The sequence below is a fragment of the Micromonospora fiedleri genome, assembly GCF_016774385.1.
Lineage (GTDB): Bacteria > Actinomycetota > Actinomycetes > Mycobacteriales > Micromonosporaceae > Micromonospora > Micromonospora gifhornensis.
Genome location: NZ_JAETXL010000007.1, coordinates 1 through 57294, shown reverse-complemented (window position 1 = coordinate 57294; position 57294 = coordinate 1). Strand labels below are relative to the sequence as shown.

At 71.4% G+C, this 57294-nt stretch carries 50 protein-coding genes and 1 pseudogene (1 of these 51 only partly in view); 35 read left to right on the top strand and 16 right to left on the bottom strand.

Annotation, left to right across the window (positions count from 1 at the left end; all coding sequences use genetic code 11):
- Positions 1 to 1469, top strand: partial view of a fused MFS/spermidine synthase gene (locus JMF97_RS20025; protein ID WP_203222948.1) — the 3' portion only. Its footprint begins 85 nt before the window's first position; 1469 of the gene's 1554 nt are visible here — the last part of the coding sequence; the start codon falls outside the window, past its left edge; its stop codon occupies positions 1467 to 1469.
- 71 nt (positions 1470 to 1540) lie between these two features.
- A complete protein-coding gene (locus JMF97_RS20020; RefSeq protein WP_203222947.1) occupies positions 1541 to 3253 on the top strand; it encodes a serine/threonine-protein kinase in 1713 nt (570 codons plus the stop codon).
- A gap of 9 nt (positions 3254 to 3262) precedes the next feature.
- Here JMF97_RS20020 and JMF97_RS20015 read toward each other — a convergent pair whose 3' ends face one another.
- From JMF97_RS20015 to JMF97_RS20005, 3 genes are all read right to left on the bottom strand, one after another.
- Positions 3263 to 3934: a potassium channel family protein gene (locus tag JMF97_RS20015; protein WP_203222946.1), complete on the bottom strand. Its 672-nt coding sequence runs from the start codon at positions 3932 to 3934 to the stop codon at positions 3263 to 3265.
- Positions 3924 to 5258 (bottom strand): TrkH family potassium uptake protein, encoded by a 1335-nt coding sequence (locus JMF97_RS20010; protein WP_013736023.1) that lies wholly within the window; start codon positions 5256 to 5258, stop codon positions 3924 to 3926. Before JMF97_RS20010 ends, JMF97_RS20015 begins: the two co-directional genes overlap by 11 nt.
- A gap of 112 nt (positions 5259 to 5370) precedes the next feature.
- The gene (locus tag JMF97_RS20005; RefSeq protein ID WP_203222945.1) at positions 5371 to 6069 is read right to left on the bottom strand and encodes a hypothetical protein; all 699 of its coding nucleotides are present in this window, start codon (positions 6067 to 6069) and stop codon (positions 5371 to 5373) included.
- Positions 6070 to 6437: 368 nt separating this feature from the next.
- Between JMF97_RS20005 and JMF97_RS20000 the strand changes: the two genes are divergently transcribed.
- The 6 genes from JMF97_RS20000 (at position 6438) to JMF97_RS19975 (ending at position 12005) form a co-directional block, all read left to right on the top strand.
- The gene (locus JMF97_RS20000) at positions 6438 to 7643 is read left to right on the top strand and encodes a substrate-binding domain-containing protein (RefSeq protein WP_203222944.1); all 1206 of its coding nucleotides are present in this window, start codon (positions 6438 to 6440) and stop codon (positions 7641 to 7643) included.
- Positions 7644 to 7651: 8 nt separating this feature from the next.
- Positions 7652 to 8395 (top strand): ABC transporter ATP-binding protein, encoded by a 744-nt coding sequence (locus JMF97_RS19995; RefSeq protein WP_203222943.1) that lies wholly within the window; start codon positions 7652 to 7654, stop codon positions 8393 to 8395.
- Entirely contained in the window at positions 8395 to 9174 is a 780-nt protein-coding gene (locus JMF97_RS19990) for an ABC transporter ATP-binding protein (RefSeq protein WP_203222942.1), read from the top strand. The genes JMF97_RS19995 and JMF97_RS19990 overlap by 1 nt, the downstream gene beginning before the upstream one ends.
- A complete protein-coding gene (locus JMF97_RS19985) occupies positions 9174 to 10064 on the top strand; it encodes a branched-chain amino acid ABC transporter permease (protein WP_013736018.1) in 891 nt (296 codons plus the stop codon). Before JMF97_RS19990 ends, JMF97_RS19985 begins: the two co-directional genes overlap by 1 nt.
- Complete coding sequence (locus JMF97_RS19980; RefSeq protein WP_203222941.1) at positions 10061 to 11179, top strand: branched-chain amino acid ABC transporter permease; 1119 nt, start codon at positions 10061 to 10063, stop codon at positions 11177 to 11179. Before JMF97_RS19985 ends, JMF97_RS19980 begins: the two co-directional genes overlap by 4 nt.
- 79 nt (positions 11180 to 11258) lie before the next feature.
- Positions 11259 to 12005, top strand: a complete 747-nt coding sequence (locus tag JMF97_RS19975) for an SDR family NAD(P)-dependent oxidoreductase (RefSeq protein ID WP_203222940.1) — start codon at positions 11259 to 11261, stop codon at positions 12003 to 12005.
- A 118-nt stretch (positions 12006 to 12123) separates the two neighbouring features.
- Here the strand turns inward: JMF97_RS19975 and JMF97_RS19970 are convergent, their stop codons facing one another.
- Positions 12124 to 12918, bottom strand: coding sequence for a hypothetical protein (locus JMF97_RS19970; protein ID WP_203222939.1), 795 nt, complete (start codon positions 12916 to 12918; stop codon positions 12124 to 12126).
- An 89-nt stretch (positions 12919 to 13007) separates the two neighbouring features.
- Between JMF97_RS19970 and JMF97_RS19965 the strand changes: the two genes are divergently transcribed.
- Together JMF97_RS19965 and JMF97_RS19960 are read left to right on the top strand one after the other, a co-directional pair.
- Positions 13008 to 15149 carry a RecQ family ATP-dependent DNA helicase gene (locus tag JMF97_RS19965; RefSeq protein ID WP_203222938.1) on the top strand — a complete coding sequence of 714 codons (2142 nt, stop codon included), beginning with the start codon at positions 13008 to 13010 and terminating at the stop codon, positions 15147 to 15149.
- A 236-nt stretch (positions 15150 to 15385) separates the two neighbouring features.
- Complete coding sequence (locus tag JMF97_RS19960) at positions 15386 to 16387, top strand: DUF8832 domain-containing protein (protein WP_203222937.1); 1002 nt, start codon at positions 15386 to 15388, stop codon at positions 16385 to 16387.
- Between the two features lie 36 nt (positions 16388 to 16423).
- Here the strand turns inward: JMF97_RS19960 and JMF97_RS19955 are convergent, their stop codons facing one another.
- The 3 genes from JMF97_RS19955 to JMF97_RS19940 all read right to left on the bottom strand — a co-directional run bounded on the left by JMF97_RS19955 (position 16424) and on the right by JMF97_RS19940 (position 20731).
- Entirely contained in the window at positions 16424 to 16840 is a 417-nt protein-coding gene (locus tag JMF97_RS19955; RefSeq protein WP_043721987.1) for a helix-turn-helix domain-containing protein, read from the bottom strand.
- A 119-nt stretch (positions 16841 to 16959) separates the two neighbouring features.
- Positions 16960 to 18486 (bottom strand): methyltransferase, encoded by a 1527-nt coding sequence (locus tag JMF97_RS31415; protein WP_238359740.1) that lies wholly within the window; start codon positions 18484 to 18486, stop codon positions 16960 to 16962.
- A 499-nt stretch (positions 18487 to 18985) separates the two neighbouring features.
- Positions 18986 to 20731, bottom strand: a complete 1746-nt coding sequence (locus JMF97_RS19940) for a DEAD/DEAH box helicase (RefSeq protein WP_203222936.1) — start codon at positions 20729 to 20731, stop codon at positions 18986 to 18988.
- 408 nt (positions 20732 to 21139) lie between these two features.
- Here JMF97_RS19940 and JMF97_RS19935 point away from each other — a divergent pair, with 408 nt between their 5' ends.
- On the top strand, positions 21140 to 21547 hold the full coding sequence (locus tag JMF97_RS19935) for a ferritin-like fold-containing protein (protein WP_307817010.1): 408 nt from the start codon (positions 21140 to 21142) through the stop codon (positions 21545 to 21547).
- Positions 21548 to 21550: 3 nt separating this feature from the next.
- On the opposite strand, the gene JMF97_RS19930 is transcribed toward JMF97_RS19935, so the two are convergent.
- Both JMF97_RS19930 and JMF97_RS19925 read right to left on the bottom strand, forming a co-directional pair.
- Positions 21551 to 21778: a DUF3107 domain-containing protein gene (locus tag JMF97_RS19930; protein ID WP_203222934.1), complete on the bottom strand. Its 228-nt coding sequence runs from the start codon at positions 21776 to 21778 to the stop codon at positions 21551 to 21553.
- Between the two features lie 63 nt (positions 21779 to 21841).
- Complete coding sequence (locus tag JMF97_RS19925) at positions 21842 to 22480, bottom strand: TetR/AcrR family transcriptional regulator (protein ID WP_013736007.1); 639 nt, start codon at positions 22478 to 22480, stop codon at positions 21842 to 21844.
- A 2109-nt stretch (positions 22481 to 24589) separates the two neighbouring features.
- Between JMF97_RS19925 and JMF97_RS31410 the strand changes: the two are divergent.
- The 6 genes and pseudogenes from JMF97_RS31410 to JMF97_RS19895 form a co-directional block, all read left to right on the top strand.
- Positions 24590 to 25984 (top strand): annotated as a pseudogene (locus JMF97_RS31410) (hypothetical protein); the annotation flags it as partial.
- Between the two features lie 24 nt (positions 25985 to 26008).
- Positions 26009 to 26983 (top strand): alpha/beta fold hydrolase, encoded by a 975-nt coding sequence (locus JMF97_RS19915; RefSeq protein WP_203222933.1) that lies wholly within the window; start codon positions 26009 to 26011, stop codon positions 26981 to 26983.
- A gap of 5 nt (positions 26984 to 26988) precedes the next feature.
- The gene (locus JMF97_RS19910; protein ID WP_327038682.1) at positions 26989 to 27891 is read left to right on the top strand and encodes a DUF3152 domain-containing protein; all 903 of its coding nucleotides are present in this window, start codon (positions 26989 to 26991) and stop codon (positions 27889 to 27891) included.
- Positions 27892 to 28058: 167 nt separating this feature from the next.
- The gene (locus JMF97_RS19905) at positions 28059 to 28751 is read left to right on the top strand and encodes a DUF3152 domain-containing protein (RefSeq protein WP_238359738.1); all 693 of its coding nucleotides are present in this window, start codon (positions 28059 to 28061) and stop codon (positions 28749 to 28751) included.
- 85 nt (positions 28752 to 28836) lie between these two features.
- Positions 28837 to 30057 (top strand): adenylyltransferase/sulfurtransferase MoeZ, encoded by a 1221-nt coding sequence (gene moeZ, locus JMF97_RS19900; RefSeq protein ID WP_199180333.1) that lies wholly within the window; start codon positions 28837 to 28839, stop codon positions 30055 to 30057.
- A 155-nt stretch (positions 30058 to 30212) separates the two neighbouring features.
- On the top strand, positions 30213 to 31034 hold the full coding sequence (locus tag JMF97_RS19895) for a prenyltransferase/squalene oxidase repeat-containing protein (RefSeq protein ID WP_203222930.1): 822 nt from the start codon (positions 30213 to 30215) through the stop codon (positions 31032 to 31034).
- 225 nt (positions 31035 to 31259) lie between these two features.
- Here the strand turns inward: JMF97_RS19895 and JMF97_RS19890 are convergent, their stop codons facing one another.
- Together JMF97_RS19890 and proB are read right to left on the bottom strand one after the other, a co-directional pair.
- Positions 31260 to 32501, bottom strand: coding sequence for a glutamate-5-semialdehyde dehydrogenase (locus tag JMF97_RS19890; RefSeq protein ID WP_203222929.1), 1242 nt, complete (start codon positions 32499 to 32501; stop codon positions 31260 to 31262).
- 77 nt (positions 32502 to 32578) lie between these two features.
- On the bottom strand, positions 32579 to 33688 hold the full coding sequence (gene proB, locus JMF97_RS19885; RefSeq protein ID WP_203222928.1) for a glutamate 5-kinase: 1110 nt from the start codon (positions 33686 to 33688) through the stop codon (positions 32579 to 32581).
- A 61-nt stretch (positions 33689 to 33749) separates the two neighbouring features.
- Here proB and JMF97_RS19880 point away from each other — a divergent pair, with 61 nt between their 5' ends.
- From JMF97_RS19880 to JMF97_RS19860, 5 genes are all read left to right on the top strand, one after another.
- Complete coding sequence (locus JMF97_RS19880) at positions 33750 to 34064, top strand: MGMT family protein (RefSeq protein ID WP_203222927.1); 315 nt, start codon at positions 33750 to 33752, stop codon at positions 34062 to 34064.
- A gap of 32 nt (positions 34065 to 34096) precedes the next feature.
- On the top strand, positions 34097 to 35533 hold the full coding sequence (locus JMF97_RS19875) for an MFS transporter (protein ID WP_203222926.1): 1437 nt from the start codon (positions 34097 to 34099) through the stop codon (positions 35531 to 35533).
- Positions 35530 to 37029: a pyridoxal phosphate-dependent decarboxylase family protein gene (locus JMF97_RS19870; protein WP_203222925.1), complete on the top strand. Its 1500-nt coding sequence runs from the start codon at positions 35530 to 35532 to the stop codon at positions 37027 to 37029. Before JMF97_RS19875 ends, JMF97_RS19870 begins: the two co-directional genes overlap by 4 nt.
- A gap of 108 nt (positions 37030 to 37137) precedes the next feature.
- Positions 37138 to 37731, top strand: a complete 594-nt coding sequence (locus JMF97_RS19865; protein ID WP_013735995.1) for an NADH-quinone oxidoreductase subunit B — start codon at positions 37138 to 37140, stop codon at positions 37729 to 37731.
- 40 nt (positions 37732 to 37771) lie between these two features.
- On the top strand, positions 37772 to 39088 hold the full coding sequence (locus JMF97_RS19860) for a DUF2252 domain-containing protein (protein WP_013735994.1): 1317 nt from the start codon (positions 37772 to 37774) through the stop codon (positions 39086 to 39088).
- Between the two features lie 25 nt (positions 39089 to 39113).
- Here the strand turns inward: JMF97_RS19860 and JMF97_RS19855 are convergent, their stop codons facing one another.
- Positions 39114 to 40160, bottom strand: coding sequence for a glucose 1-dehydrogenase (locus tag JMF97_RS19855; protein WP_203222924.1), 1047 nt, complete (start codon positions 40158 to 40160; stop codon positions 39114 to 39116).
- Between the two features lie 134 nt (positions 40161 to 40294).
- On the opposite strand from JMF97_RS19855, the gene JMF97_RS19850 reads away from it, so the two are divergent.
- Together JMF97_RS19850 and JMF97_RS19845 are read left to right on the top strand one after the other, a co-directional pair.
- Positions 40295 to 41089: an NADH-quinone oxidoreductase subunit C gene (locus tag JMF97_RS19850; RefSeq protein ID WP_203222923.1), complete on the top strand. Its 795-nt coding sequence runs from the start codon at positions 40295 to 40297 to the stop codon at positions 41087 to 41089.
- Positions 41089 to 42051, top strand: coding sequence for a complex I subunit 1/NuoH family protein (locus JMF97_RS19845; RefSeq protein ID WP_013735991.1), 963 nt, complete (start codon positions 41089 to 41091; stop codon positions 42049 to 42051). The genes JMF97_RS19850 and JMF97_RS19845 overlap by 1 nt, the downstream gene beginning before the upstream one ends.
- A gap of 351 nt (positions 42052 to 42402) precedes the next feature.
- On the opposite strand, the gene JMF97_RS19840 is transcribed toward JMF97_RS19845, so the two are convergent.
- Positions 42403 to 43449 carry a glutathione S-transferase family protein gene (locus tag JMF97_RS19840; protein ID WP_203222922.1) on the bottom strand — a complete coding sequence of 349 codons (1047 nt, stop codon included), beginning with the start codon at positions 43447 to 43449 and terminating at the stop codon, positions 42403 to 42405.
- Between the two features lie 120 nt (positions 43450 to 43569).
- Positions 43570 to 44145 carry a Uma2 family endonuclease gene (locus JMF97_RS19835; protein WP_203222921.1) on the bottom strand — a complete coding sequence of 192 codons (576 nt, stop codon included), beginning with the start codon at positions 44143 to 44145 and terminating at the stop codon, positions 43570 to 43572.
- A 98-nt stretch (positions 44146 to 44243) separates the two neighbouring features.
- On the opposite strand from JMF97_RS19835, the gene JMF97_RS19830 reads away from it, so the two are divergent.
- The 9 genes from JMF97_RS19830 (at position 44244) to JMF97_RS19790 (ending at position 53906) form a co-directional block, all read left to right on the top strand.
- On the top strand, positions 44244 to 44879 hold the full coding sequence (locus tag JMF97_RS19830) for a NuoI/complex I 23 kDa subunit family protein (protein ID WP_203222920.1): 636 nt from the start codon (positions 44244 to 44246) through the stop codon (positions 44877 to 44879).
- Positions 44876 to 45430, top strand: coding sequence for an NADH-quinone oxidoreductase subunit J family protein (locus JMF97_RS19825; protein WP_203222919.1), 555 nt, complete (start codon positions 44876 to 44878; stop codon positions 45428 to 45430). Before JMF97_RS19830 ends, JMF97_RS19825 begins: the two co-directional genes overlap by 4 nt.
- Positions 45427 to 45783, top strand: coding sequence for an NADH-quinone oxidoreductase subunit NuoK (nuoK, locus tag JMF97_RS19820; RefSeq protein WP_203222918.1), 357 nt, complete (start codon positions 45427 to 45429; stop codon positions 45781 to 45783). The genes JMF97_RS19825 and nuoK overlap by 4 nt, the downstream gene beginning before the upstream one ends.
- Entirely contained in the window at positions 45780 to 47729 is a 1950-nt protein-coding gene (locus JMF97_RS19815; RefSeq protein ID WP_203222917.1) for an NADH-quinone oxidoreductase subunit 5 family protein, read from the top strand. The genes nuoK and JMF97_RS19815 overlap by 4 nt, the downstream gene beginning before the upstream one ends.
- Before the next feature lie 34 nt (positions 47730 to 47763).
- Entirely contained in the window at positions 47764 to 49296 is a 1533-nt protein-coding gene (locus JMF97_RS19810; RefSeq protein WP_203222916.1) for a complex I subunit 4 family protein, read from the top strand.
- 34 nt (positions 49297 to 49330) lie between these two features.
- A complete protein-coding gene (locus JMF97_RS19805) occupies positions 49331 to 50809 on the top strand; it encodes an NADH-quinone oxidoreductase subunit N (protein ID WP_203222915.1) in 1479 nt (492 codons plus the stop codon).
- A 138-nt stretch (positions 50810 to 50947) separates the two neighbouring features.
- Positions 50948 to 51820 (top strand): zinc metalloprotease HtpX, encoded by an 873-nt coding sequence (gene htpX, locus JMF97_RS19800; protein WP_203222914.1) that lies wholly within the window; start codon positions 50948 to 50950, stop codon positions 51818 to 51820.
- Between the two features lie 128 nt (positions 51821 to 51948).
- On the top strand, positions 51949 to 53208 hold the full coding sequence (locus JMF97_RS19795) for an MFS transporter (protein WP_203222913.1): 1260 nt from the start codon (positions 51949 to 51951) through the stop codon (positions 53206 to 53208).
- Between the two features lie 149 nt (positions 53209 to 53357).
- Positions 53358 to 53906, top strand: a complete 549-nt coding sequence (locus tag JMF97_RS19790) for an orotate phosphoribosyltransferase (protein ID WP_203222912.1) — start codon at positions 53358 to 53360, stop codon at positions 53904 to 53906.
- A gap of 70 nt (positions 53907 to 53976) precedes the next feature.
- Here JMF97_RS19790 and JMF97_RS19785 read toward each other — a convergent pair whose 3' ends face one another.
- Positions 53977 to 54192: a winged helix-turn-helix domain-containing protein gene (locus JMF97_RS19785; protein WP_203222911.1), complete on the bottom strand. Its 216-nt coding sequence runs from the start codon at positions 54190 to 54192 to the stop codon at positions 53977 to 53979.
- Between the two features lie 36 nt (positions 54193 to 54228).
- Positions 54229 to 54450: a winged helix-turn-helix domain-containing protein gene (locus tag JMF97_RS19780; protein ID WP_013735978.1), complete on the bottom strand. Its 222-nt coding sequence runs from the start codon at positions 54448 to 54450 to the stop codon at positions 54229 to 54231.
- Positions 54451 to 54663: 213 nt separating this feature from the next.
- Here JMF97_RS19780 and JMF97_RS19775 point away from each other — a divergent pair, with 213 nt between their 5' ends.
- Positions 54664 to 55863, top strand: coding sequence for a helix-turn-helix domain-containing protein (locus JMF97_RS19775; RefSeq protein WP_307817008.1), 1200 nt, complete (start codon positions 54664 to 54666; stop codon positions 55861 to 55863).
- A 226-nt stretch (positions 55864 to 56089) separates the two neighbouring features.
- Complete coding sequence (gene tcmP, locus JMF97_RS19770; protein WP_203222910.1) at positions 56090 to 57217, top strand: three-Cys-motif partner protein TcmP; 1128 nt, start codon at positions 56090 to 56092, stop codon at positions 57215 to 57217.
- The last annotated feature ends 77 nt before the right edge of the window (positions 57218 to 57294 follow it).

Below are 57294 nucleotides of genomic sequence, written 5' to 3'. Positions count from 1 at the left end.
CGTTTCTGGTCTTCTACTCCAGCGGCGCCGTCCTGGTCCTGGAGACCGCCGCGCTGCGCCTGGTCGGGCCGTACGTCGGGGTGACGCTGCAGGTGACCAGTTCGGTCATCGGCATCGCGTTGGCCGCCATCGCGTACGGGGCCTGGGCGGGCGGCTGGCTGGCCGACAAGCGCAATCCGCGTACGCTGCTGGCCCCGGCTCTGGTGCTCTCCGGCATCGCCACCGCGATCACCCTGCCGGCGGTGCGCTACGCGGGTGAGGTGCTCAAGGGTGACACCGCCAGCGCGATCCTGTTGCTGGTCGCGGTGGCCGTGTTCGCCCCCGCGATGCTGCTGTCCGCGGTCACCCCGCTGGTGGTCAAGCTGCAACTCGCCGACCTGCGCCGCACCGGCCAGGTGGTCGGTCGGCTCTCCGGCATCGGCACGCTGGGCGCGGTCACGGCCACCCTGGTCACCGGCTTCGTGCTGGTCGCCGCGCTGCCCAGCACGGTCATCCTGTTCGGGCTGGCCGCCTCGCTCGGCATCACCGGCATCGCCCTCGGCGTGTACCTGCACCGCCAGGACCGGGCGACGCTGCCCGGCCCGGCCCGGGTCAAGGCCGCGTTGGCGGTGCTCGGCCTGGCCGGCGCGGGGCTGACCATGATCGCGCCGAACCCGTGCGACGTGGAGACGGCGTACCACTGTGCCCGGGTCGAAACCGATCCCGGCCGCGAGAGCGGGCGGACGCTGCTGCTCAACTCGGCCCAGCACTCGTACGTGGATCTCGCCGACCCGACCCACCTGGAGTACGCGTACACCCGGTGGATCGGGGCGGTGGCCGATGTGATGGCCCCCGAGGGGCAGCGGCTCGACGCGCTGCACCTGGGCGGGGGCGGGTTCACCGTGCCGCGCTACCTGACCGCCACCCGGCCCGGCACCGACAACCTGGTCTTCGAGCTCGACGGCGGGCTGGTCGCCCTGGGCGAGCAGCACCTCGGCGTACGCCAGGGGCCGGATCTCGAGGTGATGGTGGGCGACGCCCGGCTGTGGACGGCCCGGCAGGCGACGGACAGCCGGGACTTCGTGGTCGGTGACGCGTTCGGGCATCTGGTGGTGCCCTGGCACCTGGCCACCCGGGAGATGGCCGCCGACATCAGGCGGGTCGTCCGCCCCGGCGGGGTGTACGTGCAGAACGTCATCGACTATCCGCCGCTGCGGTTCATCCGCAGCGAGGTGGCCACCGTCGCCGCCGAGTTCCGGCATGTCGCGCTGGTCGCCCCGCCGGAGGCGCTGGCCGGCGAGCGGGGCGCGAACTTCCTCATCGTCGCCTCCGACGCGCCGTTGCCGCTGGCCGCGCTCCGCGCCCGGCTGGACGCCGACAACGAGCCGGTCAGCCTGCTCAGCGGCGGAGACCTGACCGACTTCATCGGTGACGCGCTGGTGCTCACCGACGACTACGCACCGGTGGACCAACTGCTCGCCACCGCCTGATCGGGTGACATCCTTGACCGAATCCGCTCAGAAAGGTGTAGCGGGGTTCGCTTCGGGCAACAAGGCCGACCATGGGTGCAGAGGTACGCAGGGGCGCGCAGCTGCTTGGTGAGCGGTACCGGTTGATCGAGCAACTGGGCACGGGCGGGATGTCCGTCGTCTGGCGTGGCTACGACGAGGTGCTGGGCCGGCAGGTCGCGGTCAAGGTCCTGGCGTCCCGGCTGGCCAGCGACCGGGCGTTCCGCCACCGGATCCGCAGCGAGGCCCAGGCCGCCGCCCGGCTCTGCCACCCCAACATCACAAACGTGTACGACTACGGCGAGTCCCAGCAGGTCGGCCTGACCGTGCCGTACGTGGTGATGGAGTTGATCGACGGCGCGCCGCTGACCGCCCGACTCTCCGGCGTGGGCGTCCTGCCCTGGCGGGAGGCGGTGACGATCGCGGCCGAGGTGGCCTCCGCGCTGGCCACCGCACACGCCCGTGGCGTGGTGCACCGCGATGTGACCCCCGGCAACGTGATGCTCACCGCGACCGGCGTGAAGGTGGTCGACTTCGGCATCTCGGCGTTGGTGGGGGAGAGCGAGAAGAGCGCGGACGGCACGCTGCTCGGCACGCCCGCCTACCTCGCCCCGGAACGCCTCGACAACGGTCAGGTCAGCCCCGCCACCGACGTGTACGCGGTGGGTCTGCTGCTCTACCGGATGCTGACCGGCCGGCTGCCCTGGCAGGCCGACACGACCACCCAGATGTTGCGGGCGCACATGTACCGCGAACCGGACCCCATGCCGACGGTGCCGGAGTTGCCCGCCGGGGTCGCCGAACTGGTGCACCGTTGCCTGGCCAAGCGCCCGGCGGACCGGCCCGGTACGGCCGAGCTGGCCGGTACCCTCGCCGAAGCGGTCGGCAAGATCCCGGCCGTGCCGGTGTCGCTGACCGACCAGCGAACCGATCCGATGCTGCTGGCCAGCGCCGGAACCACCATCCTGCCCTGGTCGGTGGCGACGGACGCGCTGCCGCTGACGGGTCTGCGTACCGCTCGACGGCGGGACCGTCGACGTCGGGTCGAGGCGGGGGTGGCCGCCGTCGCGCTGATGGCCGTCACCGCGGCGGTGTGGGGAGTCACCTCCCGCAGCCCGGCCAGCGGCGGCATCGACCAGCCCACCCAGGCTCGGATGGGCGGCGAGGACCGGATTCCGTGCCAGGTGTCGTACGCGCTGCGCAAGGACTCCGGCAAGGACTTCACCGCCGAGTTGAGCCTGACCAACACCGGCGACCGGGAACTGCGGGACTGGACGGTCCGGTTCGCCTTCCCCGGTGGGCAGCAGGTGACCGGGGCGAGCCCGGTGCCGGCCCGCCAACAGGGGCACGCGGTCGCGGTCCAGGCCGCCCCGGAGCATCCGGCCCTGAAGCCCGGCGCGACCGAGAAGTTGCGCCTGACCGGGACGTACACCGGGACGAATCCGCTGCCGGTGGAGTTCCGCCTGGGTGACGAGCAGTGCGGGGTGCAGGTGTCCGGCATCGCCGGCAGCGCACCGACCCCGAAGCCGGTGAAGGCGGCCGGCGGCAAGGCCGGTTCCGGTGGCTCGGACAAGGCGAAGACCAAGCCGGAGAAGGCCAAGCCGGGCAAGAAGGCCGAGCCGGGTAAGAAGGACACCCCTGCCAAGAAGAAGGGCCCCGACAAGAAGGAGCAGCAGGCCAAGGGGACTCCGGCGAAGGGGAAGCCGGAGAAGACCAAGGCGGCCAAGCGGGGCAAGCCGAAGACGCCGCCCGGCAGGAAAGCCTGAGCGATCGGGTCAGGTCAGCGAAGCGAAAGCCTGAACCTGATCGATGGTTCCCTCGACGATGACGATGTCGTCGGGGCCGAGCAGCAGGCTGTCGGAGACGTAGCGATAGCGCTGCTCGGCTGGCCGCTTGATCCCGATGATCCGTATCCCGTAGCGGTCGAGCAGTTGCTGTTCGCTGACGCGATGCCCGGCCACCGGGGCGGGCACGTGCATCTTCGCGATGGCGAAGGCGTCACCGAACTCCATGAAGTCGAGCATTCGGCTGGCGATCAGATGGGCCATCCGCTCGCCGGTCTCCTTCTCGGGAAAGATCACGTGTTGCGCGCCGACCGCTGACAGGATCTTCGAATGCTGCGTCGAGGTGGCCCGCGCCCAGATCTGCGGCACGCCCAACTCGACAAGCGCGAGCACGGTGAGCACGCTGGACTCCAGGGAAGCGCCGATGGCCACCACGACCCGGTTCAGGTCGGCCACCCCGAGTTGGCGTAACGCCTGGTCGTCGGTGGAATCGGCCTGCGCAACCTGGTCGAGCAGGGCCGACCATTTCTGCACCCGCCGGGAATCACGGTCGATGGCGAGCACTTCGTGACCGAGAGCGCTGAGCGATTCGGCCAGCCGGGAGCCGAACCGGCCGAGGCCGATCACGGCGATGCCATCCGTGTTCGGTTTGCTAGCCGACAATGGGTTGCTCCTCTGGATAGCGGTAGAGCCGGTGACGGGTGTTCAGGGCGATCGCCGAGCCGAGCGTGAGCGGACCGACCCGGCCGATGTACATCAGCACGGTCAGCAGGAGAAGGCCGCTGTCCGGCAGGGCCGACGTCACGCCGGCCGACAGACCGGTGGTGCTGAACGCCGAGGTGATCTCGAACAGCGCCGAGTGGAACGGCACCTTGTTGGTCACGGCGATCAGCAGGGAGGTGCCGACGGCCACGATCGCGACGCTGAGCAGGCTGACCGTGACCGCCTGCCGCTGGCTGGCGGTGGCCACCCGCCGGTGCCCGACCGTGACGTCCGGCTCGCCCCGGATCTCCGCCCAGATGACGAAGGCGAGCAGGAAGAAGGTGGTGACCTTGATGCCTCCGGCGGTGCTCGCGCTGCCACCACCGATGAACATCAATCCGGTCAGCAGTGGATAACTCTCCTCCCGCAGGCCGGTGGTGGACACCACCTCGATCCCGCCGGTACGCGACAGCGCGATCTGGGTGAACGCGGCGAGCAGCTTGTCGGTGACGGCGTACTGGCCGATGGTCCGGGCGTTGCCCCACTCGATCAGCAGGAACGTCAGGAAACCGAGGCCGACCAGAGCGGCGCTGCCCCAGATGGTCAACTTGGTGGCGACCGCCCACCGGGTCGGTCGGCGCCACTCGCGGGCCGCCTCGAACAGAGCCGGAAATCCGAGGCCGCCGATGATGCTGCCGAGCGCCAACGGCAGGCTCACCCACGGGTCGCGGGAGAAGGACAGCAGACCGTGCGGGTAGAGCGAGAAGCCGGAGTTGTTGAACGCCTGGATGGCGTGGAAGCCGCCCGACCACAGGGCACGCCCCAGCGGGTAGTCGTAGCCCAGCCAGAGCCGCGCGGTGACGATGGCCGTCATCACCGTCTCACAGACCAGCACCGTCCCACCGATGTGCAGCAGCAGGCGACGGAGGTTGCCGATCCCGTACTCCAGGGTCTCCGCCTGCACCAGCATCCGGTTGTGCAGACCGAGCCGCCGGGACACCGTCAGGATCACCAACGCGGCGCCGGTGAGGATGCCCAGCCCGCCGATCTGCGTGAGCACCGTGATCACGATCAGGCCGGGGGTGGACCAGAATCCCGGTGTGTCCACGACGGCCAGCCCGGTGACCGAGATCGCCGAGGTGGCGGTGAACAGTGCGGTGAGCGTCGGCGCCGCCTCGTGGCGGACCGTCATCGACGGCAGCATCAGCAGGCCGGTGCCGATTCCGATCGCCAGGAGGAAAGCGAGCGGCACCAGCCGTACGGGGTGACGAAGGAACCGGCGCACCAGACAATCCTCTGATTTCAACCGATCCCGAACTGCGGAAATCGAAATCCCGAGGATTCACCGGGGGGCTGAGGACCGCCCCTGAGCGGGGTGGTCCTCAGCCGAGCCGGATTCAGGACCGTGCGTCTCGACGACGTCGCATGGCGACGAATGCGGTACCGAGCAGTACCGACCCGACGCCCAGAACGGCGAGGAAGACGAGGCTGCCGGTGCCACCGGAGCCCCCGGTGATCGGCAGGTGGCTCTTGGTGGGCGTCGGCGTCACCGTCGGCGTGACGGTCGGGGTCGGCGTCGGCGTAACGGTGGGGGTCGGCGTCGGAGTGGGCGTGGGCGTGGGGGTCGGAGTGGGGCTGGCCGCGCAGGTGTGGGTGAGCACGAACTGCAGGCCCGGATCGGGGTCGCCGGTCACCACCGCCGTCGCGTCCAGCAGCGTCCAACCGGCGGGCAGGATGATCCATGCCTTGCTGGTGCCGATCCGGACGATGGCGCTGTCTTCCGCGTCGGGGATCGTCACGGTGGTGGTGCCGTCGTCCGGGATGCTGAAGGTTGCGGTGACCGAGACGAAGTCCCGGGTGTTGCTGGGCAGGTTGAAGACCCAGACATCCTGGTCCGGGTACGGTCCGCCACCAAGGTTGGGGTCACAGTCCTGCGTGAAGTCGGCGGCCGTCGTCGGCACGTTCCCCGGGTTGATGCTGATTGTCGTGGTGTTCGGCTCCGGCTGCGGTTGTGCCTGTGCTGCCACCGCCGTCCCGAGCAGCAGCGCTCCGGCTGCAGTGCCGGCGGTGGCCAGCCGGGCGAGCGTCCTTCTCATTTCTACCCCCGTAGGTCGTTCCGGCACCAAGTGGTGCCAGCGGAGAAGGTAGCGGGGTCAATGGTCGCTATGGGTAGATTCACCTATTAATTCCCAAACTTGCCCGGTGTCCCTCGATTCACGGATGGGATGTGGCCTCGGCGTCGGGGCAGCTGATGGCGGGCGGCGACACACGATCGCTGCTGGCCGTGGGATCTCGGGCCATAGCTTGGCCGGCTCGTCACCGCCTCATCGTCATCGCTGTAACCGGAAGCCACCCACCTCTGGCTACTTGTGTGCTTCCGCCACATAGCCCGTGGGTGACGTCACTTCTAGCGTGAGCCGACACATAAGGTTTCCCTCCCTCTGAGTCCTCACGTGGAGTCGCAATGACGGTCCGGACGACACGGCGGGTGTTCCTGTCCGCCGCAACGATGATGGCCGCGACGATGGTCGCCACGGCCTGTGGCAGCCCGCAGGACACCGCCAACGGCGGTGGCGACAGCGCCGCGCCGGTGAAGGTTGGCCTGGTCTACTCCCAGTCGGGTGCGCTGGCCAGTTACGGAAAGCAGTACATCGAAGGGTTCCGGGCCGGTCTGGATTTCGCCACCGGCGGCACCAACAAGGTCGGCGACCGGGCGATCGAGATCACCGAGGTCGACGACGCCGGTGACCCGGCGAAGGCGGTCTCCGCGGCCAAGGACCTGATCGGCAAGGGCAACAAGATCATCGCTGGCTCGACGGCGTCCGGTGTGGCGCTTCAGGTCGCCCCGATCGCCGCCCAGAACAAGGTGCTGTTCATCTCCGGCCCGGCCGCCACCGACGCGGTGACCGGCGCGAACAAGTACACGTTCCGCTCCGGCCGGCAGTCGTACCAGGACGTGGTGACCGCCAAGTCGTTCATCGGTGACCCGACCGGCAAGAAGGTCGTGGTGTTCGCCCAGGATGGCGCCTTCGGTGACGCCAACGAGGCGGCGGTCAAGGCCGTGATCGGGGGCGCCGGGGCGACCGTCAGCGCGGTTCGGGCGCCGGCCAGCGCCACCGAGTTCACCCCGTTCGCCAGCCAGATCAAGTCCGCCAAGCCGGACCTGATCTTCGTCGCCTGGGCCGGCACCACCGCCCCGGCGATGTGGCAGACGCTGGACCAGCAGGGCGTACTCAGCTCCACCACGGTCGTCACCGGCCTGGACATCCGGGCCTCCTGGCCCACCTTCGGCGCGGCCGGTACCAAGATCTCCTTCCTGTCGCACTACTTCGACGGGGCCAGCGACACCGAGGCGGCCAAGGCCGCGAAGGCGAAGATCCCCGGTGGCACCCTCGACCTGTTCCACCCGGACGGCTTCGCCGCCGCCCAGATGGTGGTGCGGGCCGTGCAGGAGGGCGGCGACGACGTCGAGAAGATGATCACCGCGCTGGAGGGCTGGAGCTTCGAGGGCGTGAAGGGCACCATGACCATCCGCGCCGAGGACCACGCTCTGCTCCAGCCGATGTACCAGGCGAGCCTGACCGGCAGCGGCGACGCCTTCACCGCCACCGCCCAGAAGGCGCTCACCGGTGACGAGGCCGCGCCGCCGGTCCAGGCGATGAAGGGCTGAGGTACGTCATGCTCGCCACCCGCGGTCTGACCTGGCGGATCGGTGAGGTCGCCATCGTCGACGCCGTCGACATCGACCTGGCACCCGGGGAGTTCCTCGGCGTGATCGGGCCCAACGGCGCCGGCAAGACCTCACTGTTCAACCTGATCACCGGCCTGCGTCGGCCCACCGAGGGCCAGGTCACCCTGGACGGGCAGGACATCTCCACCCTGCCGCCGCACCGACGGGCCCGGCTCGGCCTGGGGCGTACCTTCCAGGCGTCCTCGGTCTTCGGCTCGCTGAGCGTGCGGGAGAACGTCCGGCTCGCCGTGCAGGCACACCGCGGGGGCTCGATGAAGCTGTGGCGGCGGGCGGCGGCCGACCGGGAGGTGGCCGCCGCCGCCGACGCGGCGCTGGACCGGGTCGGCCTCGCCCACCGGGGTACGGCGTTGGCCGGCACCCTCGCGCACGGCGAGAAGCGCAAGCTGGAGATCGCGCTGCTGCTGGCCGGCGAACCACGGGTGATGCTGCTCGACGAGCCGATGGCCGGGGTCAGCGCCGAGGACGTACCGGAACTGGTCCAGGTCATCCGCTCGTTGACCGGCGACAGCGGTCGGTCGGTGCTGATGGTCGAGCACCACATGGACGTGATCCTCGAACTGGCCGACCGGATCGCCGTGATGCACCACGGCGCCCTGCTGGCCTGCGACACCCCGGAGACGGTGATGGCCAACCCGACGGTGCAAGAGGCCTATCTGGGGGAGGAGCTCTGATGGAGCCGATCTTGTCAGTGCAGGACCTGTCGGTACGGATCGCCGGACTGCACATCCTGCAAGGGGTGTCGTTCACGGTCGCGCCGACCGGGGTCACCGTGCTGCTCGGCCGCAACGGCGTCGGCAAGACCACCACGCTGCGCGCCCTTGTCGGGCTGACCCCCCGCAACGGCGAGGTACGCGGCACCGTCCGGATGCAGTCGGCGACGCTGCTCGGCCAACCGACACACCGGCTGGTGCGCGGCGGGCTCGGCTACGTGCCGGAGGACCGGTGCGTCTTCGCCGGACTCACCGTCGCGGAAAACCTGCGGCTCGCCGAGCGGCGCGGCAGCACCCCGGCGTACGACCGGGTCTTCGCGCTCTTTCCCGAGTTGCAGCGACGGTCCCGGCAGCGGGCCGGTTCGCTCTCCGGTGGGCAGCAGCAGATGCTCGCCATCGGCCGGGTGCTGATCAACGACAACCGGCTGCTGCTGGTCGACGAGCCGACCAAGGGGTTGGCGCCGAAGGTGGTGACCGAGGTGGCCGAGGTGTTGGCGCGGGTCGCCGAATCCGTGCCGGTGCTGCTGGTGGAGCAGAACCTGGCCGTGGTCCGGCGACTGGCCCGCGACGCGGTGGTGCTGGCCGCCGGCCAGGTGGCCTGGACCGGCGACGCCCAGCGGCTGCTGGCGGAGACCGAACTGACCCGGTCACTGCTCGGCGTCGGCTCGGCCGAGGGCCACCACGCCGCGCCCGGCAGTCAGCACGCCACGCCCGGCACCGGACGGAAGGACGGGCACTGATGGACGCGGTCATCCTGTTGACGCTGACCGGGCTCGGTCTGGCGGCGCTCTACTTCCTGGTGGCCTCCGGCCTGTCACTGGTCTTCGGCCTGGCCGACGTGCTCAACTTCGCGCACGGGCTGTTCCTCGGCGTCGGGGCGTACGCGACCTGGTGGGCGGCGGGGAACCTGCCCGGCGCCGGTTCCGACGGCTTCGGTTTCGTGGTCGCGGTCGCCTTCGGGGTGGCCGCCGGCACGCTGATGGCGGTGCTGGTCGAACTGGTGCTGATCCGGCCGCTCTACTCCCGCACCATCGAGCAGGTGCTGGTCACCGTCGGCCTCTCCCTGGCCGGGGTGGCGTTGTTGCAGGCCACCTGGGGTGCCGACGCCCGGCCGTTCCCCCGTCCGGAGTGGACCCGGCAGGTGACGACGATCCTCGGTGCACAGGTACCCAACGGGGGGTTGCTGCTGATTGTCGCTGCGGTGCTGGTGCTCGCCGCGATCCTGGCCTTCCTCCAGTGGACCCGCTACGGCCTGATCATCCGGGCCGGGGTGGAGAACCGGGAGATGGTGACCGCGCTGGGCATCGACGTCCGCAAGGCGTTCACCCTGGTCTTCGCCATCGGTGGCGCGGCGGCGGCGCTGGCCGGCGCGCTGGGCAGCGTCTACTTCGGCACCGTCTCACCCCAGCAGGGCGGCTCGCTGCTGATCTTCGCGTTCATCGTGGTGGTCATCGGCGGCATGGGTTCGGTCGTCGGGTCCGCGTACGCGGCGGTCGCGGTCGGGCTGCTGCAACAGTTCGTCAACTACTACGGCACCTCCGGGCTGGGCGACATCTGCGTGGTCGCGCTGCTGGCCGTGGTGCTGCTGCTGCGCCCGCAGGGCATCGCCGGAAAGGTGGCAACGGCATGACCGAGGTCAAGAGTCCCGAGGTCACGGCACCTGCGGCGGCGGTGCCGTCGGAGTCGGCCGGCTGGTCCCGGCTGCGCCCGTTCCTGCCCCTGGTCGTACTGGCCGTGGCGCTGATCCTGCCGTACTCGACGCTGCACCTGCCGGGCATCTTCGAGGGCGCGCTGAACTCGCCCGGCACCCTGCAACTGCTCGCCGTCTGCCTGGTCTTCGGTGGTCTGGCGGCCGGCTACGACCTGCTGTTCGGGCGGACCGGGATGCTCTCCTTCGGGCACGCCCTCTACTTCGCCGCCGGGGTGTACGGCACCGACATCCTGATCACCCGGGTCGGGCTGCCGCTCTGGCAGGCCGCGCCGCTGGCGATCGTCGGCGGGATCATCCTCGCCGGTCTGGTCGGTGCGGTTGCCCTGCGTACGGTCGGCATCGCCTTCGCCATGGTGACGTTGGCCTTCGCCCAGGTCGGGGCGATCCTGGTGGCCCGCGACTTCGGTGGGCTCACCGGTGGTGAGGAAGGGCTGCCGCTGGACGTGACCGGGGTGCCGGCCGGGCTGGTCGGGGTGGCCAACACGGTCAACCTGTACTGGCTGGCGTTGGCGTACCTGGTCGTGGTGGTCTTCGTGGTGCACCGGGTCAGCAACTCGCCGACCGGGCGGGTGCTGGCCGGAGTACGCGACGACGAGCGGCGCATCGGCGTGCTCGGGCTCGATCCGTACCGTTTCAAGCTGGTCGCCTTCACCCTGGCCGGTGGTCTCGCGGCGGCGGGCGGGGTGGTCTACTGCCTGATCGTCGGCGGCGCCTCGCCGCACATCACCAGCAGTGAGCTGACCCTGTCGCTGCTGGTGATGGTGGTGCTCGGCGGCCCCGGCACCCGCTGGGGCCCGGTACTGGGCGGCATCCTCTACATGTACCTGGACCACCGGTTGATCTCGGTGGGCAGTTCGGGGGCCATCGACGCGCTACCGGCCTTCCTCAGCCGCCCGCTGTCCCAGCCCCTCTTCGTCCTCGGCACCGTCTTCATCCTGGCCGTCTACTTCTTCCCCGGTGGCCTGGCCAGCCTCGCCCCCCGACTCGCCCTGCTGCGCAACGCCCTGCGTCTCGGCCCGCGTCGGGAGAGCTGACCACGGGCTGGCGGGCGGCACACCGCGCCGCCCGCTAGCCTCGTGATCCAGGGAGAACCAGGACGCGGGGGAGCGTGGCGTGGACGAGCGGTTGGCAGTGGTCAGCGGCGGTGGTACGGGAATCGGGGCGGCCGTGGCGCGGACGCTCGTCGCCGACGGGTGCTCGGTGCTGATCCTCGGCCGGCGGGCGGAGGTGCTCGCGGCGACGGCCGAACGGATCGGGGCGGAGACCGGCCGACCGGAGGCGGTACGCGCGGTAAGTGTCGACCTCACCGACCACGAGCAGATCGGCCGGGTGGTCGAGGCGGTCGACGGACGGCCGGTCGACGTGCTGGTCAACAACGCCGGCGGCTTCCACAGCGCGCAGAACGACACGCTGGCCGGGATCGCCGCGAACTGGCGGGCGACCCTGGACACCAACGTGCTCACCGCCGTGCTGCTCACCGCGGCGCTGCGACCGGCGCTGCGTCGTCCCGGCGGGCGGGTGATCCTGATCAGCTCGATCGCCGCCCAACGGGGCGGAGGTGACGCGTACTCGGCGGCGAAGGCGGCACTGCACGGCTGGGCGTACAGTCTCGCGACCGAACTCGGGCCCGAGCAGATCACGGTCAACGTGGTCAGCCCCGGCTACGTCGCGGAGACCGAGTTCTTCGTCGGCCGGATGACCCCCGAGGGCCACGCCAAGCGGGTCGCCGCGACCCTCGTCGGCCGAGCCGGCACCCCCGACGACATCGCCGAATCCGTCCGCTACCTCGCCAGCCCCGCCGCCAGCTTCGTCACCGCCCAGATCCTCGGCGTCAACGGCGGCTCAGTCCTAGGCCGCTAACCCCCGCGCGCCTTCCCCCTGACCCCGCTCTGACCCCCGGGCCCGCGTTGATCAAGAGGTTTGCGTCTGGTTCGGGGGCCTGGAGACGCAAACCTCTTGATCAACTTCGCGCCCGGGGTCAGCCGTTGAGGAGGTCGTAGGCGGAGGTGGGGGCTTTCTGGGCCTTGTCGGGGGTGAGGGCGGTGATCGGGGGAGTGGTGCCGAAGTCGTAGTACTCGACCACGTACTCGCTCGCCTTCTTCTTGCCGGCGGCGGGGATCTTCAGGGTGAGCGAGGTGAGGTTGCCGTCCGCGCCGACGACGGCGGTGAACGGGATCGGCTCGGCGGCGTCGCCGAGCGTGGCGATCCCCTCCAGGGCGTCCGCCAGGTCCGGCTGGACGGACGGGTCGATCACTCCGGTGTACGACCCGGCCTCGCCGGCCTGCACGTCGCTGGCGGCGCGAATGATCACCTCGGCGTTGCCGGGGTCGGTGCCCTGGTACGTGGGCAGCGTGTCCGGCCCGTCGAGCTTCGCCGGGTCCATCTCCATCCACTTGGTGGGCAGCTTCATCAGCTTCTGGATGTCCTTCGAACCCTTGAAGTTGACCTTCATCCAGGTCCGCGAGTCGACCATCCGGAAGGACATCTCCAGGGTGAAATCCTTGTCCTTGGTGACGGTGTCGATGTCCATGCCCTGGTTCACCGGGTCGATCACACCTGACACGTCGCCGGAGGTGTCGCTGGTGGTGAAGCGGAAGGCGGGGTCCTCGTCGGTCGGCACCGCCGCCAGCAACTCCTGCTTCGGGTCCGGTGGCGGCGGAGCCGCCTGCGGCGTCTCGTCGTCGCAGCCGGCCACCAGAGCGGCGGTGAGCAGGGCCACCGCGGTGACCGCGATCCGCCGGCCCGTGACGGTGATGCCGGTTCGCTGTGTCATCTCGTCCTCTCTCACTGATCGAACGGCATCGTATGCCAGCAGTTGCGGCCGCGCTGCCGGTGATCCTTCGGCGCTGGTAGAAAGGCCGGATGAGCCAGGAACGCAGCATCGTCCGGGAACGCGCCGAGGAGGTGCTGCGGCGATTGGCCGGCAGCCACGCCCGGCTCCGCGAGGACCAGTGGAGGGCGATCGAGGCGCTGGTGGTCGACCGGCGGCGGGTGCTCTGCGTGCAACGTACGGGCTGGGGCAAGTCGGCCGTCTACTTCGTGGCCACCGCCCTGCTGCGCGACCAGCCCGACCCGGCCGGGCCGACGGTGATCGTCTCGCCGCTGCTGGCGCTCATGCGTAACCAGGTCGAGGCCGCCGCCCGCGCCGGCATCCGGGCCCGCACCATCAACTCCGCGAACCTCGACGAGTGGGACGCGATCACCACGGAGATCCACGCCGGTACGGTGGACGTGCTGCTGATCAGCCCGGAACGGCTGAACAATCCGGACTTCCGCGACGGTGTGCTGCCGAAGCTCGCCGCCACCACCGGCCTGCTGGTGGTCGACGAGGCACACTGCGTCTCCGACTGGGGGCACGACTTCCGGCCGGACTACCGCCGGCTGCGTACCTTCCTGGGCAATTTGCCAACACACACGCCGGTGCTGGCCACCACGGCCACCGCCAACGCCCGGGTGACCCGGGACGTGGCCGAGCAACTCGGCACCGAGCTTGCCGCGCAGGGGCCCGAGGTGCTGGTGCTGCGGGGCAGCCTGGACCGCGAGTCGCTGCGGCTGGGCGTACTCGACCTGCCCACCCCGGCGCACCGGCTCGGCTGGCTCGCCGACCACCTGGACCGGCTGCCGGGCTCCGGCATCATCTACACGTTGACCGTGGCCTCGGCAACGGAGACCGCCGAGTTCCTGCGGACCCGCGGCTGGTCGGTGGCGGCGTACACCGGGCAGGCGGAGGACACCGACCGCCGCGCCGCCGAACAGGACCTGCTCGACAACAAGATCAAGGCGCTGGTGGCGACCAGCGCCCTCGGCATGGGCTTCGACAAGCCGGACCTCGGGTTCGTGGTGCACCTGGGTGCCCCACCCTCGCCGATCGCCTACTACCAGCAGGTCGGCCGGGCCGGCCGGGCCGTCGAACACGCCGAGGTGCTGCTGCTGCCCGGCGTCGAGGACGTGGCCATCTGGCGGTACTTCGCCTCGCTCGCCTTCCCGCCCGAGGATCAGGTCCGCGCGGTGCTCGCCGCCCTGCACACCGACCGGCCGCTCTCCACCCAGGCCCTGGAACCGCTGGTCGACCTGCGTCGGGCCCGCCTGGAGATGATGCTCAAGGTGCTCGACGTCGACGGTGCCGTCCGCCGGGTCCGCGGCGGCTGGCTCGCCACCGGCGAACCCTGGGCCTACGACACCGACCGGTTGCGCCGCGTCGCCACCGCCCGCTCCGCCGAGCAACAGGCCATGCTGGAGTACGCCTCGACGACCAGTTGCCGGATGCGTTACCTGCGCGAATGCCTGGACGACGCCGGGGCCACCGACTGCGGCCGGTGCGACCGGTGCGCCGAACCCCTGTTCACGCCCGACGTGTCACCCACGGCGCTGACCGCCGCACAGACCTTCCTCGGCCGACCCGGTGTGCCGATCGCGCCGAAGAAGCTCTGGCCGACCGGGCTGGAGGCGGTCGGCGTACCCCTCAAGGGGCGGATCGCCCCGGCGGAGCAGGCGCTGCCCGGTCGGGCCGTGGGCCGGCTCTCCGACCTCGGGTGGGGTGACCGGCTGCGCGGCCTGGTCGGGCCCGGCACCCCGGACGGGCCGGTGCCCGACGACGTGGCCGCCGCCGTCATCGAGGTGCTCAAGGCGTGGGCGCACGGCGACGACCCGTGGCCCAGCCGCCCGGTCGGGGTGGTCACCGTCGACTCGACCAGCCATCCCATCCTGATCGACTCGCTGGCGCAGCGAATCGCCGCCGTCGGACGTATCCCGCTGCTGGGCCGGGTGCTCCTCACCGGCCCGTCCGGCACCCCACGCGGAAACAGCGCCCAGCGGGTACGCGCCCTGCACGGCACCCTCACCGTGCCCGACCCACTCGCCGCCGCCCTGGCCGCCCTGACCGGCCCGGTCCTGCTCGTCGACGACCTGGTCGAAACCGGCTGGACCCTCACCATGGCCACCCGCGAACTCCGTCGAGCCTCTGCCCCCGCCATCCTCCCCCTAGCCCTAGCCCTCACCGCGTAACCCTCCCTCCCCTCCCATCCCCTCCCCTCCCGCGCCCCCGCCCTTCCCGCCCCGCGCCCTGCCCTGCCCGCCCCCGCGATCTTGCACTTTTGGTCGGGGCATATCGGGCATAGGTGGTGTCTTGGCGACCAAAAGTGCAAGATCGCGCGAGTGGGTGGGGTGGGCGGGGTGGGGGCGTGGGGGAGGGGGTGGGGGTTGGTGGTTACGGTGGGTGGGGAGCGGGAGGGAGAAAGTGCGTGCTCGGGTCGGTGCGGGGGGACGAGAAGCGGGCTGAGCAGGGGGATCTGCCGGAGGCTGCGGTGGCGGTCGGTGACGGTGACCTGACTGCGGCGGGGCCCGATGGGGGGACCGTCCGGCTGGCGCTGGTGGTCGGTGGTCTGGTGCTGGCCGTACTGCTCGGGTTCGGGCTCGGTCGGATCAACAGTGGCGGATCGGTGGCGGCGAGCGGGCCGCTGGACAGCGCGTTGACCGGTCACACCCACGCGCCGGGAACCGGTGCCCACTCGCACGAAGCGGGGCAGGCGGAGGCTACCGAGGCCGGTGGTCTGGCGGTCAGCCGAGCCGGCTACACCCTCGTACCGCTGTCCGCTGAATTCACCGCTGGGCAGGGCGGTGAGCTGCGGTTCCGCATCCAGGACGGGCAACGTCGACCGGTGACCCGGTTCGCGGTGGTGCACGACAAGCCGATGCACGTGATCGTGGTACGCCGTGACCTGAGCGGCTACCAGCACCTGCACCCGACCATGGCGGCCGACGGCACCTGGTCGGTGCCGCTGACCCTGCCGCAGCCGGGCATCTGGCGGGCGTACGCCGACTTCACGGCCCTCGCCGACGACGGCCGGCAGACCGCGACGACCCTCGGTGTGGACCTGGTCGCACCCGGGGCGTACGCGCCACGCGCCCTTCCCGAGCCTGCGCCCAGCACCACCGTCGACGGGTTGACCGTGGGTTACCAGGGCAGCCCGGAGCCCGGCCTCACCGTGCCGGTGAGCTTCCGGGTCACCGACGCGGACGGCAGCAGCCCGACCCTGGAGCATTACCTCGGGACGTTCGGCCACCTGGTCGCGCTGCGTGAGGGTGACCTCGGCTACCTGCACGTACACCCGGAACCGGAGCTTGTGGACGGTGCGATCCAGTTCTGGCTGACCACGCCCGGGCCGGGGCGTTACCGCCTCTACCTGGACTTCGCCACCGGCGGTGTGGTGCGCACCGCCGAGTTCACCGTGCTGGTGCGCTGACCCGCAGGACAGGGGGACGGCTCCTGGCCGGGCTCGCTACCCGGCGCGGCGGATCGGGCGGCGGGCGAGGTAGCGCAGCAGGTCACGGATGTGGTGCTTCTCCTCGGCCGGCACGGTCGGATCCGCCAGCCGCTGAAGGATCACCCGGACGTCCGCCTCGACCGGGCCCTCGCTGCCCAGTCGCACCGGCCCCGAGCCGGTGTCGGGCAGGCCGAGCGCGCGGAAGGCTGCCGCGACCGGCAGGTCCAAGGCGGCGCAGAAGCCGCGTACCTTGGCCAGTTCCGGGTAGTCCTGCCAGTCGCCGGCCAGCCAGCGAAAGACGGTGGAACGACCGACTCCGGTGTGCGCGGCCAGGTCCGTGACGGTCCACCCACGTTCCTCGCGAGCGTCGTCGATAGCCCGGCGCACGAAGCGCGCAAACGCCATCTGTGGCGATATTTCTGCCGAACCCATCCGGTGGGTCTTCCCTCCCGACCGGCACCTGACGGTGCGTTCTTCGAGAGTAGTACGGGAGAAGCAGGAAACAATTGACTGACCGACCAAGTGGTCTCGGTGGCGGGACCCGTACCCGCCTAACGATCCACAGGCTCCTGACGGAGTAGGGTTTCCAGCCGGGGTGCGACACGCCACTGTTCGACCAACTGTCGGTATTCCGCCTGTTGATCGCGGGTCGGGGCGGCACCCGTACGCCGGGCCCGGATGAGCAGGTTACGCGGAGTATGCGCGGAATCGACGAACTCGACCACCTCGGCCCGGTAGCCGTACAGCCGCAGCAGCCCGGCACGCAGCGCGTCGGTGAGGACGTCTGCGAAGCGCTCCCGCAGGATGCCCTGCCGGGTCAGCAGTCCGTACGGCGCCGGCGCCCCACCGGCCCGGAGCTGCGCCGCCACGTCGTGATGGCAACACGGTGCGGCCAGCACCCACCGCGCCCCCCACCGCACCGCCCGCGCCAGCGCCTCGTCGGTGGCGGTGTCACAAGCATGCAACGCGAGTACGAGATCAGGCGCCGGCTCGACCACGGCGTCGGCGATGCTGCCGGCGACGAAACGCACCCGATCAGCCCAGCCCAGCCGCTCGGCCAACTCGGTGTTACGGCGACGCTGATCCTCGCGTACGTCCACACCGACCAGTTCGATGTCCAGACCACGCTGGGAGAGGTACCGGTACGCGGCGAAGGTCAGGTAGGCGTTGCCGCAGCCAAGGTCGACCACCCGCAGCGGCCCGGTCAGCTCACCGGGCAACGTGGCAGCCAGCGCCCGCAGGAAGGCGTCCACCTGCCGCCGCTTGGCTGCCGAACCGCCGATCTCCGCGAAGATCGGATCCCCCGGATCGAGCAGGTACGCCTTGGCCCGGTCATGCCCACCCGGCACCGCAACAGCCGGCTGCTGGGACGCCGATTCCTGCTGCCAGCGCTCCGTCACGCCGGCTGCCTGCCGCTGCCGCTCGCCCGTGCCGGCCAGTTGCCGGCCCTGCGTCGTGCTGCCGGCTTGCTGCTGGCGTTCTGTCGCCCCGGTCGCTTGTTGGCGTTCTGTCGCCTCGGCCGGTTGCTGGCGCTGTGTCGCCTCGGCCGGTTGCTGGCGCTGTGTCGCCTCGGCCGGTTGCTGGTGGCGTTCTGTCGGCCCGGCCGGTTGCTTGCGTTCTGTCATGCCGGGCTGTTGCTGGTGCTGTGTCGTGCTGGCCTGCTGGTGTTGGGTCGTGATGGCGGCCTGTTGCTGGGTGGCAGGCTGCTCGCCGTTGGCCTGGACCGGCGGTGCCGTCCGCTTGCGGTGCACCTGCGCCTCGCCCGACTTGGTGACCCGCAGTTGCAGCGTGAGGTCCGTAGTCTCGACATGCCAGTTGCCGAAAGGCTCGGCCAGCAGCGCCTCGACCGCCACGTCCGACTCCGGGCCCGGCGACACATTGCGGGTGTACGGCCGCGCTCCATCGGAAGTGACGATCTGCAACCGAGAGCCAGCCTTGAGCGCGACCGGCCGCAGTTCCGCCCGGACCACCGAAGGACGTTGACCACGCCGTCGACCGGCGGCTACAGCTCGGGTCAACCCGGCACCGAGCAGCATCGAGCGGACCTCGGCCAAAGCAGCGTCCAACGGTTCGGGCATAACCCCATCTTCCCTGTTGACCCACCTCCCCCCGCCTCGGGCCTACGCGCCCGCGCCTCGGGCCTACGTGCCTGGTCGCCCTAGCCACCTCAAGATCGTGCTCGATCAGGGATCGAGTGGCCTGGCAGATCGAGCGACACCACTCGATCCCTGATCGAGCACGATCATCGCGGTGGTCAGGGACAGCGGCGCTGCGTGCGCGCGAGTGGCCCGGGACAGGGACGCTGGCTGCCCGCAGGGAGGGGATGAGGTGCCAGTCGGAGTGAGCGCACGATGGCCGGTGCGCGGTGCGCGGTGCGCGGTGCGCGGTGCGCGGTGCGCGGTGCGCGGTGCGCGGTGCGCGGTGCGCGGTGCGCGGTGCGCAGCCGCGACGGAAAGGAATCAGCGGCACGTCGCGTGGCGGGAGAGGTGGCGGGAGGGCGGAGAACAAGTCGCAGGAGGGCAGAGACAAAAGGCCGCACCGCCCGGCCAGGGCGGTGCGGCGACGGGTACGGGTCGGTCAGTCGGTTGCTTCGGCTGCCGTACCGGCGGTGGATGCGACACCACGGCGGCGCCGGCGGCGACGGGGGCGCGGGGCCTCGCCGGTGGCGCTCTCGGTGCCGGCGCTGGTCTCCGTGGTCGCGTCGGCGGCCGTGGTGGCGGCGTCGGTGCCGGTGACGACCTCGCCGGCGCGGCGGCGACGGCGACGGCGGGGGGTACGGGTGCTGCCCTCGCCGGTCGGGTCGGCGGACTCGGTGGTCACCGGGTCGTTGTCGCCGTCCTGACGCGTGCGACCTGCGCCACGGTCGCGACCCTCACCGCGTTCGCGACCTGCGCCACGGTCGCGACCCTCACCGCGTTCGCGACCTGCGCCACGGTCGCGACCCTCACCGCGTCCACGCTCCCCGCGGCGTCCGCCGCGCGGTTCGCTTCGGCGTGACCGTCCGCCGCCCAGGTCTTCCTCGACCTCGGCGGAGAGCCCGGCGCGGGTGCGCTCGGCGGTCGGCAGGGTGCCGGTCACGTCGGTCGGGATGTGCAGGTCGGTGTAGAGGTGCGGGGAGGTGTGGTACGTCTCCTGCGGCTCGGGCATGTCCAGCCCGAGGGTCTTGTCGATGATCCGCCAGCGCGGCATGTCGTCCCAGTCGACGAAGGTCACCGCGACACCGCTCGCGCCCGCCCGGCCGGTGCGGCCGATGCGGTGGGTGTAGGTGTCCTGGTCTTCCGGGCAGTCGTAGTTGATCACGTGGGTGACGCCGGTGACGTCGATGCCCCGGGCCGCGACGTCGGTGGCGACCAGGGTGTCGATCTTCCCGGCCCGGAAGGCCCGCAGGGCCCGCTCGCGGGCGCCCTGGCCGAGGTCACCGTGTACGGCGGCGACGGCGAAGCCGCGGAAGTCGAGATCCTCGGCGACCCGGTCGGCGGCGCGCTTGGTCCGCGTGAAGATCATCGTCAGGCCGCGGCTCTCCGCCTGGAGGATCCGGGCGACGATCTCGACCTTGTTCATCGAGTGGGTGCGGTAGACCAGCTGCTCGGTCTGCGGGGACGGGCCGGTCTCCGCGGTGTGCCCGGCGTGGATCGTGATCGGGTGGCGCAGGAATCGCCGGGACAGCGTCACGATCGGGTCGGGCATGGTCGCCGAGAACAGCATGGTCTGCCGGTCCTCGGGCAGCATCGCCAGGATCCGCTCGACGTCGTCGAGGAAGCCCAGGTCGAGCATCCGGTCGGCCTCGTCCAGCACCAGCGCACGGATGCCGTTGAGGCGCAGGTGCTTCTGCTTGGCGAGGTCGAGCAGCCGGCCCGGCGTGCCGACGAGGATCTCCACGCCCTTGCGCAGCGCCTCGACCTGCGGCTCGTACGCCACGCCGCCGTAGATCGGCAGCACGCGTACGCCCCGGGTGCGGCCGGCGGCCGCGATGTCCTTGGCGACCTGGATGCCCAGCTCGCGGGTGGGTACCACGACCAGCGCCTGGGGCAGGCCGTCGCCGCTGCCCTCGCCGGGCGCGAAGACCCGCTCCAGCAGCGGTACGCCGAAGCCGAGGGTCTTGCCGGTGCCCGTCGGTGCCTGCCCGATCAGGTCGGCGCCGCGCAGTGCGATCGGCAGCGCGTACTCCTGGATGGCGAAGGCGCGGGTGATGCCGGCCGCGGCCAGCGCCTCGACGGTCTCGGCGCGGGCGCCGAGCTCGGCGAAGGTCGGTGCCTCCGGTCGGACCGGGGCGGTCGGGGCCAGTTCCTGGCCGTCGGTGAGGTCTTGAGTCAGCTCACTCATATGGATTTGGGGGTGCCCTCTCGTGGGTGCGCCCCGTCATGTCCTCAGGGCGCGTTCGGTTTGGCGCGGGCCACACGGTCGGCGGCAGAAAGCCGAGCGGACCGGGCCGCACGCGCGCCGTGGGTCGGACTTCGACTCGGAATCGACCGTCACTCGGGATGGAAGCCATCCTCGATCGACTGCGACTCCGGCCGGATCGGCGCCTACGGCAACTCCTCCATGCTACCTGAACGGGCCTTACGCCGTCCTGATTCCGAACCGGCAAGCGTCACCGGGCGGGGTTGTATGTGATGTGTATCACCAGGTAGTGGGGTCTGTCGACCAGTTCGACGCTGGGTCAGGCGTCTCGTTGCGCTCCCCGTGGGCGGTAACCAGCGCGGGTGTCGTCCCGACGCGCCCAATTCGGCGGTGGTCGATCTTCTCGGCCGGGTGGCCCTCGGTGAACTGCTCGCCTTCGAACGAATGGCGGCCGACGCGCATCTTGCGCTGGATCTGCCGCGCCGGCCCGCGTTGAGCGAAATAGCCGCCGCCGGGATCGGGAACTACCGGCGTCCCGGGGACCGCCTCACTGCGCTGGGCGTACGACCCGACGACGCGATGGCACCGTACGTCGAGCCGTTGCAGGCGTACCGCGATTTGACCGTGCCGCACGACTGCGCCGAAGCGGTCACGAAGGCGTACGTCGGCGACGCCGTCACCCGGGGGGCGCTCACCGCCTTGATCGCTCAGGGCGAGCAGGTGGACGTGGCCGGATTGATCCGGCGGCTGACCGACTCGCACACCGCGCGGATGGCCGCCGCCGGACTCAACAACTGACCGTCAGCGGACGGTGAAACCCACCGCACGGGGAGACGCCTCGGCGATCTCCACGTAGGCGACCTTGCTGACCGGCACGATGACCCGCCGGCCCTTCTCGTCGGTCAGGGACAGAGTGCCCTCGCCCCTGGCGACGGCGTCGGTCACGATCCGCTCGATCTCGGCCGGCGACTGCGCGCTCTCCAGGACCAGCTCGCGCGGCGCGTACTGCACGCCGATCTTGACCTCCACTGTGCCTCCTCCGTCGGGCGAAATGGCCGCCCTGCGAAGGCTATCCGATCACAAGGCGGTAGTTCAGGCTGACTCACCTTGCAACGGGAAGCTGGCGATGCCCCGCCAGGAGAGCGCGGCCACCAGTGCCTCGGCCTCGGCCTTGGGCACCTGGCGGCCCCCGGCCAGCCAGAACTGCGCCGCGGTCTCGGCGGCACCGACCAGGCCGGAGGCGAGCAGCTCGGCGTGGGCGCGGCTGACCCCGGTGTCGGAGATGATGGTGTCGGTGATCGCCGCGATGCAGCCCTGCTCGACCCGTTCGACCCGCTGCCGTACGGCCGGGTCGTTGCGCAGGTCGGATTCGAAGACCAGCCGGAAGGCTTCGCTCTCGTGGTCGACGAAGTCGAAGTAGGCCCGCACCGACGCGCCGACCCGCTCCTTGTTGTCGGTGGTGCTGGCCATCGCGTCATGCACCTTGGCGACGATGGCGTCACAGTGCGTGTCGAGCAGGGCCAGGTACAGCTCCATCTTTCCCGGGAAGTGCTGGTACAGCACCGGCTTGGAGACTCCCGCCCGCTCGGCGATGTCGTCCATCGCAGCGGCGTGGTAGCCCTGCGCGACGAACACCTCCTGAGCTGCGGCGAGCAGCTGCTTGCGGCGCGCCGAACGAGGCAGGCGCGTGGGTCGGCCGGCGGTCTGGGCGCCGTTCCCCACAGCGGTCATGGGAACCTCCGAGAATGTTGTACGGGCCGGCATTTCCCCCAAACCGGCCGGGGCCTGGGTGGCCCCTTGCGGAATTGGCCCGCCGCTGTAACTTATCGCCACTGTCGCCACACGGTAGCCTCAGCGGGGGCGACCAAGGAGCGCGCGGTGAGTGAAGCAGGACAGCCCGGTGCCGCCACCCCGGGAGAACACGGCGACGGTACGGGTCAGCGGGATGACCTGGTCCGTTCCGGCAACGGGTGGGCTCCACCGACCGGTGACTGGTCCTGGAACGCGGAGGCCTCCCAGGAGACCGGGGAACGCTGGCGGGTGATTCCGCCGCCGACCGGGTGGTCCACTGCGTCGTCACGCTATGCCGACCTTCCGGCCCCCGCAGGCGAGCCGACGCAGCCGCAGCACTCGGAGCGGGTCAACGGTCAGCAGGTCAACGGCGTGCACCACGGTTCAGATGATCCTTCGGCCGACTGGCACGCTCCAGTGAGCGCCCCGCCCGGGTCACGTGATTCCGGACACGATCCCGCTCACGAACGCCTCGTCCTGCCGGCACCGCGTCCCGTACCGGCCAGTGAGCGCCCCGCGCCGCCGGCCGGCAGCCTGCCGACTTCTGCGCCGCCGGCCGGCAGCCTGCCGACCTCCGCGCCGCCGGCTGGAGTCGTGCCTGCTTCCGCGCCGCCGATGAGCGGCGTACCGATCTCTGCGCCGCCGACCGGCGGCCTGCCGACCTCTGCGCCGCCGGCCGCACAGGTGCCGCCGGTCGGTACCGCCGCGTCGGGCTTCGAGATGCCGCCCGGTCTGCACGCGCCGACCGCCGAGCGCGGTGCGGACGAACCGAGCCGTCCCTCGCGCGGCTGGGACGAGCACCTCGGGTCCGCGTCGAGTGCCGATCCCCGGTGGGCGTCCGCCGACCCCGTCGCCCCGGGCACCGGCGACCAGTCACCCAGCGAAACCGGCGGGTCCTGGCCGACGGAGCCGTCACCGGCCGAGGCCGCGCAGCCCGACTGGGCACGCCGAGGTCCGGCCAGCGACTGGGCGCCGGCCTGGGCGCGCGGCGAGGGCGACCCGTCCGGTCGACGTTCGCGTGAGGCATCCGGCCCGACCTGGGCCCACGAGCCGAATCGGCCGTACGAGCCGGTGCGCGCCGAACCGACCCGCCCCTACGAGGCAGTACGCGTGGAGCAGCCCCGACCGTACGAGGTGGCCGGCTTCGCTTCCGGTCAACGGCCGGAAGAGGTGCCCGGGTTCGCTTCCGGTCAGCGGCCGGAAGCGGGCGCGCAGCAGTCTCCGCCCGATCGACCTGAACAGGGCCCCGCCTGGGCCGAGCAGAGCCAGCCCAGCTGGGCCGAGCAGAGCCAGCCAGGTTGGGCCGAGCAGGGTGGGTCGGACCGGCCGGATACTGCGGTGGCGCCGACCAGCACCCCACCGGCACTGGGACGGCCGACGTGGGCTTCCCGTCCGGCTGACGACCGCTCGGCAGCGGGTCCGAGCGTCGAGCCGGAGGAACGTCCCGCATGGGCGCGTCCGGTCAGCGCTGCGCCGGCCGACGAGGGTCTGCCCTGGGGTTCCCGGGTCGCCCCACCGCCGACGGATGAGCGGCTGCCCTGGGCCCTCGGCCCGGCCAGCGCCCCGCCGGCCAGTGCGTCGACCTCCTGGGAGGGCGCACCCGAGCCCCACTCGGCCGCCTCCGCCCCGGAACCCAGACCCGCCGGGGAACCCAGACCCGCCCCAGAACCGTGGCCCGCTGCGGAGTCCTGGCCCGCCGCAGAACCATGGCCGCCCGCCCCCGAGCCCTGGCCGGCGGCCGACGCCCGGCCACCCGCTGATTTCCGGCCGCCCGTCGATGCCACGTCGGCCGCCGATGCAAGGCCGTCCGTCGATGCCACGCCGTCCGCTGACGTCACATCGGCCGCCGATGTCAGGTCGGCAACCGATGGCAGGCGGCTCGTCAATGTCAGATCGTCCGCCGATGCCAGGCGGCTCGCCGACGTCGGGCCGTCCGCCGAGCTCAGACAGGCTGCGGAGGCCAGGCCAACTGGAGAGTCCAGGCCAGCTGCGGAGGCCAGGCAGGCTGGAGAGCCCAGACCGGCTGGAGAGACCAGGCCGGTCGATGCCAGGCACGCCTCTGATCCCGATGCTGGCTCGGATGCCCAGCGGGCGAGCGACCTGTCCGCCCATCGACCGTTCCGGCTCGGTCCGGTGTCCAGTGAGCGGACGCCGAATCGTTCGGCACCCGTCGACCCGACGACGGCAGCGGGCGCGGCCGATTCGCTGGCCAGTGCCGGCGCGGGCGGGATCGGACGCCACGAGCAGACGCGTGCTGCGAGCGGTGTGCCGAACGCGGCGCCCTACGCGGCACGTCGGTCCGCGCCTGAACCCGTACCGCCGGCGGAACCAGGCAACGGCCGGTCGCCGGACCGCACGTCGGCGGTGTTGCCGCAGCGCGTCCCCGCCGAGCCGGATGTGCCCGTCGTGCCGGAGCCGCCTGCTGTGGAGCCACCTGCCGAAACGCCGGAACTCGCCCGGATCGCCACCCACCTGCGCCGCGACGACGAGCCGGCACCGCTGCGTGAGCGGCCCGAGGGGTTCGACGTCGACGCGATCATCGATGCTGTCCGGGGTGTCGAGGGCGTACGCGATGCGTTGTTGCGCCGTACCCCGGCGGGTGCCCACAGCCTGCGCCTCGACCTCGCCGACGGTGCCGACCCGGCCGAGGTGAGTCGGCAGGTCGCCCGTCTGCTCCAGGAGCGGATGGGGCTGGCCGCCGCGCCGCAGGGCATGCCGGGGGTGCCGGCCGCACCGGTGCGGCGTCGTTCCGCCGACAACCGGGGTGGTGACGGCGAGGGCCGGTCGACCGGCGAGCCTCGGCGTCCGACCAACCGGCCGGCGGGTGCCCGTGCGGAGACCGTGGCGGCCCGGACCGAACCGGCGACGGAGCAGTTCCGGCGTCGCCGTCCGGCACCCGCACCGCCACGTGGCCGGGCCACCGTGGAGGAGACCGGCCCGACGGGAAGCCCGGCGACGCTCGGCTCGTCGTACTCCGGCGGGCAACTGACCACCACCGAGTCCGCGCCGTCACGGCCGTTGGACACCGGCGGTCGACCCGGGCCCCGGGTCGTGCTGGACCACGTGCAGGTGAGCACCTTCGGGCTCGACGCCACCGTCGAGGTCCGGCTGATCGCCGGAGAGCAGAGCGCCGCCGGGTACGCCACCGGTCCTGCCGTGGACGGTTACGTGCTGCGGCTCTGCGCGGTCGCCGCCGCGGCGTCGATCGACGAGTTGCTGCGGGGTGCCGGTGGTACCGCCGAGCGGGGACGGTGCTTCGTCGAGCACGCCGCCGTGGTGCCGTTCGGCAACTGTGAGGTGGCCACCGTCGTGGTGCTGCTGGTCTGTGACGGGTGGGTCGAGCAGCTCGCCGGCTCGGCGCTGGTCGCCGGTGACCCCCGGCAGGCGGTGGTACGCGCCACACTGGCTGCGGTCAATCGTCGGCTGGAGGCCCTGCTGGCCTGAGCGGTACGCGGGCAGACTGGAACGGTGAAACCCGCCATCCTCTCGCCCGACCGGCTGCTGCCCGCCCACTCGGTTCCGCCGCCCTGGCCCGGCCGGCAGGTACGGCTCGACGGCACCGTCACCTACGTGCGCGACACCCCGGCCACCCGGCCGGACGCGGAACCGGCGTTGTACGTGCACGGGCTGGGTGGCTCCTCGCAGAACTGGACCGACCTGGCCGGCCTGCTCGCCGACCGGCTCGACGGCCAGGCGATCGACCTGCCCGGCTTCGGGCGCAGCGAGCCGGGCCGGCGCTACACCGTGCCGGTCTTCGCGCAGCGGGTGATCCGCTGGATCGAGCACTCCGACCGAGGGCCGGTGCACCTGTTCGGCAACTCGCTGGGCGGGGCCATCTCGGTCCGGGTCGCCGCGCTGCGACCGGATCTGGTCCGTACGTTGACCCTGGTCTCGCCCGCCCTGCCGTTCCTCGACTTCCGCCAATCGTTGCAGGGCCGGATGCTCCCCGTGCTGGCCGTCCCCCGGGGCGAGCGGCTGGTCGCCTGGCGGCTGGGCCAGATGGCACCGGAGGTGATGGCGCGGCAGGTGATGGAGGCGTGCGTGGCCGACCTCAGCCGGATCAGTGATCAGCGTCGGCAGGAGGCGCTGGAGGAGATCCGGGTGCGCTATCAGGCGGAGCACCACGCAGCGGCCTACGTGCGTACGTTTCGTGGGTTGGTCTACAGCTTCCTGCGGTCGTACCTGCCGGGGTCGGACTCGTTGTGGCGGCTGGCCCGGTCGGTGCAGGCGCCGACCCTTGTCGTCGGTGGCCGCCGGGACCGGTTGGTCGACGTCCGGGTGGCGCCGCAGACCGCGCGGATGATCCCGGACAGTCGACTGTTGATGCTCGACGGTGTCGGCCACGTGGCACAGCTGGAGGTGCCGCGCCTGGTGGCGCGGGCCGTGGTCGGGCTGCTCACCGAGACGGGGGACGCGAGGAACCGGGCCGACCTGGCAGGATGACCGGGATGGTCATCCCTCGTAGCCACCGTCGGCAACCGGGCCGACACGCCCGTCGCGCGAGTTGGTCGGGGCAGGGTGCCAGCCATCGACCCAAGCTCGCTGCCCGGCTGTCCGTGCTGGTGGCGGTCAGCGCCGGGGTGATGCTGGTGGCCGGGGGCACGGGTTGGCTGCCGGGTGCGGCCGATGCCGACGAGGTGCAGGCGGTCCCGCCGCCGGTGGCGGCGGTCGTACCGCCCGCGGAGCCGCAGTCGTCCCCGTCGTCCGCGCCGCCGGTGGTCACACCGTCGCCCACGGCACCGGTGTTGCAGCAGCCCGGTCGGGTGCCGTCGGGCGGGCGGGGCCGCTTCGACCACGACGAGCGGACCGGTCCGGTGCTGGGCAGGGCCGGTGGGCTTCAGCGGTACCGGGTGGCGGTGGAGTCCGGGGCGGGCGTCGACCCGGCGGAGTTCGGGCGGGCGGTGCAGGTGGCGCTGACCGGGCCGGGCAGTTGGGTCGACAGTGGGCGGCTGCGGTTGCGCCAGGTGGAGACGTCGTCCCGGTACGACTTCACCGTGTACCTGGCCACGGCGGCGACGGCGGGCCGGATGTGCGCGGCCGGCGGGGTCGACATCCGGATCGGCGGACGGCCCTACACCTCCTGCCGGGCACCCGGAAAGGTGATCATCAACTTGGAACGGTGGCGGCGGTCCGTGCCGCACTTCGTCGAGGCGAAGGTGCCACTGTCGGTCTACCGGACGTACGTGATCAACCACGAGGTCGGGCACCAGTTGGGCAACCGGCACGAGCGCTGCCCGGGGCCGGGTAAGCCCGCGCCGGTGATGATGCAGCAGACCCTCTTCCTCAAGGGGTGCGTCGCGAATCCCTGGCCGTACCTCGACGGCCGGCGCTATGCCGGGCCGCCGCTGTGACCGGGCGGCGGAGCTGACAGCTGTCGATTATGCGGAGTTAGGCCCGATATGGGTGCGACGATGAGGTCATGCCCTCTTCACCCCTTGATGGGCGTCCGGCGGGCTCGCCTCGACCGTCGGACCACCGGCCTATTCGGCCTCGTGACCTCGCTTTGCCCCTCGGCCTGATGCTGCTCGCGGTCGCCGTCACGGTGGGGCTGGCGCAGGCCGGTGACCGGGCGGCGCGGGATTCGGAGGGCCGCGGTCGAGCCGTGCAGGGTGTGCTGGAGCAGGGTCCGCCGCCGAGCGCGTACCCGACCGCCGGTGCCGGGCAGTTCCTGGTGGCCGGCGAAGACTCACCGGTGTACGGGGTGGACGGGCCGGTCGCCCGCTACCGGGTGGCCGTCGAACAGGAGACCGGGCAGGATGCGGCCGGATTCGCGGCCGACGTCGACGCGGTGCTCTCCGACCCGCGTAGCTGGATCGGGTCGGGCGACCTGCGGGTGCAGCGGGTCGCCGAACTCGACCGTGCCGACTTCACCGTCTACCTGGCCACCCCGGTGACCTCGGAGGTGATGTGCGCCGAGGGCGGCCTGAGCACCGAGGGCTACACCTCGTGCCGGCTGCCCGGCAAGGTGATCATCAACCTGGCGCGCTGGCTGGAGGCGGTGCCGGACTACGGGGCGCCGCTGGAGGTCTACCGGGCCTACGTGATCAACCACGAGGTCGGGCACGAGTTCGGTCAGTGGCACGAGCAGTGCCCGGGCCCGGGTCACCCGGCGCCGGTCATGCAACAGCAGACGTACGGTCTGGTGGGGTGCCTGGCCAACGCCTGGCCCTACCTCGACGGCCAGCGGTACGCCGGCGACCTGGTCCCGTGACCCGCCCGACGGTTCGTTATTCCCGCTCCCGTATGCCGGGCGACGTGTCCCCGCTCATGGCCGACGGCCACGTCGGCGAGCAACAATGGCCCGGTTGCCCACCATCGATTCCGGGGAGTTCACCGTGTCGTTGCCCCCGCTCGTCGAACCCGCCGCCGAGCTGACCGTTGACGAGATCCGCCGCTACTCCCGTCACCTGATCATTCCCGACGTCGGGGTGACCGGCCAGAAGCGGTTGAAGAACGCCCGGGTGCTCTGTGTCGGCGCAGGTGGCCTCGGTTCCCCCGCCCTGATGTACCTTGCCGCCGCCGGGGTCGGCACCCTGGGCATCATCGACTTCGACACCGTCGACGAGTCGAACCTCCAGCGGCAGATCATCCACGGCGTCTCCGACATCGGCCGGTCCAAGGCCGAGTCCGCCGCGGCGAGCATCCGCGAGATCAACCCGCTGGTCAACGTGGAGATCCACAACACCGCGCTGGACCGGGACAACGTCCGCGAGATCTTCGCCCAGTACGACCTGATCGTCGACGGTACGGACAACTTCGCCACCCGGTACATGGTCAACGACGCGGCGGTGCTGCTCGGCAAGCCGTACGTCTGGGGGTCGATCTACCGGTTCGACGGCCAGGCCTCGGTGTTCTGGGCCGAGCACGGCCCCTGCTACCGCTGCCTCTACCCGGAGCCCCCGCCGCCCGGCATGGTGCCCTCCTGCGCCGAGGGTGGCGTGCTCGGTGTGCTCTGCGCCTCGATCGGCTCGATCCAGGTCAACGAGGCGATCAAGCTGCTCGCCGGTGTCGGTGAGCCGCTGGTCGGCCGGCTGATGGTCTACGACGCCCTGGAGATGAGCTACCGCAAGATCAAGGTGCGCAAGGACCCGAACTGCGTGCTCTGCGGCGAGAACGCGACCCTGACCGACCTGATGGAGGACTACGAGGACTTCTGCGGCGCGGTGTCGGTCGAGGCCCAGGAAGCGGCGGTCGACTCCACCATCACCGCCGCCGAGCTGAAGGAGTGGCAGGACGCCGGTAAGGACATCTTCCTGGTCGACGTACGGGAGCCGGCCGAGTACGAGATCGTCCGCATCCCCGGCGCCACGCTGATCCCCAAGGGCGAGATCCTCTCCGGGGAGGCGCTGGCCAAGCTGCCGCAGGACAAGCAGGTCGTGCTGCACTGCAAGTCCGGCGTCCGCTCCGCCGAGGCGCTGGCCGCGCTCAAGGCGGCCGGCTTCCGCGACGCCGTGCACGTGCAGGGCGGCGTGCTCTCCTGGATCAAGCAGATCGACCCCTCCCTCCCGGCTTACTGAGGGTGTAAGGAAGGGCCCCTTCTTAACGCCTCCGGTAGAGGAGGGGCCCCTTCTTAACATCAGCCGCAACGCCCTGCTCACACCTGCCGTCGGGCTGGTGTCGGCTGCCCGATTCACCGAGGCGAGATCAGGTACGCGCCGGTAGCCTGACCGCCGTGGTCGACATCGACGCCGCGATCGGATTCGTGGTGGCACACGGAGACGCGGTGGAGCGTGCCCGCCTCTCCTGGTTGCGCACGGGCGCGCCGCCATCCCCCGAGACGCTCGACAGCGCCGAGGTCGGGCAGACCCTCGGCGGCGGCTGGCCGGCCTCCTGGGGCGACGAGATCGCCTCGGTCGACGCCACCTGCTTCCGCCTCGCCGAACTGGACGACCTCGGCGCGCTGAGCCGTCCGGCCGCCCGCCGAGCCCTGGACTGGCTGGCCGCCGCCCAACGGCGGGACGGCTGCTGGGAGGAGGACGAGGCGCTCGCCGACGTCGCCCCCGAGTGGGCCCGACCAGGTGATCCCGAGGCACGGCTCTACCTCACCGCCAACGCGGCCTTCTGGCTCACCGTGGCCGGGCTGGACGCCCGCGCCGCCGGGCCGCTTGACCACCGGGTCGGCGGGGCGTACGCCGGCGTGGTGCACGCCGCCGGCCAGGCGCTCGCCGCACACCTCAACCCCGACGGCAGTTGGCCGTCGTTCCTGGCCACCGGCTGGCTCACCGCCGCGGTACTGCACCGCCAGCAACTGTTCTACGAGTCCGCGCGGATCAAGGCGGTGCTCGCCGAGCGCCTCCCGCAGTCCACACCCGCCGACGCCGCCTGGCTCGCCTCGACGCTACGCCGCGTCGGCGTCGACGAGCAGGAGTGGACCATGGTCGCCGCCCGCCGCCGGCTGACCGAGACGCAGCGCTCCGACGGCGGCTGGACCAGCGACGACGGCCACCAGTTCGACGTACACACCACCCTCGCCGTAATCCGCGCCTTCCGCTGACCCCACCCCCACCCTCGTCGTCCCCGCCCACCCTCGCGTGATCCCACCGCCCGCGCCACCGCCCGCGCCGCCCGCCGCGCCCGTCGATCTTGCACTTTGTGTCGCGACAAAAACCTCAAAAGGGGGGCGAACTGGCGACCAAAAGTGCAAGATCGCGAGGGGTTGGGCCCCGCGGGGCCTGGGCCGCGAGGGCGGGGGTGGGCCGTGAGGGCCCGGGGTGTGGGGTTAGCGGAGGTGGCCGGTGCCGGTTACTACGTACTTGGTGCTGGTTAGTTCGGGGAGGCCCATGGGGCCGCGGGCGTGCAGCTTCTGGGTGGAGATGCCGATCTCGGCGCCGAAGCCGAACTCGCCGCCGTCGGTGAACCGGGTCGAGGCGTTCACCATGACTGCGGCCGAGTCGACGCGGGCCACGAACTCCCGGGCGGCGGACTGCGAGTCGGTGACGATGGCTTCGGTGTGGCCGCTGCCGTACCGGCGGATGTGCGCGACCGCCGCGTCGAGGGAGTCGACGACGGTGACCGAGATGTCGGCGCTGAGGTATTCGGTGGCGAAGTCCTCGTCGGTGGCGGGGACCACCGCGTCGGAGAACCGGGCCACCTCGGCGGTGCCGTGCACGGTCACGCCGGCCTCGGCGAAGGCGGCCAGCATCGGCGGCAGGAAGTCGTCGGCGACGGCCGCGTGCACCAGCAGCGACTCGGCGGTGTTGCAGGTGGACAGTCGCTGCGTCTTGGCGTTCAGGGTGATCGACACGGCCATCGACAGGTCGGCGGCGGCGTCGACGTAGACGTGGCAGTTGCCCACCCCGGTCTCGATCACCGGCACGGTGGACTCCTCGACCACGGTCCGGATCAGCGACGCCCCGCCGCGCGGGATCAGCACGTCCACCAGGCCTCGGGCGCGCATCAGTTCCTTGACCGAGTCGCGGGTGCTGGAGTCGAGCAGTTGCACCGCGTCCGCCGGCAGACCGGCGCCGGTGATGGCGTCGCGCAGCACCGCCACCAGTGCCGCGTTGGAGTGGGCGGCCGACGACGAGCCGCGCAGCAGCGCCGCGTTACCGGACTTCAGGCAGATGCCGGCGGCGTCCACGGTGACGTTCGGTCGTCCCTCGTAGACGATGCCGACCACGCCGAACGGTACCCGGATCTGCCGCAGTTCCAGCCCGTTGGGCAGGGTCGAGCCGCGTACCACCTCACCCACCGGGTCGGGCAGCGCGGCCATCTGGCGCAGCGCGTCGGCGATGCCGGCCATCCGGCTCTCGTCGAGGGCGAGCCGGTCCAGCACGGCCGCGCTCAGTCCGGCTTCGCGTCCGGCCGCCAGGTCCGCGGCGTTCGCGGCCAGGATCTCCGGGGTACGCGTCACCAGCGCGTCGGCCATCGCGTTCAGCGCGGCGTCCTTGGCGGTACGCGTCGTCACGGCCAGCGTCTCGGCTGCGGTCCGTGCCCGACGTGCCTGCTCGCTCACGCTCATCCCATGCTCCTCACAGTGTTAGGAGGGGGCCCTTTCAATACACGAGGCGTTAATAAGGGGCCCTTCCTTACCAGCATCTACAGCAGTACGAGGTCGTCGCGGTGGACGACCTCCCGTTCGTACGCCGGGCCGAGCGCCGCGGCGAGGTCGGCGGTGGAGCGTCCGAGCAGGCCGGGCAGCTCGACCGCGTCGTAGTTGACAAGTCCTCGGGCGACCGGGGCGCCGGCGGTGTCGACCAGGTCGACGGGGTCCCCGGCGGTGAACGCCCCGTCGACGGCGGTGATCCCGGCCGGCAGCAGCGACTTGCGTCGGCCGACGACGGCGGCGACCGCACCCGGGTCGAGGTGCAGCCGGCCCCGGGGCGAGGTCGCGTGGGCGAGCCAGAACAGCCGGGCCGCCGGCCGTTTGGAGCTGGGGTGGAAGAAGGTGCCGACCGGCTCACCGGCCAGCGCCGCGACGGCCTGCGTGGCGGAGGTGAGCACCACCGGGATGCCGAATCCGGTGGCGATCCGGGCCGCCTCGACCTTTGTCACCATGCCGCCGGTGCCGACGCCGGAGCGGCCGGTGCCGCCGATGTCGACGCCGGCCAGGTCCGACTCGTCGCGTACCTCGGCGATGCGGCGTGCGCCGGGTCGCGACGGGTTGCCCGTCCAGAGGGCGTCGACGTCGGAGAGCAGCACCAGCAGGTCGGCGTCGACGAGCGCGGCTACCAGGGCGGCCAGCCGGTCGTTGTCGCCGAACCGGATCTCCTCGGTGGCGACCGTGTCGTTCTCGTTGACGATCGGTACGGCCCGCAGGTCGAGCAGCTTGCGCAGGGTGCGGTACGCGTTGCGGTAGTGCGCCCGTCGGGTCACGTCGTCGACGGTCAGCAGCACCTGCCCGACGGTGCGACCGTGCCGCGCGAACGCGGCGGCGTACCGGCCGATCAGCAGGCCCTGGCCGACGCTGGCGGCGGCCTGCTGGGTGGCCAGGTCGCGCGGACGCCGGGCCAACCCGAGCGGTGCGAGACCGGCGGCGATCGCGCCGGAGGAGACGAGCACCACCTCGCGGCCATCGGCGGTACGCGTGTCGAGCGCGTCGACAAGCGCGTCGAGACGCTCGTCGTCCAACCCGCCGGTGGCGGTGGTCAACGAGGAGGAACCGATCTTGACGACGACCCGTCGGGCCGTGGTGACTGCGTCGCGCACCCGCCTATTCTGCGCTGTCGTCGGTGAGCCACCCGTCGGCGTTCCCATACTCTGGCTGGTCGTGACACCAGACGAGTACGTCGAGGCGGTGCTGGAACTGGTCGACCGGATCCCGCCCGGTCGGGTGATGTCGTACGGGGCGGTGGCCGACGCGCTCGCCGAGCGCTCGGGTCGGGCGTCCGCCCGGCTGGTCGGCTCGATCATGGCGCGGCACGGTGCTGCCGTCGGATGGCACCGGGTGGTCAACGCCAGCGGTGCGATGCCGCCCCGGATCGCTGCCGAGGCGCGGGCGCGCTGGCTGGCCGAGGGTACGCCGCTGCGTAAGGACCGGGTGGACATGAAAGCCGCCGGTTGGCGGCCCGGTGAGGGGGTGTGACGAGAGCCATAACGTGAGTAACATTCGGCGCCATGACCGCACCGCCGAGTGGATCCGGCGCACCGGCCCTGCCCCGCAAGGTGCACGCCGGCTATGCGCTCGGCTCGCTGGCCACCGGGGCGTTCGGCACCGTGCCGGGGCTGTTGCTGCTGCCGTACCTGACCGACACGCTCGGCGTGGCCGCGGGCGTCGCGGCGCTGCTGGTGCTCCTGCCGAAGGCGTGGGACGTGCTGGTCAACCCGGTCGCCGGGCGGATCTCGGATCGGACCCGCTCCCGCTGGGGTGCCCGCCGGCCGTACCTGCTCGTCGGTGGGCTGGCGCTGGCCGTACTCTTCGGGTCGATCTTCGCGGCGCCGTTCGGTGCCGGGTCGGCGGCCGGGGCGTACGTCGCCGTCGCCTTCCTGGCCACGGCGACCGCGTTCGCCTTCTTCCAGGTGCCGTACGTGGCCATGCCGGCCGAGTTGACCAGCGACTACGCCGAACGTACCCGGATGATGACCTGGCGGATCGCGGTGCTGGCGCTGGCCATCCTGGTCTCCGGCGCGGTGGCCCCACTGGTCCGCGACGCGGCCGGCGGTGGTCTGCCCGGACACCGCTGGATGGGGCTCTTCGTCGCCGCGCTGATCGCGCTCGGTGCGGTCGGCGCGTTCCTGGGCACCCGGTCCGCGCCCCAGCAGGTGGTCACCGAGAGCGAGCCCAGCCTGCGCGCCCAACTCGCGGTGGCCGGCCGCAACCGACCGTTCCGGGCGCTGCTGCTCTGCTTCGTGGTGCAGTCCGCCGGGGTGGCGACGATCCTCGCCGGGGTGCAGTACTTCGCCGACCAGATCCTGCGCGACCCGAAGACCGGCCCGACCCTGCTGTTCCTCTGTTTCGTCGGGCCCGCGCTGGTGGTGATGCCGCTGTGGTCACGGGTGGGCGCCCGGTTGGGCAAGCTCGCCGGGCTGGTGATCGCGTCGCTGATCCTGGCGGGCGGTGGGCTGGCGCTGGTCGCCGCGCCGCTGCTGCCCGCCGCCGTGATCTACCTGCTGGTCGCGTCGATCGGTGTCGGGTACGCAGGGCAGCAGGTGTTCGCGCTGGCCATGCTCCCGGACTGCATCGCGTACGACACCGCCCGGACCGGTCGCCGTCAGGCCGGCGTCTTCACCGGCCTGTGGACCGCCGGGGAGACCTTCGGCCTGGCGCTGGGCCCCGGCATCTACGGCCTGGTCCTCGCCCTGACCGGCTACGTCTCCTCCACCACCGGCACCGCCACCGCCCAGTCCGACACCGCCCGCCTCGGCGTCCTCCTCGGCTTCACCATCCTCCCCGCCATCCTCATCGCCCTACCCACCCTCCTCCTCCGCCCCTACAACCTCACCGAAGACCTCCTCGCCACCCTCCCCACCCCCACCCCTTTGTCCGCCGATCATGGAGTTGTGGTCGGGACAAAAGCCGCCAACCACCACGAAGAGGGGACGACAAGTCCATGATCGACGAGAGTATGGGGGCGTTGCCCGCGCGCGGTGTGGCGGCGGAGCGGGTGTTGGGGGAGGTACGGGAGCTGCGAGGGCTGGATCGGCCTACGCATGGGGGGCGGTTGTTCGCCTATGTGTACGACCCGGGGGTGGCGGGGCTGGACGAGTTGGCTGCCGCCGCCTACGCCGAGAGTGCACATGTCAACGGGCTCGATCCGACTGCATTTCCGTCGCTGTTGGCGATGGAGAACGCGCTGGTGGGGGCGGCGGCTCGGGTGCTCGGTGGTGGGCCGGGCACGAGTGCGCCGGAGGTGGTCGGGAGCGTCACCAGTGGGGGCACCGAGTCACTGATCCTTGCCGTGAAGACGGCCCGGGACGCCCGGCCGGAGATCGACACGCCCCGGATCGTGGTGCCGGCGAGCGCACACGCGGCGTTCGCCAAGGCGGCGCACTACCTGCGGGTGGAGATCGATTCGGTGCCGATCGACCCGGAGACGCTTCGGCCGGCGGTCGCCGACGTGGCCGCCGCGATCAGGCCCGACACGGTCCTGGTGGTCTGCTCCGCCCCGTCGTACGCGCACGGCGTCGTCGACCCGGTCACGCAGATCGCCGAGGTGGCCGCCGCAGCCGGGGTGCGCTGCCACGTCGACGCCTGCTTCGGTGGCTGGACCCTGCCGTACCTGCGCCGACTCGGCGAGCCGGTGCCCGCGTTCGACTTCGCCGTACCCGGCGTCACCTCGATCTCGGTGGACCTGCACAAGTACGCGTACGCCCCGAAGGGCGTCTCGGTGCTGCTGCATCGCGATCCGGCGCTGCGGGCACCGCAGTACTTCGCGTACGCCGACTGGCCCGGATACACGATGATCAACCCGGTGATCTCCTCGACCCGCTCGGGTGGGCCGATCGCCGCCGCGTACGCCACCCTGCGGCACCTCGGCGACGACGGCTACCTGGAGCTGACCCGGCGAACCCGCGACGCCGTGCAGGTGCTGGCCGACGCCGTACGCGGGGTCGACGGGTTGCGGCTGATCACCGAGCCGGAGTCGACCGTCGTCTGCTTCACCGGCACCGACTCCGGGCCGGACCTGTTCGTCCTGGTCGACGAGCTGGCGGCCCGGGGCTGGCACACCCAACCCCAGCTCACGTACGCCGGACTGCCGCGCAGCGTGCACCTGACGGTGACCGCGGCGGTGGCCCCCCGCGCGGCGGAGTTCGCCGCCGACCTGGCCGAGGCGGTCGCCGCGGCCGCAGTCGCCGGGCCGGTCACCCTGCCACCGGAACTACTCGCGCTGGCCGGTGCGCTCTCCCCGGAGGCGCTCACCGGTGACCTGGTCGCGGGCCTGGCAGCCGGGCTGGGCCTCGGCGTGGTCGGCGGGCCGGACTCCGGCGCAGGCGGTGGGCTGCCGGAGCGGATGGCGCCGGTGAACACTCTGCTCGACGCCGCGCCACCGGCGCTGCGCGAGCGGCTGCTCGTCGAGTTCGTCAGCCTGCTGCAACGCCCGTCCTACTGACCGGCCGGTGTTAGGAAGGGGCCCCTGTACAACGCCAGGCGTTAACAGGGTGCCCTTCCTTACCGAAAGGGCTGTGGTTGACTGTCGGGGAAACGGAAGGGGGCGGTCGTGCAGCTACCGGCGGTGCTCGGCGAGCCGATCCGGTTCGTGCTCAACTGGGGCCGGCGCTACTCGCTCTGGGTCTTCAACTTCGGGCTGGCCTGCTGCGCCATCGAGTTCATCGCGACGAGCATGTCCCGGCACGACTTCATGCGTCTCGGCGTCATCCCGTTCGCCCACGGGCCCCGCCAGGCCGACCTGATGGTGGTCTCCGGCACCGTCACCGACAAGATGGCCCCGGCGATCAAGCGGCTCTACGACCAGATGCCCGAGCCCAAGTACGTCATCTCCTTCGGCGCCTGCTCCAACTGCGGCGGCCCCTACTGGGACTCGTACTCGGTGACCAAGGGTGTCGACCAGCTCATCCCGGTCGACGTCTACGTGCCGGGCTGCCCGCCCCGGCCCGAGGCGCTGCTGCACGGCATCCTCCGGCTCCAGGAGAAGATCGCCGCCGAGCAGTCCGGCATCGGCGGGGTGCCGCGCCCCGACCCGCTCGCCCCGCCCACCGACACCGCGCCCGGCGACCTTTCGCCCGGCGGCGGCGTGATGCCGCGCTCCACCGCCTCGCTGACCGCCCCGCCGGTCCGCCCGCCGAACGCCTGATCCGCCGTCGAGGTGGCGGCCGGGAGCTAGCGTACGGATCATGACCGACCTCGCGGAGAAACGTTCCGCCTTCATCGTCGAGGTGCTGGCCCAGGAGTTCGGCGCGCTGATGGCGCTCGACCCGGCCGCCTTCCGCCGTAAATTCCGCAAAATGGCTGCCTCCCCGTTCGCCTTCTACCGGGGCAGCGCCAGCCTCTTCTACGCCGACCAGCGTGGCGACTTCGCCGACGACCGCTTCCTCGACGACCAGACCAGTCGAGTGTGGATCCACGGTGACCTGCACGCGGAGAACTTCGGCACGTACATGAACGGCTCCGGCCAGCTCGTGTTCAACGTCAACGACTTCGACGAGGCGTACGTCGGACCGTTCACCTGGGACCTGCGACGCTTCGTCGCCAGCGTGGCGCTGATCGGCTACACCAAGGCGCTCTCCGATCGGGTGATCAGCGAGCTGGTGGCAGGCTTCGCCGAGAGCTACCTGACCGAGCTGCGGGCCATCGCCGAGGGCGGTGACGACGCCATCGGGTCGATCACCCTGGACAACGCCGACGGTGTGCTGCGCCGGGTGCTCCAGCAGGCCCGGCTCAACACCCGGGTCGACCTGCTGCGGGAACAGACCACCATCGACGCGTACGAGCGGCGGTTCTCCCTGCGCGACGGGGTGTACGAGGTCGACGGCGACGTACGGGCCAAGGTGTGTGCGGCGTTCGAGGCGTACCTGGACACCCTGCCGGCGGCGACCGCGCAGAACCGGCCCTTGGCGGCGCAGATCAAGGACGTGGTGCTGCGCAAGGGCGTGGGCATCGGTTCGGCCGGGCTGCCCTCGTACAACCTCCTGTTGGAGGGGCACACGCAGGCGCTGGAGAACGACGTCATCATCTACATGAAGCAGGCTCAGGTGCCGGCGGTCGCCCGGCACGTCGACGACGAGGGGGTCCGCGGCTACTTCCGCCACCAGGGCCACCGCACCGCCGAGTCGCAGCGGGCCCTGCAGGCGCACGCCGACCCATGGGTGGGCTTCACCGAGCTGGACGGGGTGGGTCAGCTCGTCGCCGAGGTCTCCCCGTACGCCGCCGACCTGGACTGGGCCGACGTCAACGAGCCCGAGGAACTGGCCGGCGTGCTGGCCGACCTGGGTCGGGCGGTCGCCCGGATGCACTCGGTCGCCGACGACGAGTCCAGTCACGACCTGGTCGACTACTCGACCGAGGAGGCGATCGTCGCGGTGGTGGCCGCCGACCCGGCCGGCTTCGTCGCGCACCTGGTCGACTTCGCCCACGCGTACGGGGTCCGGGCTCGCCAGGATCACCAGCTCTTCGTCGACCTGTTCCGCAACGGTCGGCTGCCCGGCATCTGACGCGTGTCGTCCCCCGGTCGGCGGGTCAGGCGGTGAAGTCGAGGACCACCTTGATGTCCTGCGGGCCGGGGGAGTACGCGGCGGCGTACTCGGACAGCGGCACCCGCCGAGTGATCAGCGAGGCCAGCCACGACCGGTCGGCCCGGGACAGCGCCTTGGCAGCGTCGTCCCAGTGCCGCCGGTTGGCGTTGACCGAGCCGAACACCACGTTGTTCTCCAGGACCAGGGTGCGGTTGAGCGAACCGGCGTCGAGGTCGACGGTCCGGCCGCCGCTGGAGACCCCGGCCAGGCAGACGATCCCGGTGGGCGCGACCTTGTACATCGCTTCGAGGACGACCGCCGGTGCGCCGGTGCACTCGACGATGACGTCCGGTTCGAGATCGAGCTGGTCGATCGAGCCGGCGTGGTAGGTGGCGCCGAGCGCGCCCGCCAGCGCCGGCTTCGGCCCGTCGGTGGCCAGGTCGAGCACGTGTACGGAGAGACCGCGCTGACTGGCCAGCAGGGCGGCCAGCAGGCCGATCGGGCCGGCTCCGGTGATCAACGCCGTACGCGGCTGCCACTCCGCCCGCTGCCCGATGCGGAAGATGTGGTCCCACGCCTTGACCACCACGCTCGTCGGTTCGAGCAGCACACCCACCTCGCCCAGAGTCGAGTCCAACCCGACGGCGAAGCGCGGCTGGAGTCGCCAGCGTTGCCGAGCGAAGCCGGGCAACGCCTTGATGCCGTGCTCGGTGAACATGCCGTTGCGGCACATGTCCCACTCGTCGACCGCGCAGTTCGGGCAGGGCACCGGATCCGGATGGCGGACGATCCCGGCCACCAGTTCGCCGGGCTGCAACGTGCCGGTCGGGTCCTCGATCACCCGGCCCAGCGACTCGTGCCCGAGCACCAGATGATCCGTGCCGGGTGGGGCCTCGCCGTATTTGCCCTCGATGATTTCGAGGTCCGTGCCGCAGACCCCCACCGCGACCGCCTCCACCAGGATCGAACCCTCCTCCGTGGTCGGCTCCGGGTAGTCGTCGAGCAACCGCAGCGAGCCGGGTACCCCTGGAATGACAGTCACAGCGCGCACGCCCCCATCCTGGTCCGCAGCCGCCGCACCCCGCCGGAAAAGCCGGGATTGCCACCCGGCTGCGTGCCCTGCCCTGTCGTCCACGTCGCACCGGGGCAGCGCGGCAGGCCGGGTGCGGCCATAGGATCAGCTGCATGACACCGGAAGAGGCCGGCCAGCGGCTCGTCGCGCTGCTCGCACCTGTCGAGGCCACCGCGACGGTCTCCGGAGGTCAGGCGCATGCGCGGGCCACCGTCGACGTACCTGCTTCGGGGTGGCGGGCGGCGCTGCTGGCCGCGCGCGACGACGCCGAGCTGGCCTGCGACTTCTTCGACTGGCTCTCCGCCGTCGACGAGCTGGCCGAAGGCTTCGACGTGGTGGCCCACCTCTGGTCGACCACGCACCGGCACGGTCTGCTGCTGCGGGCGCGGGTGCCCCGGGCGACACCGACCATCGACTCGGTGGTGTCGGTCTATCCCGGCGCGGCCTGGCACGAGCGGGAGACCCACGAGATGTTCGGCATCGACTTCGCCGGGCACGACGACCTGCGCCCGCTGCTGCTGCCACCGGAGTTCGAGGGTCATCCGCTGCGCAAGGAGTTCGTGCTCGCCTCCCGGGTCGCCAAACCCTGGCCCGGCGCGAAGGAACCGGGCGAGTCCGAGGCGGGAGGTGGCCGCCGACCGATCCGGCCACCCGGCGTACCCGCCCCGGGGGAGTGGGGCACCACCCCGACCCCGGCCGGTGCCGGTGGTGCCGGAGAGGGCCCGCGCGGCGGCACCCCGGCTCGACCCGCCCGGGAACGACCGGCCCGCCCGGCCCCGGGCGCACGCACCCCCCGTACCCCCGGTGTCCCGGCCTCCCCCGAGGCTGGCGCGACCCCCGCTCCGGCGGGCGACGGCCCGGCGACCCACGTCGAGGGCGGGCAGCCAGACGAGGGGGGTACGCCCTGATGCCACTGTGGCTGGAACTGGTGATCCGGATCGGCGGCGTGCTCGTCGCCTTCCTCGTGCTGCCGCTGCTGGTCGGACAGGCCGAACACAAGGTGATGGCGCACATGCAGGGCCGGCTCGGCCCGATGTACGCGGGCGGGTTCCACGGCTGGGCGCAGCTCGTCGCGGACGGGGTGAAGTTCGTACAGAAGGAGGACGTCACCCCGCGTGCCGCGGACCGGCCGGTGTTCCGGCTGGCGCCGGCGGTGGCCCTGGTGCCGTACCTGCTGGCCCTGCTGGTCATCCCGCTCGGCCCGAACGATCTGGTGGGGCAGCCGCTCGACGTCGGTCTGTTCTTCGTGCTCGCGGTGGTCGGCGTGGGCGTGCTCGCCGTGCTGATGTCCGCGTGGGCGTCGGCCAACAAGTACAGCCTGCTCGGCGGGGTACGCGGCGCCGCCCAACTGCTCGGCTACGAGCTGCCGCTGGTGCTGGCCGCCGCCTCGGTGGCGATGGCTGCCGGGACGCTGAGCCTCTCCGGCATCGTCGAGGCGTGGCAGCCGTGGTGGCTGATCTGGCAGGCCCCCGCGATGGTGGTCTTCTTCCTGGCCGGGCTGGCCGAGATCCGCCGGCCACCGTTCGACATGCCGGTGGCCGACTCGGAACTGGTCTTCGGCTACATGACCGAGTACACCGGCCTGCGCTTCGCGTTCCTGCTGCTCGCCGAGTACGTCGGCATCGTGGTGATCGCCGCGCTGACCACCGTGCTGTTCCTCGGCGGCTGGCAGGGCCCGTTCGCCGACGCCCAGCTCGGCTGGCTCTGGACGCTACTCAAGATCGCCGCCGTCAGCTTCGTGATCATCTGGCTGCGGGTCTCCTACCCCCGCCTCCGCGAGGACCAACTCCAACGCCTCTGCTGGCTGATCCTCGTCCCCACCGCCCTGGCCCAACTGGTCCTCACCGCCGCCGTCCGCCTAGCCCTCTAAACCCCACCCCACCTCGGTCTCGCCCTCGCCCTCGGTCCCGCGATCTTGCACTTTTGGTCGCTGCTTTGCGGCCTGTGCGCCTTTCGTCGCGACAAGAAGTGCAAGATCGCGGAATCGAGGCACCCTCACCCACGCGATCTTGCACTCTTGGTCGCTGTTCTGCGGCTTATGCACCTTTCGCGGCGACCAGAAGTGCAAGATCGCGGGACCGAGGCGGCCCGAGCCTGGGGTGGCTCGCGCCTGGGGTGGCTCGCGCCTGGGGTGTGGAGTGTGGGGCCGGGCGCCCGGGCGTGGGCTGTGTGGGGCGGGGGTAGCCCTCGCGCGGCGCGTGGGCTACCCGCCGGGTTGGGGTTAGTGCAGGGGGGTGTGGGCGGGGTTGACCTGTTCGGTGGGGGAGGGGGGTGGTGGGGGTGTGCCGTTGCCGAAGGGGCGGCCGCCGAGAGCTTCGCGGCCGTGCGGGGTGAGCCAGTTCGACAGGTCGGGGCCCAGCGGCACCACCCCGGTCGGGTTGATGTCCCGGTGCACCTCGTAGTAGTGCCGCTTGATGTGGTCGAAGTCGATCGTGTCGCCGAAGCCGGGGGTGGTGAACAGGTCCCGGGCGTACGCCCACAGCACCGGCATCTCGCTGAGCTTATGCCGGTTGCACTTGAAGTGGCCGTGGTACACCGGATCGAAGCGCACCAGCGTGGTGAACAGCCGTACGTCCGCCTCGGTGATGGTGTCGCCGACCAGGTAACGCTGTCCGGCGAGTCGGTCGCTGAGCCAGTCCAGCCGGTCGAACAGCCGGTGGTACGCCTTGTCGTACGCCTCCTGGCTGCCGGCGAAGCCGCACTTGTACACGCCGTTGTTGACGTCCCGGAAGACCACCGCGTTGACCTCGTCGATCTCGGCCCGCAGCTGCTCGGGGTACAGGTCCGGGGCACCGGGTCGGTGGTGGGCGGTCCACTCGGTGGACAGGTCCAGGCTCATCCGGGCGTAGTCGTTGGTCACCACCTGCCCGGTCGGCACGTCGACGATGGCCGGCACGGTGATGCCGCGCGGGTAGTCGGGGTAGCGGGCGAAGTACGCCTCCTGGATGCGTTCGATGCCGAGCACCGGGTCCCGCCCGCCCGGGTCCAGGTCGAAGGTCCAGCTCCGTGCGTCGTGGGTCGGCCCGGTGACACCCATCGACAGGACGTCCTCAAGACCCAGCAACCGCCGTACGATGATCAGCCGGTTCGCCCAGGGGCAGGCGCGACTCACCACCAGTCGGTAGCGTCCGGGCTCGACCGGGTAGCCGTCCCGCCCGTCCGCGGTGATCCGGGTGGTGATGTAGTTCTGGTCCCGGTTGAACTCCCCGCCCGGCTCGACGTACTTCCCGCCGGTCTGTCTCTGGCCCGTGCCGTTGTCCACCATCATCGCCCTGCTCCTTGCCTGCGCCGCCTGCCGTCCCGGTCCCATCATGGCTGACGCCGCAGACGCTGGCGCGGCAGAAGGGGCGGTGATCGAGCGGAAGGGGCGACCGTGGCGTGACAGCGGTCAGAGGTACCTGGGCGTCAGTTGGGCCATCGACAGGTTCACCGGGAAGGGCTCACCGGTGTCGACGAACTTGGTCCACCGTCCGGTCTCGGTGTAGACCTCGTGCACCGGATCGATCCGGTGGGTGTGCACCACCAGACCGGCCGGATCGGTCTCGATCCGCCAGTAGTAGGGGATGCCGGCCTGGGCGTAGAGCGCCGGCTTGAGCACCCGGTCGATCGAGCGGGTGCTCGGTGACACGATCTCGACGGCGAGCACCACCTCGTGCGGCTCGTATCGTGCGGGCCGCCGTTGCGCCGCCGGTGCGGTGATGACCAGGACGTCCGGGATGAAGGACCGGGTGCGGTTGATCCGCACCTCGACGCCCTGGGTCACCTCGTACTCGTCCGGGCACTCCGCTTCGAGCGCGACGCCGAGGCGCATGGCGATGGTCTGGTGGGCGGCGGTGGGGGAGGGGGACACGAGCAGCACTCCATCGAGCAGTTCGCGGCGGCGGCCGTCGTCGGGCAGGGCGTCGAGGTCGTCCGTCGTCCACTCGCCCGACGGTGGCTGGTCGTCGTGCAGCGCGGCGGTCATCTGACGGGTCCTTTCCGATGTGTCGTTCTCTCCCCGTGGTCACGGTACTACCGGCAGAGGCCGGGTGGTGGTCGCGCGCGCCGTGGCCACAGGGCAGGATGGTCGACATGAGCGAGCGAAGCGAGCCGGCGGGGGTGCCGGGCAGCGGGCTGGTCAAGGGCCTGGCGGTCACGCTCAAGACGATGACGAAGCGCTCCACCACCCAGCAGTATCCGGACGTCGCCCCCGAGCTGCCGCCCCGCTCACGTGGGGTGATCGCACTGCTGGAGGAGAACTGCACGGTCTGCATGCTCTGCTCCCGCGAGTGTCCGGACTGGTGCATCTACATCGACTCGCACAAGGAGGAGGTGGCGGTGCCCGGCGCCGCCCGTCCTCGCCAGCGCAACGTGCTCGACCGGTTCGACATCGACTTCTCGCTCTGCATGTACTGCGGCATCTGCATCGAGGTCTGCCCGTTCGACGCGCTCTACTGGTCGCCCGAGTTCGAGTACGCCGAGTACGACATCAAGGACCTGCTGCACGACAAGGATCATCTCGGCGAGTGGATGGCGACCGTACCGCCGCCACCGGCACATGATCCCCACGGTGAGCCGGCCAAGGAGGAGACCGCCGCCGCGCGCAAGGCCGCGGTCCCCGCCGCGCCCGCCGCCCGGCCGACCGCCCCGCCGGTACGCCCCGAGCCGGCACCCGGTGGTACGGGCGAGCCCGGCGACGGGGAAGGTGCTTCCGAGTGACCGGCGTGGACGTGCTGCTGCTCGCCCTGGGCGCGGTGGCCGTCGGGTCCGGGGTGTTGGTGGTGTCGACCCGGCATCTGGTCCGCGCCGGGCTCTACCTGGTGGTCTGTCTCGGTGCCGTGGCCGGCATGTATCTGGTGCTCACCGCCGAGCTGGTGGCCTGGGTGCAGGTGCTGATCTACGTGGGCGCGGTGGTGGTGCTGCTGCTGTTCGCGGTGATGCTGACCCGCGCGCCGATCGGTGCCTCGGACGATCTGGACCGTCCGGGCTGGCCGGCCGCGCTGATCGGCGGCGGGGTCGGGCTGGGGCTGGCCGCCCTGCTGATCGACGCGTACCGCTGGACCAAGGTGGAGCTGCCTGAGGCGGGCACCGCCGAGCGGATCGGCGAGCAGGTCTTCGCCAGTTGGGTGCTGCCCTTCGAGGTGCTCTCGATCCTGCTGCTGTCGGCGCTGGTCGGCGCGATCGTGCTGTCCCGCCCCGACATCGGCCGCACCCCCCGGGACCAGCCGGCTGAGCGGGCCGGCTCGGGTGGCGAGGGAGGGGCCCGGTGAGACCGGTCATCCCGTACGTCACCGCCGCGCTGCTGTTCGGCCTCGGCGTGTACGGCGTACTGCGGCGACGCAACGCGGTGCTGGTGCTGATGGGTGTCGAGTTGATGCTGAACGCGGTCAACCTGATCCTGATCACCGCCGACACCACGACCCGGGCGCTGCTGCCGCACAGCGGTCAGGTCTTCGCGCTCTTCGTGATCGTGCTGGCGGCGGCCGAGATCGGGGTGGGGCTGGCGATCGTGCTCCAGCTCTACCGGATGCGGGCCAGCGTCGCCGTCGACGAGGTGCCGCTGGACACGGCGCCACAGGACGAGGTGCCGATGGACAAGGTGCCGTTGGAGGGTCAGCGGTGAGCACCACGACGCTGCTGGGCGCGCTGCTGCCGGTCGTACCGCTGGTCGCCGGTCTGGTCGGTCTGCTGCTGCCACCGGCCGCACGGGGCGCGGCCACCGACCGGGACACGGCTCGGCGCGCGGCCATCGCCCTCGGTGTGGCCGGCGCGGCGGGCGCTCTGGTGCTGGCGGTGGCGCTGCTGGTCACGCTGGACGCCCCGGCGGAGTCCTCGACCACCTGGATCCGCTTCGGCGAGCTCACCGTCACCCTCGGGGTACGCCTCGACGGCGCCGCCGCTCTGGTCGCGGTGGCGGTCGCCGCCGTGGCCCTGGCCGTGCAGGTCTACTCGGTCGGCTACCTCAGGCGGGGTCCGCACGACGACACCGACGTCGACCACCGTTACCCGCCGTACGCGGCACAGATCAGCCTCTTCACCGCCGCCATGCTGCTGGTGGTGGTCTCCGGGGACCTGATCATGCTGCTGGTCGGCTGGGAGGTGATGGGCATCTGCTCGTACCTGCTGATCGCCCATGACCGGTGGCTGCCGCAGGCGCCGGCCGCCGCGCAGAAGGCGTTCCTGGTGACCCGGGTCGGCGACATCGGGTTCCTGCTCGGCATCGCGCTGCTCGGCGTCTCGGCGGGCAGCTTCCGCATCGCCGACGTGCTCGCCCACGACCACGGCACCGGCACGCTCACCGCCGCCGGTCTGCTGCTGCTCGCCGGGGTGGCCGGCAAGAGCGCCCAGTTCCCGCTGCACACCTGGCTGCCCGACGCGATGGCCGGCCCCACCCCGATCTCCGCGCTGATCCACGCCGCCACGATGGTGGCCGCCGGGGTGTACGCGCTGACCCGGCTCTGGCCGCTGTTCGTGGCCACCCCCACCGTGCTGGCGGTGCTCGGGGTGATGGCGTCGGTGACGCTGCTGCTCGGCGCGTTCGCCGCCACCGCGCAGGACGACATCAAACGGGTGCTCGCCTGGTCGACGGTCTCCCAACTCGGCTACATGACCGGCGCGCTGGCCGTCGGCTCGCCGCCTGCCGCGCTGTTCCACCTGCTCACCCACGCCGCGTTCAAGGCGCTGCTGTTCCTCGCCGCCGGTGTGGTGATCCACGCTGTCGGCACTGCGGCGATGTCCCGGATGGGCGGGCTGCGGCACAGCATGCCGGTCACCTTCTGGTGCACGCTGATCGGGCTGGGCGCGCTGGCCGGCGTACCCCCGCTCTCCGGTTTCTGGAGCAAGGAGGGCGTGCTCGCCGCCGCCGAGGGTGCCGCCCTGCACGGCGACGGCCCGGCTCCGGCCTGGGTGGGCTGGCTGGTCTGGCTGGCTGGTCTGGTCGGTGTCGCCGTCACCTCCTGGTACGCCACCCGGCTGTTGCTGCGTACCTTCTTCGGCGCCCCGCGTACCCCGCTGACCCATCCGCACGACCCGCCGGCGCTGCTGCGCTGGCCGGTGCTGGCGTTGGCCGTGCCGGCGGCCCTGCTCGGCCTGGCCGGTTTCCCCGGCTGGTTCGCCACCCAGTTGCAACGCACGACGCCGTCGGACGCCGAGGGGGTGTCGGATCTGATGCCGCCGGACGGGCTGATCCACCTCACCCCGACCGTCCTGCTGCCCCTGGCGTTGCTGCTGCTCGGGGCCGGGCTGGCCGGGGCGCGTTGGCGTCGGGACACCGCCGCCGACCCGGCGGTGGCGCTGGGTCCGCTGCGGCCGGTCTTCGCCCGCGCGTTCCGCCTCGACGACGTCCAGCACACCCTTGTGGTACGCCCCACGACCGCGCTCGCCCGCGCGGCCCGGGTGGCCGACGAGCGGGTCGTCGACGGCGCGGTCACCGGCACCGGCCGGGGCGCGGGGGCCCTCGGCGGCGGGCTGGCCACCCTGCACCGTTCCGCGCTGCCCCGGGCCGTCGTCGCGGTGCTCGCCGGTGCGCTGCTGATCGCCCTGGCCGCCACCCTGATCGGAGCAATGTGATGAGCCGCAGCGCATCGCGGATCGGAGCTTGCTGATGAGCTTCGGCGAGTTCCTGCTGGTCGTGGTCCTCGCGCTGCCGGCGCTCGGTGCCCTGGCCGTGGCGGCGATCCCCCGCGACCTGCCCGCCCGGGTGGCGGGTACGGTGGCCGCCGCGCTGACCCTGGTCGCGGCGCTGGCGCTGACCGTCGACCGGGCCGGCAGCTGGACCGCCTACTCGGCGACCCCGCCGGCCGTACGCCCCTGGCACGCCCTCGACGCGGCCTGGGTTCCCGGCCTGGATCTGCGCTTCCACCTCGGGGTGGACGGCATCTCCTGGCCACTTGTGGTGCTGACCGCCCTGCTCACCCTGCTCTGCTGCGGGTACACCTGCTGGCGGGTGCCGGCCGGTGGCAGCGGGCGCGCCCTGGTGGCGCTGCTGCTGGTGGTCGAGGTCGGCATCCTGGGCACCTTCCTCGCCCTGGACCTGGTGCTGTTCTTCCTCTTCTTCGAGATCGTCCTGCTGCCGATGTACGCGATCATCGTCGGCTGGGGCGGCGACGGCACCGACCCGGCGGCGGTGGCGGCACGGCGTCGGGCGGCCCGCAAATTCGCCCTGTACACGCTGTTCGGCTCGGTGCTGCTGCTGGTCGGGGTCTACGTGGTGGTGGCCGCCGCCGGTACCGCCGACATCGTCGCGCTGACCGGCGGCACCGGACTGTCCCGGGGCACCCAACTTGCCGCGTTCACGCTGCTCGCGGTGGCCTTCGCGGTGAAGAGCCCGCTCTGGCCGCTGCACTCCTGGCTGCCCGACGCGCACACCCAGGCCCCCACCGTCGGCAGCGTGCTGCTCGCCGGGGTGCTGCTCAAGATGGGCACGTACGGCCTGATCCGGGTCGCCGTCGGGGTCGCCCCGGAAGGGGCCCGCTGGGCGGCACCGGTGCTGGGCGTGCTCGCCGTCGCGGCGATCCTGATCGGATCACTCGTGTGTCTGGCGCAGACCGAGCTGAAACGGCTCATCGCGTACTCCAGCGTGGGGCACATGGGCTTCGTGCTGCTCGGGATCGCCACGCTCACCGCCACCGGCATCCAGGCGGCGCTGATCGGCAACGTCGCGCACGGCATCATCACCGGCCTGCTGTTCTTCCTCGCCGGGGCGATCAAGGACCGGACCCACACCGGGTCGCTGCGCGAACTGTCCGGGTTGCGGGAGACCGCGCCCCGGCTGTCCGGGCTGCTCGCCTTCGCGGCGGTCGCCTCGCTGGGGCTGCCCGGCCTGGCCGGGTTCTGGGGTGAGGCGTTCGCCGTGGTCGCCGCCGTCGAGGTGGGCGGCGCGCTGTGGATCACCCTGGCGGTGCTTGCGGCGTTCGGTGGCGCGTTGACGGCGGCGTACCTGCTGCGGCTGTTGCGGCAGGTCACCCACGGCCCTGCGACGCCTGCGGTGGCCGGACTGAAACCGGGGCTGGCCGGGGCCGAGGTGGCCGCCTGGGCGCCGCTGGTGCTGCTCGCGTTGGCCGTCGGGCTGGCACCGACCCTGGTGCTGGGTGTCGCCGAGGCACCGGTGACGGCCCTGGTGGAGGTCCTGCGATGACGACGACAGGCGACCGCGTCGACGGGAGGCAGCCGTGAGCAGGGTGCAGAGCGTCGACAGTGTGGCGCTGCTGCCGGCGTACCTGGCCGCCGGGACGGCCGTGCTGGCGCTCCTGGTCGACCTGGTGCTGGCCCGCAGGACGGCGACGATCGTCGCGGCGGCCACCGGTGCACTCGCCACCCTCGTCGTGGCCGTGGCGGTCGGTGCCGGAGCCGAACGCCGGACCTTCTGCGTCGGGGCCGACTGCTCGTACGTCTTCGGTGGGCGGGCCGCGCTGGTGGCCGGGCTGGTGGCGCTGCTGGTGCTCGGGGTGCTGGCGTTGTCCGGGCCACTGCTGCGCGACGGCGTGACCCCGGTGGGGGAGTTCTGCTTCCTGCTCGCCTGCTCGATGACCGGTGGCGTGGTGCTCGGCGCGGCCGGCGACCTGATCACCCTGATCGTGGCGGTGGAGGCCCTGACCCTGCCGCTGTACATCCTGGTCGGGCTGCGTCGGGGGAGCCTGGCCAGCGCCGAGGCGGCGGTGACCTTCTTCGTGGTCAGCGTGGTGGCCACCACGCTGACCCTGCTCGGTGCGGCGCTGCTCTACGCGGTCACCGGCAGCCTGCACCTGGAACGGCTGGGCGCGATCCTGGCCGACCGCTCGGAGTTGCTGGCCCTGCCGCTGACCACGGTCGCGGTGACGCTGGTGCTGACCGGGCTGGCGTTCAAGGTGGCGGCGGTGCCGTTCCACGCCTGGGCCCCGGCCACGTACGACGGGGCACCGCTGCCGGTGGCCGCGTACCTGTCGACGGCGTCGAAGCTCGGTGGGGTGGTCGCCCTGCTGGCCGTGGTGCAGCACGCGCTGCCGCTGAGCGTCGCCGGGCCGGTGCTGGCCCTGATCGCCGCGCTGACCATGACCGTGGGCAATCTGGTGGCCCTGCGCCAGCGGCGTACCGTGCGGCTGCTGGCCTGGTCCTCGGTGGCCCAGGCGGGCTACATCCTCGCCCCCCTCGGTGCCCTCGCCCTGGCCGACGTCGACGCCCGCTCCGCCGCGTACGCCGCCGCCCTGGCGTACGCCGTCTTCTTCGTGCTGTTGGAGTTGGCCGCCTTCGCCGGGGTGGTGGCGCTGCGCCCGGCCGGCGCGGACGGTGGGCGTCTCGACGACCTGCGCGGCGCGGCCCGGCGGCACCCCTGGGTCGGCGCGGGCCTGGCGTTCGCCCTGATCGGGCTGGCCGGTCTGCCACCGGGGCTGGCCGGGCTGTTCGCCAAGGTGACGGTGGTGCGGTCGCTGCTCGGCGGCGACGCGGCCTGGCTCGCCCTGCTGGTGGCGCTGAACGCGGTCATCGGCCTGGCCTACTACCTGCGCTTCGCCGCGCTGCTCTACACCCCGACCGACAGCGCCGTCGCCGGCAACGCGCCCGCCGGTGCGATCCGGCCGGCTCGCGTGGTGGTGGCCGCGTTGGCCGTGGCGACCGCGATCGCCGTGGTCGTCGGCTTCGCACCGCAACTGGTGCTCGATCTCGCCGGGAGCTGAATCCGGCCCGACCTGCCGGTTCATTCCCCAACATGACTGTCACTCAGGTAACTCTCAGTCATGAGACGGATGGTTGACGGGTACCGGGTTGTTGTACCGGTCGACGGATCCACGCATCCGTGCACCGAAGGAGTGATCGTGCACCACAACCGTCTGAAGACCGCCGCGCTGCTCGGCCTGCTCACCTCGCTGATCCTGGCGGTGGGCTACTGGTTCGGCGGCAGTGGCGGCCTGGTCATCGCCGTCGTCATCTCGTTGGTGATGAACGGCGTCACCTACTTCTACTCCGACAAGCTGGCGCTTCGCTCGATGCGGGCACAACCGGTCAGCGAGGCACAGTTCCCCGAGCTGTACCACATGGTGCGGGAGTTGGCGGCCGAGGCACGGCAGCCGATGCCCCGCCTCTACATCAGCCCGACCGCCCAGCCCAACGCGTTCGCCACGGGTCGTAACCCGCAGAACGCGGCGGTCTGCGTGACCCAGGGGATCGTCGAGCTGCTCGACTACCGGGAGTTGCGGGGCGTCATCGGGCACGAGCTGTCACACGTCTACAACCGCGACATCCTGATCTCCAGCGTGGCGGCCGGCCTGGCCGGCATCATCACCATGGTGGCCAACCTCGCCCTGTTCATCCCGCTCGGCGGCAACGACGAGGACGGCCCGAACCCGATCGTGCTGCTGCTCACCATCATTCTGGGCCCGATCGCGGCGAGCATCATCCAGCTGGCGATCAGCCGCAGCCGGGAGTTCCAGGCGGACGCCTCCGGCGCCGAGCTCACCCGTGACCCGCTGGCGCTGGCCAGCGCGCTGCGGAAGATCCACATGGGCGCCCAGCGTCGGCCGCTGCCGGCCGAGGGGCAGCTCACCAGCACCGCGCACCTGATGATCGCCAACCCGTTCAAGGGCGGTGGAGTCGCGTCGCTGTTCGCCACCCACCCGCCGATGGAACAGCGCGTCGCCCGCCTGGAGCAGATGGCGCGCAACACGGGACCGGTCCGCTACCAGCGCTGACCAGCATCAACCTTCGCCGCCCGCACCGAGGTCCCACCGGTGCGGGCGGCACCCTGTCCGGTTACGGGCCATCGGGGCAGCGTTAGGGTCTAACCCGCTATCGCTCATTACACATGTGGAGGTCGTCGGTGGCTGGTCTGCGCCGTTACCTGGGTGTCTGGCAGCTTCCGGGGGCACCGACGCTGCTGATCACCGGCATCATCGGGCGGCTCGGGATCGGCATGACCCCGCTGGCGCTGCTGCTCGTCATCGAGCAGGTCACCGGCCGCTACTCACTGGCCGCGATCGCCGGTGGCTGCTACGCCCTCGCCGGTGCCGCGCTCAGCCCGGTGGCCGGGCGGATCGCCGACCGCATCGGCCCCACCCCGGTCCTGCTCGGCACCGCGGTCGCCCACCCGCTGGCCCTGATCGGCCTGCTCTGGGCGGCCCGCTCCGAGCAGGCACCCTTCGCCCTGGTGCTGGTGGCCGCCGCCCTGGCCGGCGCCTCCTACCCGCCGCTGACCGCCGCGATCCGCGGCGCGTGGAACGACCTGACCAGCGTCGCCTCCGGCCGGTACCACCTGCGCAACACCGCCCTGGCCGCCGAGACCACCCTCTTCGAAGTCGTCTTCGTGCTCGGCCCACTGCTGGTCGCCGGCTTCGTCCTGTTCGCCGACGCCGGGGCCGCGCTGATCGGTGCGGCGGTGGTGACCCTGGTCGGCACCGTGGCCGTGGCGCTCGGCCAGACCATGCGCGGCTGGCAGCGGCACGCCGGGGAGCACCACACCCGAGGCCTCGGCCCGCTGCGGGTACCCGGATTCCCGGCCCTGCTGCTCTGCGTGGCCAGCCTCGGCATCGCCTTCGGCGCGGCAGGCGTGACCGTGCCCGCCTTCGCCACCCGCTACACCCCCGACGACCCGGACAGCCTGGCCGGCGTACTCCTGGCCGTCTGGGGCGTCGGCAGCGCCGTCGGCGGCTTTTGGTTCGGGATCCGCCGCCCGGCCCGCAACATGACCCGACAGTTCGCCTGGCTGCTCGCTGCGGTGGCAGGCAGCTTCGCCGTCTTCGCCGTGATGCCCACCCCCTTGGCGCTCGGCACCGCCCTGGTGGTCGGCGGAGCCACCATCGCGCCGGCCCTGACCCTGGAGAACACCCTGGTCGGGCGGATCTCGCCGGCCGGCATGCTGAACGAGGCGTACACCTGGGTGGTCACCATGTCCGTCGGGGCGAGCGCCGCCGGTGGCGCGGTGGCCGGCCTGATCGTCGACCATGCGGGTGGGGTGCCCTGGGCGTTCCTGTTCGCCGGTGCGGCGGTCGCCGCCGGGGCCGCCATCGCCGCCCTGCCCGCCGGCCCCATCGCCCGCGCAGAAGCCGCCACCGTACGCGTCGAAACCCCCGCCCCGGTCTGACCGCGCTCCCGGTGGGTATCACCGAGGCATGTTCGCCTTCTTCTCGAACCGCCTCGGCTGCCTCGGCTCGATCCTGGTCAGCGCCATCGGCACCATCGTGCTCCTGCTGATCTTCAACCGCTGACCGGTGGCGTGCCAGGATTCCTCATGTGAAGCTTGAGGATCTCGCGCGTCAGGTCAATGCCAAGGCCCGCCTCACCGGAGAATTCGTCCTGCGGTCCGGACGGACAGCGAACGAGTACTTCGACAAGTACCAGTTCGAGGCGGACCCGGTCCTGCTGGACGCTCTGGCGGAGCAGATGGTCGCCCTGGTGCCCGCCGGGACCGAGGTGCTGGCCGGTCTGGAGATGGGCGGCATCGCCGTCGTGACGGCACTCGGTCGACACACCGGCCTGCCCTGCGCGTTCGTGCGGAAGGCCGCCAAGCCGTACGGGACAGCTCGGCTGGCTGAGGGAGCAGAGGTGGCGGATCGGCAGGTGCTCGTCGTCGAGGACGTGGTGACCTCCGGTGGGCAGGTGGTGCTGTCGACCAGGGATCTGAGGAGCCTGGGAGCCCGGGTCGACGCCGCTGTCTGTGTGATCGACCGTCAGGAGGGCGGAAGCGAGGCGCTGGCGGCCGAGGGCATCACCCTCCGCGCCCTGCTCACGCGCGCCGACCTCGGAGGGCACACGTCGAGGATGCCAACGAACACGGTATGACTCCGCTGCACCGTGCCGTGGACGCAGAGGCCGATGGTGCCGGGGGATACCGGCGCCATCGATCGACGGCCTATTCGGTAACGAAGACGCCCACGCCCGGCAGCGTCTCGGTCATGCCCTTGATCCGCAACACCTGCATGGCACGGTCGATCACCGGCTCAGTGACGCCGTAGTGGGCGATCAACTCGCGCCGACTCGGCAGCTTCGCCCCTGGCGCGAACTCGCCGGACGCAATTCGACCAGCGAGATCATCGGCGATCTGTTCATAGCGGTAACGCGGTGGCACGTAACTCTCCTCCCCGAAGACCGAGTCGGCGGCCGGTCAGGGGAGAGGGTTTGCGATGTAGACGCCCTTGCCCTGCCGGCCGTCGATGAGCCCTTCGGCTTTCAGGATGAGCATTGCCGCGCGGATCACCGTGTTGCTGACCTTGTACTGGTCGCACAGGGAGGCGAACGACGGCAGCTTGTCACCGGGCTTCAGTTGGCCGGAGCTGACCTGCTCGCGGATGTCCCGGGCGACCTGTAGGTACGCAGCTTCTGACATTGGTGGTGCTCCCAGCTTGGCGGCTGGTGCAAGCAGACCACGCGGTAGCCCCCACTTGCAACGCTATGTGCTGTCAGTTCTTGACCCTGCGTACATTGCGTCATAAGTTGCTCGTAGGGCTATCCAGCTTGGCGGCCGGGTGTCCCTGCCGTGGGTACTCCGTTGTGGAGCGAGTGCCCACGGCTTCCCTGGCATGTGTCGTTGGGAGGCGCGGTGACCAGAGGTGACCCGTTGCCGATCGGTCGGCGGGTGGCGTATCTACGGGTTCGGCGGAGGCTGTCGCAGCAGACCTTCGCGGACAGGCTGGGCAAGTCGAAGAGCTGGGTGGACAAGGTTGAGCGCGGCGTCCGCTCGCTGGAACGGGTGTCGACCATCCGCGACATCGCCGCCGTCCTGCGCGTCGACGCCGCCACTCTGCTCGGGCACGACGAGCAGCCCGCCGAACTGGTCGACCGCAGCGAGGGCGTCGCCCGGATCAGGACGGCGCTGTCCGCGTACGAGATATCACTGGGCCGTCCCTCCGGTCGCCGGCCGCCGATGTCGCCGCAACGACTGGACCAGGAGCTTGCGCACGCCTGGAGCACCTACCAGCACGCCCGGTACCCACACCTGGTCGAGCTGCTGCCGACACTGTTGACCGAGGTACACCGCGCCCACGCGCAGGCGCCGCAGGCGTGCCGGGCTGCGCTGGTGGAGGCGTACCGGATCACCGCGGCTCTGCTGGTCAAGCTGGGCGAGCGGAGCATTGCCTGGCTGGCCGCGGACCGGGCGATGTCCGCCGCGAGCGGCGACCGGCTGCTGCTGGCGTGCGCGGCGGTGCAGCTCGGTCAGGCGCTGCCGCCCTCGTCGCGGGCCAGGTCGGTGATGCTCGCCGCCGCCTACCAGGCCGCACCCCCCGACCTCGACGCCGGTACGCCCCAGGAGCTGTCGCTGTGCGGCGCCCTGCTGCTGGAGGCGGCGATGATGGCGGCCAGATCAGGCGACGAGCGGGCGACGGCCGACTTGCTGGACGAGGCGGCGGACATGGCCGCCCGAGTGGGCGACGGGCAGGACCACCACCACACCGCCTTCGGACCGACCACCGTCGACCTGGCCCGGACAGCCGCCGCCATCGAGGCCGGCGACACCCGGCAAGCCGTCACCCGACACCAGAAAATCATCGGGTACGACGGCTGGCGCTGCCTACCTGTCGAACGCCGAGCCGCGCACCTGATCGACGCGGCACGCGCCCACCTGCACGCAGACGCCCCCGGCGCGGCGGCCCGCGTCCTGCTGCAAGCCGACCACATCGCACCGGCCGAAGTACGCCACCGCCCAGCGGGCCGCGAAACCGTCGCCCAGGTCGCCCGCGACCCGGACGCCCCCACCACGATCACCCAACTCGCCCTCACCCTCGGCCTGCTCTGCCCCTGACCTCGCCAATCCAGGCGAGATCTCCACAGTCGGTTCGTCGCCGAGCCGCCTTTGATCAGCCTGCCTTCTCGTGCGGTCTGTCGGCAGTGGTCGGGCTGCGGCCAGAGGGCCTGCGGAGCGGCGATTAACCCATGTGGGCGAGAGGCTAGTAGCCATTGATGGCCTTCCGCGCATCGCAACCTTCCGCTAGCGTGGCGCTACCTGGAGTAGCCGTCGGGGAGGGCTCATGGCCAGTACTGACTTCTTCGCGTCCAAGAAGGCGGCTGCCGTCTTCAAGCACGGCATCTTGAGTCGGTACCCGGTTGTATTCGCATCGAAGACAGGCAAAAGCGTCGACGGTAACCGGGTCGTGTTTTTGGATGGGTACGCGGGTAGAGGCGAGTACGACGATGGACAGCCGGGATCACCGCTACTGCTTTCGCGGTGTGCTGAGTTTGTGAAGGGCTACCGTGACGTGCTCGGGTTCTTCATTGAGCAGAACCCGGACAACTTTGCCAACCTCAATCGGATACTCGATGAGAAGGGCGGCGACGCCGACCGGGTCGTCCGGTGCGGCTCGGTTGACGAACACCTTCCTGAAGTCCTGAGGCGCGCCCAGGGCGCATCGCTGTTCGCCTTCCTCGACCCATTCGGTCCTGCGTTGGACTTCGACGTCCTCAAGGCCGCCTTGCTCGGTCGGCCATCCTGGCCGCCTACTGAGGTTCTGCTGCACTTCAGCGTCTTGACCGTGGCCCGTATGGGTCGTGCCGTACATGCGGCTCGTTCGAAGCGCGGGGACCTTTCGCTGGCAGATCGGAAGACAGCCGACCGGCTAGACCGCTTCCTCGGCGGCGACTGGTGGCAAGAACACTTTGCCGCCGTCCGAGACGAGGGTGATGAGCAGCGGGCTACCGAGATCGCCCTAGAAGTCTGCGATACGTACGAGAAGCTTCTAACGACCGGAACGAGATACCGAGCGGTCAAAATGCCGGTGCGACCGAGACCTGACTTGCTGCCAAAGTACGTGCTTGCGTTGTTCACGGCCAGCAACGAGGGGGCCTGGCACTTCGCGGACTCGCTGGGCAAGGCGGGCGTGGAGTGGTCGGTGGCGTGGCAGACGGACCTGCTCCGCAAGGGGGAGAGGTACGGGCAGGGCTCACTGTTCGGCGACGATGAGTTGCCGACCATTGAAAGTCACAGCAGTAGTCATAGCAGCGAGTGGACGAGGATCATTGCGGGCAACCTCGAACGGCTGCTGGAGGAGTTGGGCTCATTCTGCCCTGCCGACCACGTGCCGGAGGTGTACGGCACGACGCTAGGTCAAGCTAGCCTCGGTCTTTCATCTGGGCAGTCGTTCATAGCTGTTGGTCGATGATGTTGGTTCGGGGTTGGTCGGTCGGTTTGCTGGCATGCTGATGGCCCGACGCTGGGCCGGGTTCCTCCGTGCTGCGG

Bases quoted from the DNA above. Each gene is read 5' to 3' on its own strand.
- JMF97_RS20020 (WP_203222947.1), top strand. From the start codon at position 1,541: ATGGGTGCAGAGGTACGCAGGGGCGCGCAGCTGCTTGGTGAGCGGTAC.
- JMF97_RS20005 (WP_203222945.1), bottom strand. From the start codon at position 6,069: ATGAGAAGGACGCTCGCCCGGCTGGCCACCGCCGGCACTGCAGCCGGA.
- JMF97_RS20000 (WP_203222944.1), top strand. From the start codon at position 6,438: ATGACGGTCCGGACGACACGGCGGGTGTTCCTGTCCGCCGCAACGATG.
- JMF97_RS19995 (WP_203222943.1), top strand. From the start codon at position 7,652: ATGCTCGCCACCCGCGGTCTGACCTGGCGGATCGGTGAGGTCGCCATC.
- JMF97_RS19990 (WP_203222942.1), top strand. From the start codon at position 8,395: ATGGAGCCGATCTTGTCAGTGCAGGACCTGTCGGTACGGATCGCCGGA.
- JMF97_RS19985 (WP_013736018.1), top strand. From the start codon at position 9,174: ATGGACGCGGTCATCCTGTTGACGCTGACCGGGCTCGGTCTGGCGGCG.
- JMF97_RS19980 (WP_203222941.1), top strand. From the start codon at position 10,061: ATGACCGAGGTCAAGAGTCCCGAGGTCACGGCACCTGCGGCGGCGGTG.
- JMF97_RS19970 (WP_203222939.1), bottom strand. From the start codon at position 12,918: ATGACACAGCGAACCGGCATCACCGTCACGGGCCGGCGGATCGCGGTC.
- JMF97_RS19965 (WP_203222938.1), top strand. From the start codon at position 13,008: ATGAGCCAGGAACGCAGCATCGTCCGGGAACGCGCCGAGGAGGTGCTG.
- JMF97_RS19955 (WP_043721987.1), bottom strand. From the start codon at position 16,840: ATGGGTTCGGCAGAAATATCGCCACAGATGGCGTTTGCGCGCTTCGTG.
- JMF97_RS31415 (WP_238359740.1), bottom strand. From the start codon at position 18,486: ATGCCCGAACCGTTGGACGCTGCTTTGGCCGAGGTCCGCTCGATGCTG.
- JMF97_RS19940 (WP_203222936.1), bottom strand. From the start codon at position 20,731: ATGAGTGAGCTGACTCAAGACCTCACCGACGGCCAGGAACTGGCCCCG.
- JMF97_RS19925 (WP_013736007.1), bottom strand. From the start codon at position 22,480: ATGACCGCTGTGGGGAACGGCGCCCAGACCGCCGGCCGACCCACGCGC.
- JMF97_RS19910 (WP_327038682.1), top strand. From the start codon at position 26,989: ATGGTCATCCCTCGTAGCCACCGTCGGCAACCGGGCCGACACGCCCGT.
- JMF97_RS19905 (WP_238359738.1), top strand. From the start codon at position 28,059: ATGCTGCTCGCGGTCGCCGTCACGGTGGGGCTGGCGCAGGCCGGTGAC.
- moeZ (WP_199180333.1), top strand. From the start codon at position 28,837: ATGGCCCGGTTGCCCACCATCGATTCCGGGGAGTTCACCGTGTCGTTG.
- JMF97_RS19890 (WP_203222929.1), bottom strand. From the start codon at position 32,501: ATGAGCGTGAGCGAGCAGGCACGTCGGGCACGGACCGCAGCCGAGACG.
- JMF97_RS19875 (WP_203222926.1), top strand. From the start codon at position 34,097: ATGACCGCACCGCCGAGTGGATCCGGCGCACCGGCCCTGCCCCGCAAG.
- JMF97_RS19870 (WP_203222925.1), top strand. From the start codon at position 35,530: ATGATCGACGAGAGTATGGGGGCGTTGCCCGCGCGCGGTGTGGCGGCG.
- JMF97_RS19860 (WP_013735994.1), top strand. From the start codon at position 37,772: ATGACCGACCTCGCGGAGAAACGTTCCGCCTTCATCGTCGAGGTGCTG.
- JMF97_RS19850 (WP_203222923.1), top strand. From the start codon at position 40,295: ATGACACCGGAAGAGGCCGGCCAGCGGCTCGTCGCGCTGCTCGCACCT.
- JMF97_RS19845 (WP_013735991.1), top strand. From the start codon at position 41,089: ATGCCACTGTGGCTGGAACTGGTGATCCGGATCGGCGGCGTGCTCGTC.
- JMF97_RS19840 (WP_203222922.1), bottom strand. From the start codon at position 43,449: ATGATGGTGGACAACGGCACGGGCCAGAGACAGACCGGCGGGAAGTAC.
- JMF97_RS19835 (WP_203222921.1), bottom strand. From the start codon at position 44,145: ATGACCGCCGCGCTGCACGACGACCAGCCACCGTCGGGCGAGTGGACG.
- JMF97_RS19830 (WP_203222920.1), top strand. From the start codon at position 44,244: ATGGTCGACATGAGCGAGCGAAGCGAGCCGGCGGGGGTGCCGGGCAGC.
- JMF97_RS19810 (WP_203222916.1), top strand. From the start codon at position 47,764: ATGAGCTTCGGCGAGTTCCTGCTGGTCGTGGTCCTCGCGCTGCCGGCG.
- JMF97_RS19780 (WP_013735978.1), bottom strand. From the start codon at position 54,450: ATGTCAGAAGCTGCGTACCTACAGGTCGCCCGGGACATCCGCGAGCAG.
- tcmP (WP_203222910.1), top strand. From the start codon at position 56,090: ATGGCCAGTACTGACTTCTTCGCGTCCAAGAAGGCGGCTGCCGTCTTC.